At 49.2% G+C, this 57,671-nt stretch carries 50 protein-coding genes, 3 tRNA genes and 1 pseudogene (2 of these 54 running past the window's edge); 12 read left to right on the forward strand and 42 right to left on the reverse strand.

All coding sequences use genetic code 11. From position 1 onward, the window contains the following. The 7 genes from BHK98_RS02710 to BHK98_RS13140 all read right to left on the reverse strand — a co-directional run. A protein-coding gene (locus BHK98_RS02710) for a fibro-slime domain-containing protein (protein WP_075712075.1) crosses the window boundary here: on the reverse strand, positions 1 to 2,441 show its 5' portion. 928 nt of this gene lie to the left of the window's left edge; 2,441 of the gene's 3,369 nt are visible here — the first part of the coding sequence; the start codon lies at positions 2,439 to 2,441; its stop codon lies off the left edge, out of view. A gap of 48 nt (positions 2,442 to 2,489) precedes the next feature. After that, the gene (locus BHK98_RS02715; protein WP_143404518.1) at positions 2,490 to 3,254 is read right to left on the reverse strand and encodes a pilin N-terminal domain-containing protein; all 765 of its coding nucleotides are present in this window, start codon (positions 3,252 to 3,254) and stop codon (positions 2,490 to 2,492) included. Further along, positions 3,217 to 4,062: a class C sortase gene (locus tag BHK98_RS02720; protein ID WP_075712076.1), complete on the reverse strand. Its 846-nt coding sequence runs from the start codon at positions 4,060 to 4,062 to the stop codon at positions 3,217 to 3,219. The genes BHK98_RS02715 and BHK98_RS02720 overlap by 38 nt, the downstream gene beginning before the upstream one ends. Before the next feature lie 8 nt (positions 4,063 to 4,070). Further along, the gene (locus tag BHK98_RS02725; protein ID WP_075712077.1) at positions 4,071 to 4,949 is read right to left on the reverse strand and encodes a class C sortase; all 879 of its coding nucleotides are present in this window, start codon (positions 4,947 to 4,949) and stop codon (positions 4,071 to 4,073) included. Between the two features lie 137 nt (positions 4,950 to 5,086). Then, the gene (locus BHK98_RS02730) at positions 5,087 to 6,700 is read right to left on the reverse strand and encodes an isopeptide-forming domain-containing fimbrial protein (protein WP_245796809.1); all 1,614 of its coding nucleotides are present in this window, start codon (positions 6,698 to 6,700) and stop codon (positions 5,087 to 5,089) included. Positions 6,701 to 7,160: 460 nt separating this feature from the next. Continuing rightward, positions 7,161 to 7,907 (reverse strand): hypothetical protein, encoded by a 747-nt coding sequence (locus BHK98_RS02740; protein ID WP_075712079.1) that lies wholly within the window; start codon positions 7,905 to 7,907, stop codon positions 7,161 to 7,163. Between the two features lie 46 nt (positions 7,908 to 7,953). Beyond that, entirely contained in the window at positions 7,954 to 8,949 is a 996-nt protein-coding gene (locus BHK98_RS13140; RefSeq protein ID WP_083628018.1) for a C39 family peptidase, read from the reverse strand. Positions 8,950 to 9,328: 379 nt separating this feature from the next. Between BHK98_RS13140 and BHK98_RS02750 the strand changes: the two genes are divergently transcribed. Further along, entirely contained in the window at positions 9,329 to 11,194 is a 1,866-nt protein-coding gene (locus tag BHK98_RS02750) for an IS1634 family transposase (protein WP_342718691.1), read from the forward strand. Positions 11,195 to 11,458: 264 nt separating this feature from the next. Here BHK98_RS02750 and BHK98_RS13985 read toward each other — a convergent pair whose 3' ends face one another. The 5 genes from BHK98_RS13985 to BHK98_RS02770 form a co-directional block, all read right to left on the reverse strand. Then, positions 11,459 to 11,728: a SymE family type I addiction module toxin gene (locus BHK98_RS13985; protein WP_342718692.1), complete on the reverse strand. Its 270-nt coding sequence runs from the start codon at positions 11,726 to 11,728 to the stop codon at positions 11,459 to 11,461. Positions 11,729 to 11,741: 13 nt separating this feature from the next. Continuing rightward, positions 11,742 to 12,809: a YifB family Mg chelatase-like AAA ATPase gene (locus BHK98_RS02760; RefSeq protein ID WP_075712082.1), complete on the reverse strand. Its 1,068-nt coding sequence runs from the start codon at positions 12,807 to 12,809 to the stop codon at positions 11,742 to 11,744. Positions 12,810 to 12,823: 14 nt separating this feature from the next. Then, on the reverse strand, positions 12,824 to 13,156 hold the full coding sequence (locus tag BHK98_RS02765; protein WP_075712083.1) for a YraN family protein: 333 nt from the start codon (positions 13,154 to 13,156) through the stop codon (positions 12,824 to 12,826). 255 nt (positions 13,157 to 13,411) lie between these two features. Next, positions 13,412 to 13,582, reverse strand: coding sequence for a hypothetical protein (locus BHK98_RS13450; RefSeq protein WP_158024446.1), 171 nt, complete (start codon positions 13,580 to 13,582; stop codon positions 13,412 to 13,414). A gap of 620 nt (positions 13,583 to 14,202) precedes the next feature. Further along, positions 14,203 to 15,042 (reverse strand): HAD family hydrolase, encoded by an 840-nt coding sequence (locus BHK98_RS02770; protein ID WP_075712084.1) that lies wholly within the window; start codon positions 15,040 to 15,042, stop codon positions 14,203 to 14,205. Between the two features lie 94 nt (positions 15,043 to 15,136). Between BHK98_RS02770 and trkA the strand changes: the two genes are divergently transcribed. The 3 genes from trkA to BHK98_RS02785 all read left to right on the forward strand — a co-directional run bounded on the left by trkA (position 15,137) and on the right by BHK98_RS02785 (position 19,535). Continuing rightward, a complete protein-coding gene (gene trkA / locus BHK98_RS02775; RefSeq protein WP_075712085.1) occupies positions 15,137 to 16,486 on the forward strand; it encodes a Trk system potassium transporter TrkA in 1,350 nt (449 codons plus the stop codon). 32 nt (positions 16,487 to 16,518) lie between these two features. Next, positions 16,519 to 17,970 (forward strand): TrkH family potassium uptake protein, encoded by a 1,452-nt coding sequence (locus BHK98_RS02780; RefSeq protein ID WP_245796811.1) that lies wholly within the window; start codon positions 16,519 to 16,521, stop codon positions 17,968 to 17,970. 95 nt (positions 17,971 to 18,065) lie between these two features. Continuing rightward, a complete protein-coding gene (locus BHK98_RS02785) occupies positions 18,066 to 19,535 on the forward strand; it encodes a TrkH family potassium uptake protein (RefSeq protein WP_075712087.1) in 1,470 nt (489 codons plus the stop codon). 44 nt (positions 19,536 to 19,579) lie between these two features. Here BHK98_RS02785 and BHK98_RS02790 read toward each other — a convergent pair whose 3' ends face one another. The 7 genes from BHK98_RS02790 to BHK98_RS02820 all read right to left on the reverse strand — a co-directional run bounded on the left by BHK98_RS02790 (position 19,580) and on the right by BHK98_RS02820 (position 29,315). Beyond that, a complete protein-coding gene (locus BHK98_RS02790) occupies positions 19,580 to 20,971 on the reverse strand; it encodes a DNA methyltransferase (RefSeq protein ID WP_075712088.1) in 1,392 nt (463 codons plus the stop codon). Then, complete coding sequence (locus tag BHK98_RS02795) at positions 20,898 to 22,754, reverse strand: YgiQ family radical SAM protein (RefSeq protein ID WP_075712089.1); 1,857 nt, start codon at positions 22,752 to 22,754, stop codon at positions 20,898 to 20,900. The genes BHK98_RS02790 and BHK98_RS02795 overlap by 74 nt, the downstream gene beginning before the upstream one ends. Continuing rightward, entirely contained in the window at positions 22,735 to 23,442 is a 708-nt protein-coding gene (locus tag BHK98_RS02800; protein ID WP_075712090.1) for an NUDIX hydrolase, read from the reverse strand. The genes BHK98_RS02795 and BHK98_RS02800 overlap by 20 nt, the downstream gene beginning before the upstream one ends. Before the next feature lie 68 nt (positions 23,443 to 23,510). Further along, a complete protein-coding gene (locus BHK98_RS02805) occupies positions 23,511 to 23,933 on the reverse strand; it encodes a hypothetical protein (RefSeq protein WP_075712091.1) in 423 nt (140 codons plus the stop codon). A gap of 57 nt (positions 23,934 to 23,990) precedes the next feature. Continuing rightward, positions 23,991 to 25,025, reverse strand: coding sequence for a dual-specificity RNA methyltransferase RlmN (rlmN, locus tag BHK98_RS02810; RefSeq protein ID WP_075712092.1), 1,035 nt, complete (start codon positions 25,023 to 25,025; stop codon positions 23,991 to 23,993). Then, positions 25,025 to 28,144, reverse strand: a complete 3,120-nt coding sequence (gene ileS, locus BHK98_RS02815; protein WP_075712093.1) for an isoleucine--tRNA ligase — start codon at positions 28,142 to 28,144, stop codon at positions 25,025 to 25,027. The genes rlmN and ileS overlap by 1 nt, the downstream gene beginning before the upstream one ends. A 364-nt stretch (positions 28,145 to 28,508) precedes the next feature. Then, complete coding sequence (locus BHK98_RS02820) at positions 28,509 to 29,315, reverse strand: aquaporin (RefSeq protein ID WP_075712094.1); 807 nt, start codon at positions 29,313 to 29,315, stop codon at positions 28,509 to 28,511. A gap of 190 nt (positions 29,316 to 29,505) precedes the next feature. Between BHK98_RS02820 and BHK98_RS02825 the strand changes: the two genes are divergently transcribed. Continuing rightward, on the forward strand, positions 29,506 to 29,709 hold the full coding sequence (locus tag BHK98_RS02825) for a hypothetical protein (RefSeq protein ID WP_075712095.1): 204 nt from the start codon (positions 29,506 to 29,508) through the stop codon (positions 29,707 to 29,709). 107 nt (positions 29,710 to 29,816) lie between these two features. On the opposite strand, the gene BHK98_RS02830 is transcribed toward BHK98_RS02825, so the two are convergent. Beyond that, positions 29,817 to 29,892: transfer RNA gene (locus BHK98_RS02830), tRNA-Pro, on the reverse strand. 194 nt (positions 29,893 to 30,086) lie between these two features. Further along, on the reverse strand, positions 30,087 to 30,629 hold the full coding sequence (locus tag BHK98_RS02835) for a nitroreductase family protein (protein ID WP_075712096.1): 543 nt from the start codon (positions 30,627 to 30,629) through the stop codon (positions 30,087 to 30,089). Between the two features lie 345 nt (positions 30,630 to 30,974). Here BHK98_RS02835 and BHK98_RS02840 point away from each other — a divergent pair, with 345 nt between their 5' ends. The 3 genes from BHK98_RS02840 (at position 30,975) to BHK98_RS02850 (ending at position 33,805) form a co-directional block, all read left to right on the forward strand. Further along, a complete protein-coding gene (locus tag BHK98_RS02840) occupies positions 30,975 to 31,466 on the forward strand; it encodes an NUDIX hydrolase (protein WP_075712097.1) in 492 nt (163 codons plus the stop codon). A 498-nt stretch (positions 31,467 to 31,964) separates the two neighbouring features. Continuing rightward, positions 31,965 to 33,617, forward strand: a complete 1,653-nt coding sequence (locus tag BHK98_RS02845) for an ISL3 family transposase (protein WP_158024447.1) — start codon at positions 31,965 to 31,967, stop codon at positions 33,615 to 33,617. Next, positions 33,614 to 33,805: a hypothetical protein gene (locus BHK98_RS02850; RefSeq protein ID WP_075712099.1), complete on the forward strand. Its 192-nt coding sequence runs from the start codon at positions 33,614 to 33,616 to the stop codon at positions 33,803 to 33,805. The genes BHK98_RS02845 and BHK98_RS02850 overlap by 4 nt, the downstream gene beginning before the upstream one ends. A 227-nt stretch (positions 33,806 to 34,032) precedes the next feature. Here BHK98_RS02850 and BHK98_RS13330 read toward each other — a convergent pair whose 3' ends face one another. The 11 genes from BHK98_RS13330 to BHK98_RS02905 all read right to left on the reverse strand — a co-directional run bounded on the left by BHK98_RS13330 (position 34,033) and on the right by BHK98_RS02905 (position 45,885). Continuing rightward, entirely contained in the window at positions 34,033 to 34,227 is a 195-nt protein-coding gene (locus tag BHK98_RS13330; protein ID WP_143404520.1) for a hypothetical protein, read from the reverse strand. Further along, on the reverse strand, positions 34,217 to 34,726 hold the full coding sequence (locus BHK98_RS02860; protein WP_075712101.1) for a hypothetical protein: 510 nt from the start codon (positions 34,724 to 34,726) through the stop codon (positions 34,217 to 34,219). Before BHK98_RS02860 ends, BHK98_RS13330 begins: the two co-directional genes overlap by 11 nt. Positions 34,727 to 35,477: 751 nt before the next feature. Beyond that, positions 35,478 to 35,562, reverse strand: a tRNA-Leu gene (locus BHK98_RS02865). A gap of 147 nt (positions 35,563 to 35,709) precedes the next feature. Then, positions 35,710 to 36,939, reverse strand: a complete 1,230-nt coding sequence (locus BHK98_RS02870; RefSeq protein ID WP_075712102.1) for an MFS transporter — start codon at positions 36,937 to 36,939, stop codon at positions 35,710 to 35,712. A 109-nt stretch (positions 36,940 to 37,048) separates the two neighbouring features. Next, on the reverse strand, positions 37,049 to 37,495 hold the full coding sequence (locus BHK98_RS02875) for a MarR family winged helix-turn-helix transcriptional regulator (RefSeq protein ID WP_075712103.1): 447 nt from the start codon (positions 37,493 to 37,495) through the stop codon (positions 37,049 to 37,051). Next, on the reverse strand, positions 37,488 to 39,773 hold the full coding sequence (locus BHK98_RS02880; RefSeq protein WP_075712104.1) for an MFS transporter: 2,286 nt from the start codon (positions 39,771 to 39,773) through the stop codon (positions 37,488 to 37,490). The genes BHK98_RS02875 and BHK98_RS02880 overlap by 8 nt, the downstream gene beginning before the upstream one ends. Before the next feature lie 138 nt (positions 39,774 to 39,911). Continuing rightward, positions 39,912 to 41,297 (reverse strand): FAD-binding oxidoreductase, encoded by a 1,386-nt coding sequence (locus tag BHK98_RS02885; RefSeq protein WP_075712105.1) that lies wholly within the window; start codon positions 41,295 to 41,297, stop codon positions 39,912 to 39,914. Further along, the gene (locus tag BHK98_RS02890) at positions 41,278 to 42,279 is read right to left on the reverse strand and encodes an electron transfer flavoprotein subunit alpha/FixB family protein (protein ID WP_075712106.1); all 1,002 of its coding nucleotides are present in this window, start codon (positions 42,277 to 42,279) and stop codon (positions 41,278 to 41,280) included. The genes BHK98_RS02885 and BHK98_RS02890 overlap by 20 nt, the downstream gene beginning before the upstream one ends. Further along, positions 42,279 to 43,085, reverse strand: coding sequence for an electron transfer flavoprotein subunit beta/FixA family protein (locus tag BHK98_RS02895; RefSeq protein WP_075712107.1), 807 nt, complete (start codon positions 43,083 to 43,085; stop codon positions 42,279 to 42,281). The genes BHK98_RS02890 and BHK98_RS02895 overlap by 1 nt, the downstream gene beginning before the upstream one ends. Before the next feature lie 74 nt (positions 43,086 to 43,159). Further along, a complete protein-coding gene (locus BHK98_RS02900) occupies positions 43,160 to 44,659 on the reverse strand; it encodes a YjiH family protein (RefSeq protein WP_202816869.1) in 1,500 nt (499 codons plus the stop codon). A gap of 62 nt (positions 44,660 to 44,721) precedes the next feature. Next, positions 44,722 to 45,885: a pyridoxal phosphate-dependent aminotransferase gene (locus BHK98_RS02905; protein WP_075712108.1), complete on the reverse strand. Its 1,164-nt coding sequence runs from the start codon at positions 45,883 to 45,885 to the stop codon at positions 44,722 to 44,724. Positions 45,886 to 46,095: 210 nt separating this feature from the next. On the opposite strand from BHK98_RS02905, the gene BHK98_RS02910 reads away from it, so the two are divergent. Next, the gene (locus tag BHK98_RS02910; protein ID WP_075712109.1) at positions 46,096 to 46,878 is read left to right on the forward strand and encodes an IclR family transcriptional regulator; all 783 of its coding nucleotides are present in this window, start codon (positions 46,096 to 46,098) and stop codon (positions 46,876 to 46,878) included. Between the two features lie 21 nt (positions 46,879 to 46,899). On the opposite strand, the gene BHK98_RS02915 is transcribed toward BHK98_RS02910, so the two are convergent. The 5 genes and pseudogenes from BHK98_RS02915 to dsdA form a co-directional block, all read right to left on the reverse strand. After that, on the reverse strand, positions 46,900 to 47,559 hold the full coding sequence (locus BHK98_RS02915; RefSeq protein ID WP_075712110.1) for a YczE/YyaS/YitT family protein: 660 nt from the start codon (positions 47,557 to 47,559) through the stop codon (positions 46,900 to 46,902). A 32-nt stretch (positions 47,560 to 47,591) separates the two neighbouring features. Further along, a complete protein-coding gene (locus tag BHK98_RS02920) occupies positions 47,592 to 48,527 on the reverse strand; it encodes a DUF1848 domain-containing protein (protein ID WP_075712111.1) in 936 nt (311 codons plus the stop codon). Positions 48,528 to 48,624: 97 nt separating this feature from the next. Further along, positions 48,625 to 49,080 (reverse strand): rubredoxin, encoded by a 456-nt coding sequence (locus BHK98_RS14175; RefSeq protein ID WP_245796909.1) that lies wholly within the window; start codon positions 49,078 to 49,080, stop codon positions 48,625 to 48,627. After that, positions 49,054 to 50,235 (reverse strand): annotated as a pseudogene (locus BHK98_RS02935) (oxygen-binding di-iron domain-containing protein); the annotation flags it as partial. The pseudogene BHK98_RS02935 and the gene BHK98_RS14175, both read right to left, overlap by 27 nt. A gap of 186 nt (positions 50,236 to 50,421) precedes the next feature. After that, positions 50,422 to 51,768, reverse strand: a complete 1,347-nt coding sequence (dsdA, locus tag BHK98_RS02940) for a D-serine ammonia-lyase (protein WP_075712112.1) — start codon at positions 51,766 to 51,768, stop codon at positions 50,422 to 50,424. Positions 51,769 to 52,048: 280 nt separating this feature from the next. On the opposite strand from dsdA, the gene BHK98_RS02945 reads away from it, so the two are divergent. Further along, entirely contained in the window at positions 52,049 to 52,447 is a 399-nt protein-coding gene (locus BHK98_RS02945) for a hypothetical protein (RefSeq protein WP_075712113.1), read from the forward strand. Positions 52,448 to 52,451: 4 nt separating this feature from the next. After that, positions 52,452 to 53,357, forward strand: coding sequence for a DMT family transporter (locus BHK98_RS02950; protein ID WP_206779520.1), 906 nt, complete (start codon positions 52,452 to 52,454; stop codon positions 53,355 to 53,357). On the opposite strand, the gene BHK98_RS02955 is transcribed toward BHK98_RS02950, so the two are convergent. From BHK98_RS02955 to BHK98_RS02965, 3 genes are all read right to left on the reverse strand, one after another. Beyond that, on the reverse strand, positions 53,347 to 54,711 hold the full coding sequence (locus BHK98_RS02955; protein ID WP_075712115.1) for an aldehyde dehydrogenase: 1,365 nt from the start codon (positions 54,709 to 54,711) through the stop codon (positions 53,347 to 53,349). The two genes, BHK98_RS02950 and BHK98_RS02955, sit on opposite strands and share 11 nt — an antisense overlap. Before the next feature lie 13 nt (positions 54,712 to 54,724). Continuing rightward, the gene (locus tag BHK98_RS02960) at positions 54,725 to 55,312 is read right to left on the reverse strand and encodes a manganese efflux pump MntP (RefSeq protein WP_342718699.1); all 588 of its coding nucleotides are present in this window, start codon (positions 55,310 to 55,312) and stop codon (positions 54,725 to 54,727) included. 136 nt (positions 55,313 to 55,448) lie between these two features. Further along, complete coding sequence (locus BHK98_RS02965; protein ID WP_075712116.1) at positions 55,449 to 56,609, reverse strand: aldo/keto reductase; 1,161 nt, start codon at positions 56,607 to 56,609, stop codon at positions 55,449 to 55,451. 198 nt (positions 56,610 to 56,807) lie between these two features. Here BHK98_RS02965 and BHK98_RS02970 point away from each other — a divergent pair. Continuing rightward, positions 56,808 to 56,895, forward strand: a tRNA-Ser gene (locus tag BHK98_RS02970). Positions 56,896 to 56,948: 53 nt separating this feature from the next. On the opposite strand, the gene rbr is transcribed toward BHK98_RS02970, so the two are convergent. Then, positions 56,949 to 57,485: a rubrerythrin gene (gene rbr, locus BHK98_RS02975; protein WP_075712117.1), complete on the reverse strand. Its 537-nt coding sequence runs from the start codon at positions 57,483 to 57,485 to the stop codon at positions 56,949 to 56,951. Positions 57,486 to 57,533: 48 nt separating this feature from the next. Beyond that, on the reverse strand, positions 57,534 to 57,671 hold the 3' end of the coding sequence (locus BHK98_RS02980) for a Fur family transcriptional regulator (RefSeq protein ID WP_075712118.1). It continues 246 nt past the right edge of the window; the window shows 138 of its 384 coding nt (coding positions 247-384); its start codon lies off the right edge, out of view — the gene reads right to left on this strand; its stop codon occupies positions 57,534 to 57,536.

Below are 57,671 nucleotides of genomic sequence, written 5' to 3' on the forward strand. Positions count from 1 at the left end.
TGAGAACAGTATTTGGTAATACTTCCGTTGACAGGTGTCAGCGTCTTACCATTCGCCGTTACCGAATAAATAGCTGCATTTGCAGAGCCTTCTACCTTATCTACATCCAGTTCAAATTCAAGTTTTCCACCCGAGGTTACCGTAGTGCTATAGGTATAATCACCTTTAGCAATCGATGAACTGTCATTATTTGATCCATTATCACCCTCCTTAAAAAACTGGGTAGTAAAATTGATCGGAACAGTAGCAGATGATCCCGGCGGTTCCGGTGTTGTTCCTCCATCTCCTGAAGCTGTCTTCGTACTGCGGTACAACTGTACTTTCACCGGGGACAGATTATCATTTTCAATAGGACTTCCGTCTTCATTGTACCATTTCTTCTCAACTTCAACTTTCGTCTTCTCCGGTTTCTTATTCTTCACTGCAAGCCCAATCGTTGTAGTTCCACCTTGCGATAAAACTGCAAAATCACTACTTATATTTTTTAATGATGCATTCCCTGTAGAGTCAATATTCAGTTCAATAACCTGATTTGAAACAGACGGATAACTTGCAGGGGAGTCGGTCTCCTTAAGATAGTATGTTTCGTTCGCATTCAGTCCATAGCAAAGAACTTTGCCATTGCTTCCTGTACGGAATACATTACCCGGTGCCTCATTATTTTTATAATCACTCTCACTCTTCCAAAGACGTGCTGGAATTGTACATTCCTTATTCATGTAAACGGAGAATTCCGCACCCGGCAGAAGTGATTGTGTATTCGAATCCTTCTTTGTGATATCAAGGCTGTATCGAGGAGCAAGATTGAAATAGATCGAGCAGTTGGATTCCGAAGATCCACGTTCCAAGTAGTAGAATTTAAGATTATGGTCTCCTTTTTTGTATTTCTTCAGTGTTGTCGTATCCGTCTTTATTGGATTTCCATTTAAATTAGAAGCATCATAGTAAGTGATCGTCCCCTTTGAAAAGTCAATGATTCCTGCGATACGTTTATGGATCCCGCCTAAGTCAAGTACAAGCTCATTGTCCACATAAACCCAAACATCGTCATCGCCGCTGAAGAAAAATCTCATGTCTTTCTGACCGATGCCCTGATTTCCATAATTGCCGTAGCTATCCTTATATCCAACATCATTAGGCAAGGTGAAATCAAACTCCGTCTTCATGCCAAACCAATAGTTAGTCTGCCCTGTCTTCTCATTGATCGTCCCATGCTCTAACGGCATAAAGCTACTGGTAAGATTCTGATCTTCCCATCCGTTACCGGATTTTTTCTGCTTTCGAATATACTGTTTATCCTGATACACGTAGAAACGGTTTTTTTCTGCGTTATAATCCGCTCCGTTATAGTCACTGTCGTAGTAATAATAGCCTTGGCCAAATCCACGATTCTTCGTCGCATTTCCGTTAGCATCATATTGGAAAAGCATATTTCCCTGACCCAGATATTGTTTACCTGAACCGTTAACTGTTTCCGTTTTAAATAGATCCTCCAAAAGATTATCGTTTTGACCCTCTTGAATTTTATCCGGCATAATACCGCTGTAAATATTTGCACCACCATTATCACCACTATATTCATTTTTTATTTTTTCCAGCTTGCTCGGAAAGCCCAGAGATTTGCTGCCACTGATATCACTGTTATACCAATTGGTAAACTGAAAACTATCCGACTGTGATCCGTCCCAGGTTTCTTCGTGCGATGCGGGATTTGACCATCCCCATCCTCCACTTTCAGGAGTAAATGTGCTCTTGCTAAGCTTTGCACCATGTTTTGCATTAAAAATCTCATTATAATCAAAGACATCCGTTCGTATAAAAGAACTTGTATCCGGTTGATTATTTACCAACGTTCCATTACTGTTTAAATTATAATTACTTTGAATCCAATCTGCATAAAACACAGTATTTTTGGAAATCGTAACTGTTGCTCCCGGCTGATACCACTTTTTGGTATTTGTATCATACCATCCATTCAATCTGTATTTGGTACTACTACCTGCATTCGTTGGCAGGGTGATTCTTCCATTTGATGTTGTGGTATGTACATCTGTTGCACCCTTCACTAAGGAATTTGCGGTTCCCAACCCAAGTGTACCATCGTACCACACCTCATAGGATGCACCGTCGGCTTTTTTTGGCACAAAAGCACGGGGTGAAACATTCTCTGGATTTTCAAGTTCATTCTCAGCATCAGAGTTTTCTGCTTCTACTTCCGACTCTGTTGTTTTATTCTCTGTTGAAGAATTTATCCCTGATTCTTCCTCTTGTCCTTTTGTTATAGACTCCGCTTCCGCATTTACAGATTCTGCACTCGCAAAAAGAAGATGTTCATTAAAACCTATACTTCCAACGAGCAGACAAAGCCCTATGATAATAATAAACGACCTTGTCGCTATCTTGCCTTTATGCAGGATGTTTCTCTTCTTTTTCTTTTTCATTATTAACACCTCTATAGATGTGATCTACTTCGCAATATTTAATTGCAGCTAACGGTCTTTCTTTCTGCGTACGTACATCAGGATCGTAATGGCAAACCCTGCTGAAATCATAAGAATGCCCCAAAACGCCAAAGGCGTAGTATCTCCAGTCCTTGGGTTCTTGCCTGGTAAATCCGGTTTATCTGGTACTTTCCCCGGATGATAGGTAGAAATTTTCGGCATCGATGTAACGGAATATTCCCAGTATGCGTTTTTATTTTCACCAGAAGCCAATGGTACCGATACCAAAAAAGGTTCTGAGCTATAGGTGTCTCTGCCTTGTTTATGTACGGAAGATTGTACAACTAAATACATCCCCGGATTAAGATTTGAAAAGGTTACACATCCCGATGAACCTGTCTCGGAGGCAGTCATTTTAAGATCCTTTTGCTTTGCAATTTGATATAGTTTTTTTGCTGCTTCATTAGATTTCGATGCAGTCATTCCAGTAAACGATATATTTGCTACTGCAAAATTTACTTCCGGTATGTAGGAAACGACACCTTTCTTTACATTTATTGTCGCAACTTTAGTACACTTAAATTTCATCCCTGAGAAAGAAAACGTCTTGCCATTTGTGTTATATTCGCAGCAAATCGTCAATGTACCTTTCTTCCCACTTACCAAATCCGGCATATATCCGTTTTCTGCAGCAAACGCTGAAACGAATCCTTGCATCAGCATAAGGACAATGACCAACACAGGTATTGCAAAGTATCTATGCATCCTACCGTTTTTATTTAGTTTTTCGTTTCTTTCTTTTCTTCCAAACATACCACTTCACCCCTATCAGGAATACAATGATTGTTGCTAAAACTCCGTATCGAATATATTTTCGAAGCGGATTTATTTTTTTATGTGAATCCATAGAGATACGATGTCCTCTAACCAACAGCCTATGTGTATTCACTCCATATGGCGTACAAGTCAGTAGAGTTACCAAATCGTCTCCTGAAATGATAGCCAATTCATCTTCTAACTGCTTCGGCTTGATAATTTTAATCTGATCTATCTGATACGCAAGAGTATGATCTATCATATGTAAATAAAACTTATCACCTTTTTCAATCTGATCTAAATCAGTAAAAAGCTTTGCACTTGGAAGCCCCCGATGTGCCGCAAGAACGCAATGGCTATTATCACCACCAACTGGTAAACTGGTTCCTGCAAGATGTCCAACCCCTTTTTCAAGTACTTCATTAGAAGTTCCATGAAATACCGATAGCATGATATTGATCTTTGGAATTTCAATATATCCCATCATGCCATCACCCGTTGGGTTAAGCATCTTTCTATACTGATAACGGTCTGTATCTGCCGCTTTTTTATTTTCTCCAAATATGTCAACGCTCGTATTATAGGTATGCTCCTCATTATACGCCTGCGCATTCTTCCATAATTTACGACTTTCGTTCGCACTCTGTGCCTTAATGACCCTGTCATATTCTGCTTGATGCTGTGCATTTTGCCACTGATTGTGCATATTGCTGATTACAGGATAAGCGAGAAAGCTAATACCGGCACAGAAAAGTATTACAACCAGCAATCTCGCAAGAAGACCGTTCTTCTTTTTCTTTCCCATTCTTCTTCCTATTTACTCTTATACATTTTGTCACTATACTCTGCTAAATTCTTTTCATTGCGTCTTTTTTTCTTTGTCGCAATGAAGTAAATCATCCACGCAATAAATATTCCGAGTAAGATACATAATATATGCATCCATGGAATGCGATGATGGGCGGATTGCTCTTTTTCATCGCCAACTTTATATGGTATGCGATGCCCTCTTACAACCAAACGATGCGTGTTCTGTCCATATGGTGTGCAAGTTACCAAAGATGCAAAATCCTTCTTTTTTTCAATTCTGAGATCACTCGTTTCATCAGGTTTTACTGTTTTAATCTTGTCTACCTCATAGGCTAATGTGTGGCCTAATACTTCCAGATAAAAGCGATCTCCCGTTCGCAATTCATCTAAGTCAGTGAACATTCTGGCACTCGGAAGTCCTCTGTGTGCAGTGATAACAGTATGTGTATTCTTTCCGCCCACAGGAAGACTGCTTCCAAAAAGATGGCCGGCACCTTTTTCCAAAATTTCCTTTGATGTGTAATGATATATGGGAAGCGATACATTTATGGATGGAATGTTTACACATCCAAGTATTCCATCTCCCGTCACATCGAGCTGTGACTCATAATTCTTATCATTCTTTATTCCCATCCTTTTTGCAAAGGAAGCAGGAATAGTCTCCTTTGCAAGCTTCTGATTATATTTAACTGCAGCTTTATATAGTTTTTCCCGACTGTTTTCGCTGAGATCTTTGGATTCATGCTCATAATTTGTAATCATCTTCTTTGCATAGAATTGATTGATCCAATTGCTGTATGTCGGGTAAAACAAGACGAGAAGTCCTGCAATCAGAATAAAGACAATCAAAAGATTTTGTCTTTTAACTTTATTCTTTTTCATTTAATTCGATACTCCTCGCACTTGTTCTTCTCCTGTTCGATCATGCTGCAAATTTAACTTGCAGCATGATCTGTATTATTTCTCAATAACTTATCAAAACATGTCACTCTTTATAAATAACCTTCTTATGGAACGAACTATTCTGCCTGTCTTTTGCGATTTTTAGCATATAGTGCTGCCGCCAACGCAATTAGCGCACCGCCAATAATCATAAAAATGTAAGTTCCCATCCCACCGGTGCTTGGAAGTCCACCCGGCTTGTAGTTGTTGAAGAGTGCTGTATCACCGGTTTTATCTACTGTGTTGACTACAGTTCCACCATCATATTTCCCCTCATAAGTCGAAGTGATTTTATTGTCGATCTTTACACTATAAGATGCCAACGTACCATTTGCATTCAATGTTGCACTGATCTCGACCGGAACCTCGGTATCGTTCTTCACATAACCCTTTGGGGCTTCCGTTTCAACAAGGACATATTTTCCTGCATCAAGTTTACTGAAATGCATCAGACCATCGCTACCGGTTTCTGCCGTTCCTGCAACTACATTCGTCTTTTCTCCATCAGCACCAGCCACATAGAGAGTAAATTTAGCACCCTTTAATGGTGTTGTTGTCGTGCTGGAACCAGTGGATTCTTTCTTTGTAATCAGTTCACCGCTCGTTTTGTCCACACCGACCTTGATAATTTCTTCTCCCTTGATATTCTTAGAACCCATTACATCGCCATCGATATCGAAGGTATAGTGATAAGTTGTCTTTTCTTTCTTATCGTTAATTGTCGAAGGGCTATCAGAATATTCCAGCTTCGCTTTGTTGGTATTTGCATCAAATCCAACGGTCGCACTATTATTTAGCTCTGCTTTATAGGTTACTGTAATATTCTTTGCTGCATTTCCAGAAAGCAGATACTTGTTGGTGAATTTTATTGTAAAAGTTTTACCGTCCTGTACAAGAGTATAGTCTTCCCCTTCTCCTTTTTCGAGAATCTTTGTTCCTTCTTTTACAACAATATCAGTTGGTGCATTCAAGCCTTCGCTAACCGTATCCTTGATTTCAAATTTCAGATTGGAATTCTGATACTGTTTCGAATAAGAAGGGATGGTTGTTGTGATTTCAAAGGATGTTTTATCTCCCGGCTTCAAAGTATCCCCATAGGCAGTATCGTCACCAGTCACCGATGAATTGTTCGTCTTTCCTGTGATCTTTTTGTCCAATGTTGGTGTTGAACTCTTTGCATAGGCAACATCTGTAATTTTGAAATTGCTGTTTGCATCAACAGAACCGCCTTCCAACGTTGCCCCGCTTTTATAGTTAACAGACACGATCATTGGATTGTACACTTTGGTACTGTCTGTTTTGCTTACCAGAACAAGGTACATTCCTGGTTCTCCTTGTCCTACGTAATTATCACCACTTTTTTCCATATTGATCGGTGTTCCAAGACTCCCCGTCTTACCGGCAAGTGTTGTTATCTCATCTGCGGTTGGATGAATCGGATCTTCGATGGAATCCTTCAGTACTGCTGTCCAATCACCATTTTCACCCTCTTTAACAATCTTATACGCTTTTACTGTAGCCCCTGCCTCCACATTCTTCACTGTCATTGTTGCCGTTGTATCAGCAAAGACTGTGGCAGAGGTGTAACTGAACATAGAAATCAGCATGGCAATCAATACTATAACCCACGATTGCTGTATTCTATTCATTGTGTTCTTTTTTTCCATTTCCATCTCCTTTATTGCTTCCATCTCCTTTATTCCTGTTCTACAACGAACAGCAGATCACAGTAACTAATAACTACAAATGTTTAATAATCATTTGTCTCATTTTGTGATAAACTCTTTAATCTTAAATGCTGGCATCAACTCCTTTATAATTTATCATTGCACGCAAAAGCACGCAAAAGGAAGTGTTCACCATACTGATATGGCTCTCACTTCCTTGCGATCTATTACTACAATTCTTTTAAATGAAAAATCTATTTCACGACAAAACGACAGAATCTGTCTGTCTGTCTGTCTGTCTGTCTGTCTGTCTGTCTGTCTGTCTGTCTGTCTGTCTGTCTGTCTGTCTGTCTGTCTGTCTGTCTGTCTGTCTGTCTGTCTGTCTGTCTGTCTGTCTGTCTGTCTGTCTGTCTGTCTGTCTGTCTGTAAAGATTGTCAAATTTTTCATCCATTTTGTCAACCCCTAAAAATACATTAGATGATACTATTCATATCTGTTTATTCCAAACAATTCATCTAAAGAATCAAGATCAACTTTTTTCCCCTCATAGAGCCGCTGATCAATTAAAAGTCTGGTTTCGCTAATCAACGTTATTTCTTGAACGCTCTTACCGTCTTTATCTTTTGCGTTAATTCGGTAGATCCACCCTTTCGCACCATCATTTCGGATGCGTTGAAATTTATTATCCTGAAAACACTTCTTTGCTCTTTCAACTTTCTCAGGCTCTGTAATCTCAATCGTTTGATCGTGAAATTGTACTGTCATGCTTTTTATAGAATTATTTTGAAGAATCGGTGTTATATTTCCATGATGATAACAGTATTTCACCTTTTTCAAATCTAGCTTTTTTACTTTGTACACTTTTCCATGAATCCGAATAAGTGTATCATCTATTATCGTGATTTTCACCGATTTCCCATTCTTTTTTTGTGCAGTAACCGTATAAATCCACCCTTTCAGACCATCGAATTTCTTTCTTCGGACAAATTTGCTTCTTTTCAATGTCCTCTGGATAGTCTTTATTCTATAAGGATTTGTTATTTTTACCCTTTTGCCATTTTTCATTATAGTAATCTTATTAATCTTTTTTGACTGCAATGATTGCATAACCCGTGCAGCTGTATTACTTTTTTTCGCTTTGGCATAAGAAGGCTGCACAACGTTTATAGTAGACACAAGTACAGCGACACATAATGCCAACGTTATAATGATATTTTTACGTCTCAGCATTGGTTATTACCTCCTGAAAATCTTTCTGAACTATATGTCTAAATGTCTAACTTTTAGTTACCCTGACACAGCCATCAACATATTTCAAATTTATATTAATATTTGTATTTCCCCATCCGTCATTTACAATTATATAACTTCTTATTTTGCCCGACTTTTTTATTTTCTTATATCCGGTACCTACCACCCAGTGATCTCCATACTTTTTATGCCCTGTTAATCCCACTACTAATGGTCTATTGGCTTTGATTTTTCCTTTTATCGTTGAATAAACTTCTTTTGAATTTAATCCAGTTTTGTTAGTTAGTTTTGTTTTTGTTTTTCTGTCACTCAAATATTTACTGCCACCCTTTTGTAGTTTATCATAATCCGTGGCTTTTCCAAGATATTTATTTGTTAAAAGTTTAATTAACGCCTTCCCGTCGGACGTTTCATAGTCTTTTGCCACATAAGCTTCGTCCACATGGTCATTATAATATCTATAAGTAATAGCTAACGCAACAGATCCGCACCGACCATCCGGATTATAGTCATATTTTTTTGTTGCATACTTTAATTTTCCTGATTCCAACACTTTGATTCCTTGAATCAGGGAATCTGCTTTCTTTGTAAATTCATTGTTTTTTTCATCTTCATAAGCCTCTGCTAATGCTTTGCCATTTTGATCAATCTGCTGAATTGAGAAGTCTACTTGATCCTGTGGTACAATTTCTTCTGTGTCTACTGTTAAAAGAGTGTCGTTGTCTGTCTGGGTAAACATACTCCTTGGTCCTGCATAATAATAATCATTTTTTGAACTTATCCGATACGGATTGCACTCCGTTGAATACTCAATAATCTCTTCTCCTGTATCATCCGTAATATAGTAGCTCATCTCATCCCCGTAGTAATAAGCAACCACTTCATTGTTTCCACCTAATAAGGGAATCGTTTCTGTTACTTGAGTGACAGCCGCATAACTGACAACGGTCGGCATTATTCCAACATTTATAGCAAATGCTACTATGAATATAAGAGTTTTATAACGTTTTCCCAATATCATTGTTTCCCCCTCCTATTTAAGACATAAAATACACTAATCCCTTTAAATCATACACGAGTAATTTTCAGATGTCAAGTGAAAGTTGTATTATCTCAATTCCTTTTTGTATGTTCCTTTTGTGCTGCGGCGGTACGGACGGTCGAGTTTATCACCTGAAATCTACAAACTTTGCATAATTTCATTTTTATAAGATGAGATGTGATGGCTAAGCACGGATTAAATATGGCCATAACCCCGCATCTCCGGGTTTTCAACAGTAGAATAAATGAGTGATTTCCTCAAATCGTTGCACTGCAAGGGATTGCAGTAATTTTTTTGTCAATTTTTTCGATATTTTATGTTGTGTGGTGTTGTGTGTATCAACATTTTGTGCTATACTATGTGTATGAAATTATGGTATGACAGAAAAGCTAAAGACCCGGCATACTTCATCCAGCAGGGTTTCCGCAACGGCAAGAAGACATCGACCAGAAATGTCGCACGCATCGGGAAACATTCGGAGCTTCTCGCGATCACAGACGATCCTCTGGCTTACGCCAGGGAACAGGTCGCGAAATACAATGAGGAATGGAAGAAAAGCAAAGTCAAGATGGAGATGACCATCAACTTTGATGAGAAAGTCAAAGCAACGGATGATCCCGCTTCTGCCTCTACCCTGCGTAACGTTGGTTACTTCTATCTGCAGCAGCTGTATCACGATCTGCAGATACGTTCCTTCTTCCAGTCTGTCGCTGCAGACAGAAAGATCGAGTTCGATCCGGATCTTGTAAACCGTTTCCTGACGTATGCGCGCATCCTGCATCCCGGCTCCAAGTTTGACACCTGCCGGCATCTGGGGCGCTACTACGAGCAACCGGATTTCGGTTACCAGCATATCCTTCGGACGATGGATCTGATGCAGGAGCATTACGATGAATACATCTCCCATCTGTATGAACACAGCAATAACGTTGTCAGACGCAACACTTCCATCTGCTACTATGACTGCACCAACTTCTACTTCGAGATCGAATCCCCGGATGAGGATTACGTCGACGCGGTGACCGGTGAGATCATCAAAGGCTTCCGCAAGTATGGCTTCAGTAAAGAGCACCGCCCCAATCCCCTGGTTGAGATGGGACTGTTCATGGATGCAGATGGGATTCCACTTTCCATGTGTCTTACCTCCGGTTCGGACAATGAACAGACAACAGCGATCCCCCTGGAGCAAAAGCTGACGAAGATGTTTAAAGGAAAACCATTCATCTATTGTGCCGACGCAGGTCTGGGTTCCTACAATATCCGCAAGTTCAACTCCATGGGCGGCCGGGCTTTCATCATCACACAGTCCATCAGGAAGCTGTCTGTCAAACTCAAGCAGGCCGTGTTCAACGACTGCGATTACCGGCTCCTTTCATCCGACCAGCCAGTTTCACTGGAAGATATGTTTTCCTTCGACCGCGAGGATCCGAAGAACCGGGCTCTTTATGAGGACAAGGCTTACAAGATCATCGATGCGGACAATCTGCTCGATCTTGGCTTTACGGAGGAAAAGAAATACAAGAACGGGAAGAGCAGGCAGGTCAAAGTCAAGGGAACACTGCAGCAGAAACTGATTATTACATTCTCCAGAAAAATGATGGAATACCAGCGGTTCATTCGCAACCGTCAGGTTGAGAGAGCCAAAGAACTGCTCAAAAATATCGACCCGGAAACCTACAAAAAGGGCCCTCATGATGTGACGCGTTTCATAAAACGGACTTCCAAAGGGAAATCCGGCGAAAAGGCCACCGACCGGTACGCACTGGACAAACAGCTCATTGCAGAAGAAGAAAAATACGATGGTTTCTACGCGATCGCCACCAACCTGGATGACGATGCACAGACCATCATAGACATCAACTCCATGAGACATCGGATCGAGGACTGCTTCAGAGTGATGAAAACGAACTTCTCGGGAAGGCCTGTATACCACCACAACGAGGAACGCATCACAGCCCATTTCATGATCTGTTACACCGCGCTTTTGATCTACCAGCTGCTGGAGAAAAAACTCGATGACGCGGGCGAACACTTCACAACAGAAAACATCATTGAGACACTGCAGAACATGAACGTGGCCAACGTACAGGATATGTACTACATGGCAATTTACAACGGATCCAGAGCCCTGACTGCACTGAACGGTCTATATCCCCTGGATCTTGACCGGAAGAACTATCTGCCAAAGGAACTCAACAAGAAGATCAGAAAAATTTCAAAGTGAGATTTCCATACAACATTTTTGAGTAGCTCAAAACGGCGAAACTCCAACTGCCTCAAGGAGTCCCGCTGTTACTATTCTCTTCAACTGTCGAAAACGGGACTATAACACAAAACTATTTTTTTGTCACGCAGTTTTGCAAAATGTTTTTAGTGTTATAGCTAAAAAGGCTAAAAATCAAATTCAATTCCAAAAATGTATTTGCTTACATCTTCCTAATCGACCATACTTTAGCTGAATATAATCCGAAAGATGACACATATCGTGTCATTCTTGCTTTACTAAAAGGATAGTTAATCTGCCTTCTTCACAGTGAACCTCGATACGATCACCGCAATTAAAGCCACACTGTTCTAGCCATTTGCCTTGCAAAAGGATTTTGGGGAAATCTTTGTATTGTATACTAGTTACACAATATATCTTGAGTTTTCTTATCATTTTGTCGCTCATAATTACCCCTTTCCTATTTGAATAGTTTTGCTGTAAGATTCTCCAAATAGGAAAATCCGACATATTTCCGCTATAACCTTTACACATAACCAGCTACATACTATCCCCACCCCGTTGCACAGATTTCAGGCCAGTAACGACCACGCCACCAATCTCCTCCGAAGTGGATTTTGCCTGATGGCCAAAAATCCCGTGTTTCTGCGGTTTCTTTGCTTTCTTTGATTTCTGATGATGATGAAAATGGCAATTCAGCCGTGAATAGGACACCTTTGTCCGCCAGCGTAATCTCTCCCGGAACGGGTACCGCTCCGCCGCCCACCAGCCCTGCCGGAGTAATACTGTGGTGCGGTCTGCGAAACGGCCGCTCCGTTATATATGGTAGATTCTCGTCCAGCAGCCCCGCCACCGAATAAATGCGGGTCACCTCCAGAACCTCTTCATAACTCATCCCGGGAAGAATTGACGGAATCCTCTCCGCCAGCATGGTCTTCCCCGTGGAGGGACTGCCCGTCATCAGAAGACCGTGTCCGCCGGCCGCCGCGATAACGATGGCGCGCTTGGCGTATTCCTGTCCTCTGACATCGACAAAATCCGGTCCGCCGGGTTTCCCTCCGTCCGGGAGCTGCCGCTCATCTCTCCCGATCCGCGGGAGCGGCGCAGCCAGGTTAAAATGGTCGATGACCTCCCTCAGATGAGACGCGGGATAAAGGTCGATACCGCGGACAAGCCCCGCCTCCCTGCGGTTGCCCTGCGGAATAACCGCTCTCCGGAATCCGAGTCTCGCCATCTGCAGCAGCATCGGCAGAATCCCGTTCACTCTGCGAATTGTTCCGTCCAGCGACAGCTCGCCGATGAACACACAGCTCTGTGTCTCCTCCGCCAGAATCTGTCCGGTATCTGCCAGAATTCCCATGGCCATCGGAAGATCCAGATGTGTCCCCCGCTTACGCACATCCGCCGGGGACATGTTGATGATAATCCTCGCCGTCGGCATCCGGCATCCGGAGTTCACGACAGCAGACCGTATCCGTTCCCGCGCCTCCTTGACGCCGATATCCGCAAGTCCCACGATATGAAAGACAGGCAGACCGTTAGTAATATCTGTTTCCACATTTACCGCAACTGCGTCCAGTCCGTGGAGCGCGGCAGTACTGACAACTGACAGCATCTGTACCCCTCCCTTCAGAACGCGTCCCGGATCTGATTGATCATGATCTCGAAAACCTGAAACGACACCCTGCAGTCTGCCAGTCCGTGCGTCATCAGGTAATATCTGGCGACGCCCCTCATCCGTCTCTGCTTCCTCAGATCTACCGCCTCCGCCGGACGACCTCCGATCAGAGAGGTTCTCGTCTTTACCTCTACAAAAAAGATACAGTCGTCTTTCCTGCAGACGATGTCGATTTCCCCGATCCGGCACCGGAAATTTCTCTGCAGAATGTCATAGCCCTGAGCATAGAGCACCGCGGCCGCGAAATTCTCGCCGCCGGTACCCAGCAATTTTTTATCTGTCATGGTTTCCCCTTTCTACCCCGTCTCCCGCAACCTCAATCTACTATTTTTACCATATACTGTCAACACCCCTGTACCGAATTTTACAAAAGATTAAAAATCCTGTCCGAAGTACTGCCGCCGCTGCACGGCCGGCAATACGACGCCTGTCCGTAAAAAAAATACGGCCGCCTCAGCCGGCAGCCGTAAAACATCATTCATTATTCATTATCTGCCCAGCACCCGGAAATCAGATTACCGGGCGCTGGCTCCCGTCTTTTATTTTCTCTTTCTGACAAAATTCAGCGATATTGTGATATAGACAACGTTAAACATTGTAAGCCCCAGATATGCTCCGAACAGAGCTTTCCCCGAAAGAACCGTCGTACTCAGAAGCGCTGCGATATTAACAATCAGCATAATTACCAGTACAGTCGTTGCGTACTTCATTTTTATCCCCCTTCAACATTCATCATCAATGCGCCGCGGCACACACTGCCATTGGATTGCGCGCCGCGGCGCTGCGGACAGACTGCTGTCAGCGCCCGTTAAGTCCGACGGGGACTTAATGAGCAGATACTGCTTAATGCGTGCTCCGCCATCGAATATGCACGAATTGTCAGTAATGTGGAGAGCATATTCGGTGGCCTGCCGCAAGGGTTTTCAACCATTTCATACAAAACACCTGCGGCAGCGGGATTCGGAAACGGCCGAATCCCTGAGCACAAGCATCAAGTAGTGTCTGCCGGCGCACACTGCCATTGGATTACGCGCCGCGGCGCTGCGGACAGACTGTTGTCAGCGCCCATTAAGTCCGACGGGGACTTAATGAGCAGATACTGCTTATTATTAAGTATAATTACTTTTTTTGCACAGTCAATATTTTTATCAGAAATTTACCGATAATTTCGCCAATAGTCCGTCAATATCCTGTCGATACCCGATGGTCAGTCAGGATCCGACGGATAGTCGTTCCGCACACATCGTACACATTATATCTGCATTAATCTGTATTTCAGTTTAACACGTGTTTTATTCGCGTTATATCCGGTACACGGATACATCAGTCCTCAGAGCACGAATCTCTCAATCGCCTTGGCGACTCCGTCATTATCATTTGTATCAGTTACAAAATCCGCCCGCGCTTTCATATGCTCTGACGCATTCCCCATCACAATCCCGATGCGGGCCAGCTCGATCATTCTGCTGTCGTTGGGACTGTCCCCGCATGCCAGAAGCCGGTCTGAGTCAACGGAAAGCCGCCGCATCAGAAAACGCAGCGCATCCGCCTTGCTGGTGGTGGGCCCGCCGATTTCCAGATTGTTATGGAAGGAAGAGGTCAGAGTAATGTCGTCCATTGCGGCAAGCTGACGCATGACTTCCTTCTGGTCTTCTTCACGTCGGAATACGATGCTGATATTCTCCAGCCTGGCTTTGTGCTCCAGCATGAAGTCGAAGATATCCGCCACCGGCCGCCGCGTCCGCAGCACATAATCCGCGTCGCGGAAGGCACACCCGTTTTTCTCCATCTCCCTGTACTCTGCCGCGCCGATGTAGGCCTGTCCGTCCGTAAAGGCGTCAACGGAAAATCCACGCCCCCGCAGAAGCGCCACGATACTTTCCACGGCCGCGGGCTCGTTGCAGTTCTCGTAAATCCGCTCCCGCCCGGATACACGCGTAATGACAGCCCCGTTTGATGTAATCATATATTCCAGACCGTCGATGCCGAAAATCGCCTCCGGAAGGGAGCACCAGGGACGCCCTGTGGAGATTACAATATGAACCCCCTTTTCCATGGCCCGGTGGAGCGCCTCCACGGTGCGCGGCGAGATTTCCGACCTGCCGGTCAGCGTTGTTCCGTCCAGATCCAACGCGATCATTCTGATTTCTTTTCCGCTTTTCTGTTTCATGAATCCATTATATCAAAAGGGGTTGCAAAATTAAAGTTTCGGTATTACAATATTTCATACTGTAATCAGAAAGGTTATCCGGGAGGAGAAAAAAATGAATGTAGTGATTGTTGGCGCCGGCAAGCTGGGAGCCTGTGTGGCAGAGGCCCTGATCGGCGGTGATTATTCCATTACGATCATAGATAAAAACGCAAATGTACTGCAGAAGCTCTCACAGCAACTCGATGTCATGACCATCAACGACGACGGACGCAGACTGTCCGTGTTGAAGAATATCGGCATCGAGTCTTTTGAATATCTGCTCGCCGTGACCTCCAGCGACGAGACGAACATGATCATCGCCTCCTTCGCCAAGAAGCTGGGATGTCATCATGTGATCGCCCGCGTCCGCGACCCGGAGCATATGAATCAGTTCGATTTTATCAAGGAGGCGATGGACATCGACCACATCGTCAATCCGGACATGTCCATCACCGTGGAGATCTATAAATATCTGGCGGAAAAATACACGCTGAGCAACGGAATTTTCAAAAGCGGCGGAATCGCCATGACGGAATTCCCGACTCGCCGTTTTCCGGCTCTGGTGGGTCTGACCATGCCGGATATCCACGAGGTGCTGCCCGATGTGCTGATCGCCGCGCTTTCCCGCAACGGCAAGGTCATCGTTCCTCACGGCGACGATGAGGTGAAGGAAGGCGATTTCATCTACGCCATCGGTGCCAAGGACCGGATCGCCGAGATCCACAAGAAGACTCACGAACACGGAAAATACACCAACATTCACAAGGTCATGATCATCGGCGGCGGCAAAACCGGATTCTACCTTGCGGATCGTCTGCAGGAATTCGGCGCGTCTGTGAAGCTCGTGGAGCGCGACATGGAGCGATGCCACTACCTCTCCACCAACCTGAAGAACGTGATGGTCCTCCACTCAGACGGTACCGACATCAGCCTTCTGGAGGAGGAAAACCTGGACGATATGGACGCCTTCGTCACGGCCACCGGCTACGATGAGGAGAACCTGCTTCTGGCGCTTACCGCCAAGCAGCACGGCATCGCGGACGTCATCTCCAAGGTGAGCCACGAGAACTACAAAGACCTGATCGAACAGATGGGCGTGGATATGGTTCTGAATCCGCTGGACATCAGCACCAGCAATATTCTTCGTTATATCCAGGGCTCCAAGCGCATCCTGTCCTCTGTACTGATTCAGGGTCAGGCGGAGATCCTGGAGGTCATCGCAACCTCCCGCATGAACATGCTGGGGGTTCCCATCCATGAGCTGGAGCTTCCGAAGGACGTGCTGATCGCCGCGATTCACAGAGGCGGCAAGGTCATCATCCCCGACGGGAACACCACCATTGAACAAAATGACAGAGTCACCTTCTTCAGTCTGCTCTCCGGCCTCGGCGAGCTGGAGAAACTGATGAAGGCGAAAAAATAAGCGGGAGTAAATTAGAAGATATGTCTGTTAATATGAAAAATCTAATCAGTATGATGGGCATATTATTATTTGTGATCGGCCTCTGCGCCCTTCCGTCTCTGGTCACTGCGGTGATTTACAGGGAGGTCGCCTCGGCCATCAGTTTTGTTGTGCTCATCGCTCTGTGTCTTCTTATCGGATTAGCCGTCATGAAGCTTTTCCCGCCGGCGAGAATCCGCGTCAGAGCGAGGGACGGATTTCTGATCGTCGCTCTGTGCTGGCTGATCGCATCCTTCATCAGCGCTCTGCCGATGGTCATCACCGGCTCCATCCCCAGCTTTGTGGACGCTTTCTTCGAGATGTGCTCCGGCTATTCCACTACGGGAGCATCCATTCTCAGCGACATTGAGGCCCTGCCGAAATCCATTCTGTTCTGGCGTTCCTTCAGCCACTGGCTTGGCGGCATGGGAATCATCGTGTTCGCGACAGCCATTATCCCGTCCATCGGCGTGGAGGGAATGATGATCGCCAGCCGCGAAACACCCGGCCCGACACTCGATAAGATGACTCCGCATTTTTCGGACACCTCCCGCAGACTGTACCTGCTCTATATGATTTTCACGGTTGTCCTGGCCATACTGCTGATGTTCGGGGGCATGTCGTTCTACGACGCGCTGATTCACTCCTTCAGCACTGTCGGTACAGGCGGCTTTTCCAATTACAACAACAGCGTCGCCCACTTCGCGAGCCCGTACATATACTGGGTGCTGACCATCTTCATGATATTATGCGGAACCAACTTCAATCTGTTCTTTGTCATGATACGAAGACCCCGGAGGGCCTTTCAGGATGAGGAATACAGGGCCTATATGGGAATCATCATCGCATTCACCGTCATGATCGCAATCGACCTTCTGACGGCGGGCAACTATCACGACCCGTTCAGGAGTCTGACGGATTCCGCGTTTCAGGTCGCGTCAGTCATTACGACCACAGGCTTCGCGACGACGAACTTCGATGCGTGGCCGACGTTCGCGAAGATGCTGCTCTTTCTGCTGATGATGCTGGGCGCCTCTTCCTCGTCCACCGGCGGCGGTCCGAAAATCGTCCGTATCCTTGTCTCCATCAAGCTGATCCGCAGAGGAATCTCACTGAAGATCCATCCCCGTCAGGTGACGACGCTGAAGCTGAACCGGGGGCAGGTCACTCAGGAAATCGCCACCAATATCGCGAATTTCATGTTCCTCTACTTTGCCACCATTTTCGTCGGCTCGCTTCTGATCGCCGTCAACGGCTTTGACCTGGTCACCACGGTCTCGGCTGTCGTGACCTGTGTGGGGAACGTGGGACCGGGCTTCAATCTGGTGGGGCCGACCATGAATTTCAGTCAGTTCTCCGATTTTTCCAAAATCGTGCTGTCCTTCCTGATGATTGCGGGAAGGCTGGAGCTGTTCACTGTTTTCATGCTGTTCTCACCATACTACTGGAACTCTAACAAAGCCTGATACGGAGCAGCCGGAGGCTGAGACGGCGCGATCCGGCGGACCGTCCGTCAGACGCAGATGCACAGCGGAAATAGCAGAAGCAGACAGGAGCAATTATGAATTTCAATCACAGACTGATTTTAAGAACTGCATCCATGATTCTTTTGTTCGAGGGTATCGCTATGCTGATTCCCTTCGCTTTCGCATGCTATTTCGCGGAATTTGCTCCTGCGACGGCCTTCTTCTGTATCATCGTCGTATGTGTCAGCTTCGGCGTGACCATAAACCGGGTGACAATGCACAGCCGCCCGTATATCCACTCAAGAGAGGGCTTCTACATCGTCATCGTCTGCTGGATGTTCGTCATCCTGCTGGGTGCGATGCCCTATCTGCTTTCCGACATGGACTACACCTTCTGGGACTGCTGGTTTGAATCCACCGCCGGCTGGACCACCACCGGAGCCACCGTGCTGGGATACGATAATATGCCCCGCTCTCTGCTTCTCTGGAAGAGTGTCAGCAGCTGGCTGGGCGGCATGGGAATCATCGTTCTGACCACATCAATCTTTCCCAAGCTGGGAATCCGCGGACAGAAAATGGCCGCGGCGGAAATGCCCGGCCCGACTCTGGAGAAGCTGACCGCCCGCTTCGGCGATACAGCCAAGATCTCCTATCAGATTTATACGGTGCTGACGCTGATTGAACTGGCTCTGCTGGTTCCCACGAAGATGACCTTCTATGACGCTCTGCTGAACACACTGTCATCCATCAGCACCGCCGGAATCGTGGATCTGTCCGCCGCCCAGGAAGCCTTTGTAATCACGCCTTACATCAAGGGAGTCCTGGCGTTCTTCTCCATGGCGTCCTCCATCAATTTCATCGCCTACTTCATGCTGACCTGCGGCAAATTCCGGGAGGCCCTTCACCACTATGAGGTGCGGGTCTATCTTCTGGTGATCGCTGCGGCCGGCGTGCTGATGGGCGTGGATCTGTATCTGCATCATATCGGCGACGGACTGGTTTCCGGTATCGGAAATGCTCTGGTACAGGGGATCTCTTTTGCTTCGACTTCGGGATTCATCATCGACGACATCGGATCGTGGCCGACCTTTTCCAAGTTCCTCCTGCTCACTCTGTCCCTGATCGGAGGCTGCAGCTTCTCCACCAGCGGAGGAATGAAAATCATCCGGTTTTCCGTCTTCCTGAAACTGATCAGCCGGGGAATTTATAAACGGATCCATCCGCGGGCGATCAAACCGGTCATGATACAGAAAAAACCGGTCTCCGCTCCGGTCGCCTCTTCCATCACCATGTTCATTCTCCTGTATTTCGGGCTGTTCATGTTCTCCGCGATTGTCCTGTCTCTGAACAATCTGGATATGGAAACGACTCTGTCCGCGGCAGCCGGCGCGTTCACCAACACCGGAACCAGCTTCGGCAGACTGACCGGCAGCGACTTCAGCATTTTCGCGGCACCCTTCAAATTCTATCTGAGTCTGCTGATGCTGGCCGGAAGACTTGAGATGTATGCGGTAATCATCATGTTCTCGCCCTCCTACTGGAATTCTGACCGGGCCCGCGTGTAGGGGCGTCCTGCCGAATTCTGACCGGGCCCGCGTGCAGAGCTGTCCTACCGGGATTCTGAACGGATCTGCGTGCAGGGGCGGTCGACATAGAACACATTCCCCATGACATCCACAATTTTCACACAGATCCTCCGGCAGTCCGGTCCCACGATCTGCCGGCAGACATCATTCAGTTCTTTTTTGTTCCGCACGAACACTGCGGAGGGGCGATGCACCCTACCGTCGTAGTCAAAATCCACGCTCCACGCCTCAATCAGCTCCAGAGGGCTGTTCCGGACCGCCTTTCGGATCACGGTTCTGGACTTTTCCTCCATGCCTGTCGGAAGACGACGCTCGAGGACATTTCCGAGACGAATCGTCACGAGACTTTTGTCAGAGCCCGGGAACTCCTCCATGCTCATATGCACCTCCGCCTCAAAGCGGGACTGTCTCCCGCCTTCGGCACGATGCTCCGGCTCCTCTGCGTACACGCGGAACCCGGTTCCCTGCGCGCAAAGACGTCCGATAGTGCTTTCGACCGCAAGTCTTCCCCGGTCGCAGGCGATAAACGACCGTCCCATGCGCGCCGCCACCGCCGGCAAGGTCCCGCTGCCGCAGAAAAAGTCAGCGCACAGATCACCCGGTTCCGTGCAGCATTCCACAATGCGCTCCAGCAGCTGCTCCGGCTTCTGCGTCGCGTAGCCCGTACGCTCCGCCGAGGTTCGCCCCACCATGTCGATCTGCCAGACGTCCTTCATGTTCACCATTGTGTACCAGCCCTGCTCGTCGCGGTACTCCTTCACGCCCCTGAACCGGTACGGCTTGAACTGCCGGTTATAGGACTTCTCCTTCAGGACATTGAAATTGTAATGCTTCGTTTTGCTGTACACCAGGATATTATCGTGCTTTCTGGCAAAGCGTCTCCGGCTGCTCCCGCCGGATTTGTAGGTCCAGATGATTTCGTTGACAAAATTCTTCTCGCCGAAGATCTCGTCCATGATGATTCTGGCGTAATGCACCACATGCCAGTCCAGATGCAGCCAGATCAGACCGTCCTCCGCCAGAAGCTCCCTCATCAGAATCAGACGCGCCGTCAGCTGCCTGAGATACCCGTACAGACCCTGCTGCCATTTGTCGTCATATGCGGGATGACGAATGTTGCTTCCGGACACGCGGATTACCGCATCATACCGAGCTTCGGAGAAAAACGGCGGATCAATGTAAATCAACTTCAGTCTCCCCCTATACTCCTCTTTCTCCGCCAGAGATTTCAGCAGCCGTATATTGTCTCCGTAATATATTTTATTGTCAACAGTCCCTCCGGCATCTGCTCCGCGGACAGACTGCCCACGCATCGGATCCACCTCTTCCAGCACTGTAAATTCAGCGCTTCTGGTGTTTGCGACCTGTCGCTGCGCCTGTTCGATGACTTTTGTGAGATCCTTTAGTGTTCCCATTTCTTCTTCCCTCTGTAAGCAGCACCGGAATCAGATCCTTCCGTCCCGCTTTTTCCAGCGCCCGAAGCACGGTTCTGCGGTTTTCCGTTCTATTATAATGAATCAACGCCCTCTGCATTTTCTTGTCTTCCAGAGATTTCGCCACGTAGATATGCTCGCCTGTCCGCGGATCGATCTCTGTATAGAACATGGCGGTGGCCAGTGTTCCCGGCGTGGGATAAAAGTCCTGGACCTGATCGGGGATGAACCCGTATTCTTTGAGGAACAAAGCCAGATCCACCGCATCTTCCAGCGTGCAGCCGGGATGAGAGCTGATCAGATACGGGATCAGATACTGCTTTTTATTCAGCCGCCGGTTCGTCTGCCTGTACAGCTCTGCGAATTCCGTAAAAACGTCTGCGGACGGCTTTCCCATATAATGGAGAGCACGCCGGGCGATATGCTCCGGCGCCACCTTCAGCGTTCCGCTGACATGGTGGGCGCACAGCTCATCCATAAACTTCTGCCGTTTCGGATCCGCCATCAGATAATCATAGCGGATACCTGAGCGGATGAAGACCTTTTTCACTCCGGGCAGTTCACGGATCGCCTTCAGAACGTCAAGATAGTCGCTGTGATCGATCTTCATGCTCCGGCAGGGTTTCGGGTACAGGCAGTCTTTTTCCCTGCACACGCCGTACTTCAACTGTTTATCGCAGGCCGGTCCGCGGAAATTGGCGGTGGGCCCGCCCACATCGTGAATATAGCCCCTGAAATCAGGCTTCCGGATCAGCTTCTCCGCCTCCCGCACAAGAGACTCCCGGCTGCGGCTCCGCACCTGTCTCCCCTGATGATAGGTCAGCGCGCAGAAGCTGCATCCCCCGAAGCAGCCCCGGCTTGACACCAGACTGAACTTCACCTCGCGAAATGCAGGAATCCCGCCCATATCCCGATACATCGGATGTTCCTCATTTTCATACGGCAGTTCATAGAGATCGTCCAGTTCTTGCCGTGTAAGCGGTTCCTGCGGAATGTTTTGTACAACAAAAGAGTGTTCGCCGTAAGGCTCCGCCAGACGCCTGCCGCAGATCGGATCATTCTCCCGGTACTGCAGCGCGAAGCTCTCGGCATAAGCCTCTCTGGATGCAGCGATTTCCTCAAACGCCGGAAGGATCCGGCTCTGTTCATCCGGCACAAATTCCCGGGTCCGATAACAGGTTCCCCGGATCCATGTGATATCCGAAATGTGAATGCCGCTGTCCAGCGCCTCCGCGATTTCCAGGACGGCGCGCTCTCCCATGCCGTAGATCAGCAGATCGGCTCTGGAATCAAGCAGAATCGACCGACGCACCCGATCGTCCCAGTAGTCATAATGACCCAGACGGCGAAGACTGGCCTCAATTCCTCCGATAATCACGGGAACGTCGCGATAGGCCTCTCTGGCGCGGTTGCTGTATACGATCACCGCCCGATCCGGACGTTTCCCCGGAACGCCGCCTGGAGAATATTCGTCCACGCGCCGCCTGTGCCGGAAGACCGAATAGTGATTGACCATGGAATCCACAACGCCGCTGTTGATCAGAAATCCCAGCCTCGGCCGCCCGAACCGGCGAAAGTCCTCACAGGAGCGGAAGTCCGGCTGTGCCAGAATCGCAACCTTATATCCGAAGCGCTCCAGAAGCCGGCTGATAATCGCCGTGCCGAAGGAGTGATGATCCACATAGGCGTCTCCTGTAACCAGCACAAAATCAGGCTGCTCCCAGCCCCGCTCTTCCATCTCCTTCTTATTTACCGGCAGAAACATCGTTCTCTCCTGTACACTTTTCCTCGGAGGTTTCCGGAACCTCCAGCTGAATCTCCAGTTCTCCGATATGATGCTCCCGCAGCAGCTTCACGACGCCTTCGCTGATCCGGGCGGTCAGTCCCCAGATCACCCGTCCGTCCACGGTAAGCACCGGCACGATCCACTGTCCTGTCCGCCAGTTGTAATCCTCATCGATGCCGACCTCATCATACGGAAAATCATCCGTAACCTCAGCATAGACCCGTTCCCGGAAATGCTGCGCTCTGCTGAAGTCCAGATGGGAAACCGGCATCAGGAAAATCTCGTCCACCTCTTCCTCCCGGATAGTAGCTTTCAGAAAATCTCTGTATTGAATGACGCCGATAAAGGTGTAGAGAGAATAGTTCGCGTATCCGTAGAGGACATCCCCCTGCCCCAGAATTTCAATCCGGTCGGCCGGGATTCCGATCTCCTCCTCCGTCTCTCTGAGCGCCGCTGCAAGCAGATCCTCTCCCGGTTCCACATGACCGCCGGGAAAACAGATTTCTCCCGGGTCGCTGTCCATATCCCGTGCTCTGACCTCGTACAGCAGACAGAGCTCCCCGTCCTTCTCAACAAAGGGAATCAATACGCTGAAAAAACGGTACTTACCAATGGGCGCCGGCTCGTGCCGCTCGTAGATTCCGCGAATGCGTTCGATGGTGTCCATGCCGCTCCTTCCTGTATAACCTGTCAAAAAAAAGGGGCTGTTTACGCCCCTCGCTTCTGTTTCTGTGCTCAGTTCAAAATCTCATACCGGGAGAAGTCGACTCCGATCATCTCCTCTTTCTCCGCGGACAGACTGACAACAAAATCCATCCCGTAATTCCTTGAGATATCCGACAGACGATCCAGAAATTCCGGGATATCCCCGAGAGAAAAGTCCGCATGCTTCAGAATGCTGTCAATATAAATCGTCTCAATATCATGGTCGGAACTGATGATCCCATAAAGGAAACCGATATATTCATCCGCATTCGTAATATGTTCAAAGTCCTCCATGCAGACCACCCGGATCCGATATTTCAGATCATAGGTCAGCCTCGCATTCTTATTGATAAAAATGATACTCCCGTCACTATGTTCAACCTGCTCATTGGCAAGAGCGATCATCTGCTTCGTTTTACCGGTACCCTTATGCCCAATCAGTAGTTTAACCATGTCGTTGCCCTCCATTCGTTCTTATGTATTGCATTTATTATACAACAACGGCCCTGTTCATTCAATGTATTTTTGTGAATTTTCCAATCGCAGTTGTCCGCAGGCGCCGTCGATATCTGCTCCCAGCTGCCGGCGCACGGTAGCCGGTATTCCGTTCTGCTCCAGGGTTTTCTGTATTGCCTTCGCCCGTTCCCTTCCCGCTGTGACAAAGCCTGTTTCGCAGACCTCGTTCAGCGGAATCAGATTCACATGGCAGAGGGTCCCGGACAGCAGACGGATCAGCTGCTCCACATCCCGATCCCGGTCATTGACGCCCCGGATCAGCGCGTATTCAAAGGTGACCCGCCGGGAGGTCACCGTCTCATACTTCTCTGCCGCCTCCATCAGCTCACGGAGAGGATACCTCCGGTTCACCGGCATGATGCGGCTCCGCTGTTCATCGGTGGGAGCATGAAGCGAAACCGCCAGATTCACCTGTGGAAAATCCCCGGCGAACCGGAGCATCTCCGGAACCAGACCGCAGGTGGAAACCGTAAAATTCCGCATTCCCATGTTCCGTCCGTCTACGTCGTTCATGACACGGATAAATTTCGCCAGTTCGTCATAGTTGTCAAACGGTTCCCCCGTCCCCATGACGACTGTCCGCGACACCTTTTCTCCCGTCACTCTCTCGATATCCAGAATCTGGGAAATCATCTCTCCCGCAGTCAGGTTCCGACGCAGTCCGTCGATTCCCGATGCGCAGAAGGCGCACCCCATACGACATCCCGCCTGAGAGGAAACGCACACGGTGTTCCCGTAGCTGTACTTCATGAACACGCTCTCCACCGCGTTCCCGTCCTCCAGCGCGAAAAGAAACTTTCTCGTCCCGTCGCTCCGGGACTGCAGGTCGCGGAGCACCCTTAGACTGTCGATTCTGTACTTTTCCGCCAGATTCTGTCTCAGGGCTTTCGGCAGATTCCTCATCTCCCCGAAATCCGTCACGCCTCTGCTTACCCACTGAAACAGCTGCTTCCCCCGGAACCGCGGTTCACCCTCAGCCCGGACGATCTCCTCCGTCTCAGAAAGCGTCAGACCTCTCAGATCCTTCATCAGATTCTCTCAATCCTGAGACCGGTTTTATGCCCGTTGATATCCACCTGCGGAAGCTCCGCGGCCTCTTCCATCGTCTGGGCCAGCGTCTCGCTCTTGATGTATTCCTCATGCTGGCTGACCGCACCCATCACTTCCGCGTCCGCCTCAATGAAGATATTGATGCGGTCCATCATCTCGTAGTCATTCTGCTTGCGCATCTGCTGAATCTTGGACACTATCTCTCTCGCAAGTCCCTCACTTGTCAGCTCCGGCGTGATCTGCGTGTCAAGAATCGCGAACACGTTGTTTTCCATCGCCACCGCGAAGCCTTCCTTCGAGTTGATGCGGACATCGACAAAGTCTTTTTCAATTTCCGTATCCTCTCCGTTCAGATTCATCAGAACACTGTCCTCTGTCTCAAGTCTGGAGATGAAAGCGTTGGCGTCCTCTCTGGCGAGAGCGGATCCGAACGCTCTGATATTCTTGCCCAGCGCCGGTCCCGCGACGGGGAAATTCGGCTTCAGCGAGAAGTTCATGTATTCGTCCAGATCTTCCGCGAACACCACGTCTTTGACATTCAGTTCCTCCCGAATCAGGGGCGAAAGGTCCTCGATCAGGGCTTTGTACTTGCCGTCCACCAGGATCTCTGACAGCGGCTGACGCACCTTGATGCCTTCCTTCTCACGGATTCCGCGTCCCAGGTTGCAGAGCGTGCGCACCAGATCCATCCGCTCCTCGACATTCCGGTCGATCTGACTCTCATCCGCCTTCGGGAAATACGCCACGTGGACGGTTTCCTCTCCGGTCAGCTTCCTGTACATCTCATCCGAGATGAACGGTGCGATCGGCGCGATCAGCCGGGCGGTTCCCTCCAGCACTTCATAGGTCGTGGCGTAGACGCTCTCTTTGTCCTCAGACATCCCCTCCGCATAGAAACGGCGGCGGGCGCGGCGGATGTACCAGTTGGAAAGATCCTCATTGACGAACTCGCTGATGGCCCGGACAGTCTTCATATGGTCATAATGATCCATATAATCCGTGACGTCCTTCACCAGCCGGTTGTACTTCGACAGAATCCAGCGGTCAAGCTCCGGCTTCTCCGCATAGGGAACCGACATGCTCTTCACGTCAATATTATCCATATTCGCATACAGCACAAAGAAGTTGTATACGTTCCTCAGGGTTCCGAAGAACTTGCTGACCACCTCCTGCAGTCCGCCCTCGTCAAACTTGGTGGGCGACCAGGCGGGCGACACGCTGAGCAGATACCAGCGGGTCGCGTCGGCCCCGTATTTGTCCAGCATCTCAAAGGGATCCACCGTATTGCCCACATGCTTGGACATCTTCTTTCCCTTCTTGTCCAGGATAAGGTCGTTGACAAGCACATTTCTGTACGGGGAGCGACCCATGATAAAGGTGGAAATGGCCATCAGGGAATAGAACCACCCTCTGGTCTGGTCGATGCCCTCACAGATGAAATCCGCGGGGAACAGCTTGTCGAAATCATCCTTATGTTCGAACGGGTAGTGCCACTGCGCATAAGGCATGGAGCCGGAATCGAACCAGCAGTCGATTACCTCCGGAATTCTGGTCATCGGTTTTCCGCAGACCGGACAGGTGATATGGACATCATCCACAAACGGACGGTGCATATCGATGCTCTCGTCGATGTCCTCAATCGCCTTCTCCACCAGCTCGCTGCGACTTCCGATACATTCCAGATGACCGCACTCGCAGCGCCAGATAGGAATCGGCATTCCCCAGTATCTCGTTCTGGAAATCGCCCAGTCCTTGACCTCTGCCAGCCAGTTGCCGAAACGTTTTTCGCCGACAAAGGGCGGATACCAGTTAACGGTATTGTTATTGGCTACCAGCTGATCCTTCAGCTCGCTCATCTTGATGTACCAGCTGGGCTTGGCGTAATAGACCAGCGGCGTTCCGCATCTCCAGCAGTGCGGATAGTTGTGGGAGATTTTCTCTCTCTTGTAGATTTTGTTGTCCTTCGCCAGATACTTGATGATCTCCACATCCAGACCCTCTTCCATGACAAAATGTCCCTTCCACGGGGTCTCGGTGAAGCAGCCCTGTTCGTCCACAGGCTGCAGCATCGGAAGATCATATTTGCGTCCGCACTGGTAGTCGTCTTCGCCGAAGGCAGGAGCTGTATGAACGATGCCGGTACCGTCTTCAATGGAGACATAGTCCATGCAGGTGACAAAGAACGCTTTCTTCTTCGGGTCAGCCTTTACAAACGGCATCAGCTGCTCGTACTCGATGTATTCCAGATCCTTTCCCTTCATTTCTTCCAGGATCTCATAATTTCCTTCTCCCAGAACCTTGTCTGCCAGATGCTTCGCCACATAGAAGACGTTTCCCGCATCATCTCCTTCCGTCATTCTCGCACGGATGTAATCGAAGTCCGGTCCCACTGTGATGACCGTATTGGACGCCAGCGTCCAGGGCGTGGTGGTCCAGGCCAGGAAATACTCATTATCCCGATCCTTCCGTTTGAATTTCACAATCAAAGTGTTGACCTTGACGTCCTTGTAGCCCTGCGCCACCTCGTGGGAGGCGAGGCCGGTCCCGCAGCGCGGGCAGTAGGGCAGGATTTTGTGCCCCTCATAGATCATGTCCTTCCCGAAGAACTGCTTCAGGATCCACCATTCTGTCTCGATGTAGTCGTTATCCAGCGTGATATAGGGATGGTCCATATCAGCCATATACCCCATCCGCTCACTCATATCGCGCCACATTCCGGTATAGGTGAAGACGGACTCGCGGCACTTTTTGTTGAACTCCCGGATTCCGTAGCGCTCGATGTCCTGCTTGCCGTCGAATCCCAGCTGCTTCTCGACTTCAATCTCCACCGGAAGACCGTGGGTATCCCAGCCTGCCTTCCGGTTGACCTGAAATCCCTGCATCGTCTTGTAGCGGTTGATGGAGTCCTTCAGCGTTCTGGCCATCACGTGATGGATGCCCGGCTTGCCGTTGGCAGTCGGCGGTCCTTCATAGAAGACGAACTGCGGCTGCCCTTCCCGGGCCTTCACACACTTGTCGAGCAGATCCTGCTCGTTCCATTCTTTCACCTGTTCCTTCTGAACCTCTGCGACAGGCTTGTCTGATAGTTTTTTAAACATGCACAAATTCCTTTCTTTGTTTCGTGCCAGCGGAGAATTTTCTGCCTATACAAAGAAGTCCCCGGCCGGCTGAGCCGGTTAGGGACGATCATTCAAACCGCGGTACCACCCTAGTTGCCGCCCTCGTGTTCAAGGGGGCCATCTCAAAAGTGTCGAACTCAGGAGTGATATTCATACTCTGCTTCACCGGGAGGCTCTCACCGCCACCTCTCTCTCTGTAAGGATCTTACGCAGGACTACTGGTTCCGTCATCGTTCGTGAATATTAAATTCAACTGCTTCATTATAAATGGAAAAATCCGCAGTGTCAAGGGTTTCAGCGTTCTTCGGCGTCTGCTTTCTGCAGCGCTCCCCATCATCTGCTTTCAGCGTTCCTCCCCGTCTGCTTCTTCCTCTTCCGCAGCATCAGCCTCATCGGGTTCAGCCTCTCCGGCGTCCTCCCGTACTTCCTCTGCGTCCGTATCAGGCTCCTCCGCAGGGTTCCCGGCCTCCGTGAACAAAAGCCGGTACACCAGCGCCGCCAGCACTCCGCCGATCAGCGGCGCGATGATAAACACCGGGAGCTGCGCCAGCGCATCTCCTCCGACGACGATTGCCGGTCCGAAGCTTCTGGCCGGATTGACAGATGTCCCGTCGAACGGAATTCCGAAAATATGAATCAGCGTCAGCGTCAGTCCGATGACCAGTCCCGCCGCGGAGGCGAACTCCTTCCGACTGGTAACTGCAAGAACCACCAGCACAAAGACGAAGGTCATAACGATTTCCAGAATCAGAATGCTTCCGGCACCCAGACCCAGCGTGCTGGCCTCGCCATAGCCGTTCTGCCCGAGCGAATCTCTGGCGCCGAAAATTCTCCACAGGAACAGCGCCGCAGCCAGAGCTCCGATGCACTGCGCGACCACATAACCCACACAGTCCTTTACGCTCATCCGGCCCGCCGCCAGCATACCGACCGAAACCGCCGGATTGATATGGCATCCGGAGATATTCCCGATCGAGTACGCCATCGCCACCACGGACAGCCCGAACGCAAATGCGATCAGCAGTGTGGTAAACGCGACCGGAATCGCCGCGTTCATACTGAGAAAAATAGAATTCGCCGCCACCGCGGTTCCACACCCGAACGCCGTCAGCACAAACGTTCCGATAAACTCCGCAATATACTTTCTCATCTCATCATCCCCCTTATCATTCTCTGCTTTATCTGATTTTCCGGCTGCACAGGCGCAGCCTCCGATGTTTTCATGATAACAAATGTGAACGGAATGTCAAGTACCGGACCGGCCGCATTCATCAGCATAAAATGGCTTTTATTATTCAGAAAATGTGGTAGAATAAAGATAAGAAAAGGAGGTGACATTTATGCAATTAATTCTGATCGGAGTAATCTTTATGGTTGGACTGCTTCTGTACTATATTTTTTCTACATCCGGCGGTTCCGACAAAGAACGGCCTGAAAAGAAGAAGCCGGATGATGATCTTCGGCAGGAGGAAAATGTCATCTACCTTTCCGATGACATCGACAAAATCAAACGGAACCATAATATCGGTGGAAAAGATCAGTAAATCCGCAGAAATTTCAGCGACTGCCTTCGGGCAGTCCTATTTTAATCTCTTCAACAAAGGAAAAGAGACCGTCGCTGCCGTAAAGGCAAAACACGGTCTCCTTCTGCTGGTCGGAGTGGTGAGACTCGAACTCACGGCTTCTGCGTCCCGAACACAGCGCGCTACCAACTGCGCCACACCCCGCCGACTTATCCATTATAACATGCCGAAAAGTTTTTTCAAGCCCTATTTTTCGGAATCTGAAAAAATCCTTTTCCTTTTCTGAAATCCTTCTTCAGAAGCTCTGTCCGGAAACTCAAGCCCGGCGTGTTCGAATCTAATGGCAGTTCACAGTACGGCGCAGGATGATGCACAATGAAATCTGTAAAAAAGCCTCCCTACCTGAAGTTCAGCAGCGCATCCGCATCCTTGCGCGGCGGTGCTTTGGGATCTCCGTCCGGATAGCCCAGCGCGACCAGCGCCGCGACAATTTCCCCGTCGGAAACGCCAACCGCCTCCGCAACCTTATCATCGTCGAAAATTCCCATAATCACCGTGCCCAGGCCCAGATCGTGCGCAGCAAGACAGAATGTCTGCGTCGCGATTCCCGCGTCGAACACCTCCCAGCGGTCATCCTTGCCTGTGGTCGGCTCGCCGGACTTTTCATAGCCCGATATTCCATGCTTACAGGTAATCACCATCAGAACCGGACAACGCCGGATGATTTTGGCGTTGCTCTCGAAACCGAGAACACAATTCTCCGCAAGCTCTTCCTTCACCGCCTGATCTTCTACCGCATAGTAGCGCGTCACCTGCGTATTTTTCCAGGAAGGCGCATATGCCGCCAGCGACACCATCTGACGAACGATCTCATGCGGCACCGGCCGGTCTGTAAACCTGCGGACACTTCTTCTCGTTAAAATACAGTCTTTTGTTTCCATAGTCACCTCTCTAAAGCTACCTCTCTGAAAATTCATCTGTCAACGTGTATTATATGCCGGATCCGGAAGTGCGGCAAGCCATTTTGCCATGTGCCGAATATTGCGATATTTCCTGTTAATTTCTCAGGTGCTGTTCCCCGAAGACTGCTCTTGCCGATGCCGTCTGCGAGAAGTATAATATCTGTACCGGCTCATACCGGCTTCCGCATGATATATCGAAATCCCGCGGGATACGGCTGCGCCGGTCTGCATATACTTTTGTACCCCCGGCAGACATGCGACGCGGACGGAACAGGCAGCCGGAGGACAGAACAGAAGAAATCGAAGAAAGCAGAGGAATGAAGGATGAAGGGTCTGACAACATTATGTTATATCGAGAAGGACGGGCAGTATCTGATGCTCCACCGCACGAAAAAAGAGCACGACATCAATAAGGATAAATGGATCGGCATCGGCGGTCATTTCGAGGTTGACGAGAGCCCTGACGAATGTCTGCGGCGGGAAGTATTCGAGGAAACGGGATGCACTCTGGGCAGCTGTACGCTCCGGGGAATCGTCACCTTTGTTTCCGACGGACGGACACCGGGCGCGGGCGTAACAGAATACATGTTTCTCTATACCGCAGAGGACCTGCAGGGAGAGCCGGCTGACTGCGACGAGGGCGAGCTTATATGGGTGGACAAAGAAGAGTGCCCCCGCCTGAATGTCTGGGAGGGTGACAAAATCTTCTTCCGTCTGCTGAATACACATCCGGAATTTTTCTCTTTGAAGCTGGTCTACAACGGCGGCGACCGGCTGATGTATGCAGCGCTGGACGGACGTCCGCTGGAGCTGTAGACCGTCGGATAACGCACTGCCTCCTGTTTCTGCCAGTCCATTGCTTTTCTCCCGGATTTCCCGTAACATGCTATGGCTTCTGCGCCGTCTGTCTTCTGGTAAGGTAAAACAAAGCTCTCTGTAGGGGGCCGGCGTCCGATTCTGTCTGCCATTTCCCCTCCTTCAGTTCAATTGTCTTGCCGGTGCTCTTATGTGCTTTATATCGTTTCTCCCGCTGCGTTTTCGCAGCGTTTTCTCTATATAACAAAACCCCGCTATGTTCGCAAGGTATAAAAAAACACCGGCCGTAGCTGGTGCTTAATAATTATGGGTAATCAAAGTTTTTTAGGGTCTCTGTTCATTCGGGTCTAACAGTGGGCTCCTTCCGTGGGGTCTGACAATGGGGGCAGTGCGTAGGGGCAAAAGAACTCAAAATGATTAGAGGAGGCCGTGATTGCCTCCTCTATGCTTCTTCATTTATCATATAACTGCAACGATTTTAAAATGAAAGGAGCATACATGAATGATATCATAAGATTTCTTGAATTAGAAGACCCTGCAATAACAATCGAGGACATCTCCACAGAGGGACGTGTCAAAACGGTTACGTTGTCGACACCACCGGAGATCAGATTCTGTCCCCGGTGCAGCTTTCGAATGCATTCCAGAGGGATCAGGATCCGAAGGGTCAATCATCCGATATTGCAGGACACGTATCAGTTAGTCCTTTTACTGAAGCAGCGGCGCTGGCGCTGTACGAACGGGCAATGTCGATATGAAGAAAATGAATCTTTTAATTTCATAAGTAAACACCGTCGGAACACAAACGCAGCCGACTTTCTCATCGTCAATGAATTCCGGGATCTGACTAAGTCTGCCGCAGATATCGCAAGGAAGTTCAACACTTCTGACACATACGCCATCAACGTATTTGACCGGTATGTCAACATGAAGAGGATTGCCCTGACGGATGCGATCAGCATCGACGAAGTTCATCTCGACATCGATCAGATATGTCAATATGCGCTGGTCGTTCAGGATTTTCATACAGGAGAAGTGATTGATCTGCTCGAAAGCCGCAGGCAGAATGTGACTGAACCATACTTCGCATCCATTCCAAAGGAAGAACGTTTTGCCGTTCAATATCTCATCACGGACATGAACAATGAATATCTTCGCTATGTTGAGAGATACTTTCCGAACGCAGTATCTGTCGTAGATTCTTTCCATGTGATCCAGTGGATCGTCAAAGAACTTGCGGATTTCATACGCGATCTGCAGAATACGATCAGAGAGCGTGACGAAATACGGCAGAAAAAACTGTCGGAAAAGGCCGGACACCAGGTAAGGCTTCCAATGTCCGATGAACTGTATCTGCTGAAGCACTACCGTTTCCTTTTACTTTCCAATGCAGATTCCATCACATATCACGAGGAACCACACATGGACCGGCACTTCAGATGCCTGATGAGAACCTCCGATTACAAGGAACGCTTTTTTCTCATTGATCCCGCGTTGAAAGAACTCCATGATCTGAAAGAGCGTTATGTGCGATTCAACACAGTAAATGCCGGCAAGCCTCAAAAGGCGGCAATCGAATTGAATCAACTGATCAATGACTACGCCCATTGCGATCACGACATCTTTATCCGTTTTTCCAGACTCCTGAAACGACACAGGGAACCTATCATCAACTCATTCGTTCTGATGGAACGGCTTGATAAAAACGGGGGCGCTATCATTTCGAGATTGTCCAACGGTCCTATCGAATCCACGAACAGAAAGGCCAAAGATCTGAAACGGATGGGGCGGGGTTTCCGTAATTTCAACCATTTTCGGAATCGGTTCCTCTTTGCTTCAAGAAACGATCCCCAATTAAACGGACGCGAGCCTGTCGGACAAGACCGGCCTCGTTCTTTAAGATACCGGAACACAGTTCCTAAGAGTAAACAGCGCGTCCTGAACGCTGAGCTCGAGTCGATTCTCGAAATGTACGACTGCTCAAAGGACGAGCTTCTTTCCCTTCGGCACTGGGTGGCTGAAGGCAACAGTCCTTTTAACAACCCGGATAGGATCCTCAATGAAGCGGGGCTTCCATGTGACTTCATTGCTGCCAGCAGAATACTGGACGAAGCCTTTCTTGACATCAATAAGGGAGGTGATTTGAGATGACCACCTATCAAGAACTGCATCAACATATCCTCGATCTTGAAACGGATCTCGATTTTCAAACAACGGAATTAAACTGCCTGTACGGATTCCTGTCCTGGATGAATCTATGGGATGAATTCATCTATTTCAGAAACCATGCTCATTCTGAACAAAATGAAGACGAACCCTTCCCACGTCTGGTACTTTAACCTAAACTCTCATTAAGAAAACTGACATCAGAATCGTTGCAATTCAAAGCGGAGATCACTTATCGATCCTCCGCTTGATTTTCCGTTCAGTTCTTGTTTGTTCAGACCCCATAGTTCGCCCCTAATGAACGACCCCACAGACTGTCCCTAACGACAGACCATAACGAATGACATCTGACCCTAATGCTTTCCCCCAAAAAACTTTGACAAACCCTAAAAAACTTTGATTACCCATAATTATGCCATTTGCAATTCTTGCAGATGTCTCTCCAATTTGCTTTTGCCTTATACTTTTCTGGCAAATGACCTTCATTGATTGTTCCTTCTGCGGTATCGCTATTTTCAACACATTCGCCGCAATAAATTTTTTCGTCGCATAATGGACAATCGACAAATTCTGGGCTCATTTCCTTATAATCCATATTTCTCAATTACCTCCAGCACCTTCACGGTATCACCGAAAAATTCTTTTTTTGTGAATGCCGTGATTATTTTCTTATTAACCGTATCAACATATGCAATGCCGTTTTTGCCATAATATCGTTCTATTCGCCCATTCCATACTGTAACCGATGCATCTGCTTCTTGAATGAATTTAGAAGCTTGCTGAAACGTGACGTTGTGTCTTCTCTCGGAATTAATGTGGTACCCATCGAACGAATACTTCTCGACATCAATTTTTTTCGCGGGAAAATGCACTTTCGCATTTGGTTTTCTTATTGCTTTCAGTATATCACGTTTCGCCTTATTTTCGTTATCAATTATTATTCTGCTTGCTTTTCGAGCAGCTTCGTTATTCAACAACTTTCTGATTTGCTCTTGATTCTCTTTAATTCTTGCACGTCGCGCATCGGTTTCTTGCTGGTTGATCCATTTCTTTGTATGCGCGTCCTGATATCCCTTCTCTGACTCATATGTCACCGTGCAGTTGCAGTTGTCATGGCGCCGGTAGATATCGTCCGGTGCTTCGTCATCATAATGTCCATCAGCCAGGCTGCTGCACCAGGCGCAGCACTTGCCAGGTGCTTTCTGATATACGATACGGTATTGAGAAGAGAGATTAAATTAGTGTCTGCTCATTAAGTCTCCGTCGGACTTAACGGACGCTGACGGAAGTTTGTCAGCAGCGCCGCGGCGCACCGACCAATGGAAGGGTGCACCGGCAGACACTAATTGATGCTTATGCTCAGGGATTCGGCCTTTTCCGAATCCCACTGCTGCAAGATTTTCGGATGAAACGCCTGAAAACCCTGCGGAAGGCTACCGAATATGCTCTTTGTATTATTGATATTTCAAGCATTTCGGTAGTTGAGCACGCATTATATAGCTATAGAAAGAAAGTCACATGAAAACATCGTAACTGATCAAGATACTAAACAAAGCGAAGAAAAAAGCCACTTAGCAGAATATGGCGTTGAACACGCTAAAGACGGGCCTCTCAACGCACACAATTTTACTCACTCCAGAACTAACTGCAATCACCGCGAGGAGAACACTGAAACGTTTGTCGACTTTATGGACGCATAAAAAGCATGGCAAAAGTGTGGCAGGTTTGGCAAAAATATGGCAGTTTTTTGAGCATATTCGTAAGCATTTGAAAACCCTTATATACGACAAAAGCCTTGAAAATTCAACCATGCCGGCTGTTTTCAAGGCTTTTCATCATTACCATTGGTGCGGTCTAAGGGATTCGAACCCCCATGAGTCTCCTCACACGGACCTGAACCGTGCGCGTCTGCCAATTCCGCCAAGACCGCTTATTTCCTTTTGTTTCCGCGCTTCATCAGCACGCAAATATTATTATACACGAAAATGAAAGGAATGCAAGCATTAATTTAAATTTTTTTCATCTCGGCTGCGGAACCGGGCCGCCGCCCGCTGCGGCGGCCGTTGCAGCGGCGATTTCAGCTGGTACGGGCCATCTCCGCTCCGGTCGTATCCTTTTCAGAATCTGCCTTATCTTCCTTTGTTCCCGACTCCCTCATCGCAAAACAGCATGCGAACAGCAGAACCGCCGTGATGACTGCGACGGTATAGGAGCTGTCGCCTAAGCCAAGGCGCAGAGTCAGCGCTTTTACGGCTGAAATAATAAACGGAGTCACGAACTGCGCGGTGTAGAGAGATACAGAAAGCATGGGCATCACCGTAGTCGCCGCACTTTTCCCCGCCTGCATCGACGCCGCGGTCATAATATACGGAACTCCGACGCCGTTGGCAAATCCCACCATGAAAGAGCCGGCCAGCACGCCTGCCCAGCCGCCCGCAAACCGCAGGCAGAGATATCCGGCAAGGAAGAATACCGGCGCAGAGAATTTCGCGTTCCGCCCCAGTCCTTTTCGCAGAGGAGCCGACGCGAGGCCTCCGAAGAATCCGAAAACATCCATCGCGGCCATAATCACCGCAATGAAATGCTGCGGAATGATTCCCTGCTTCGCCGTCTCCATCGCAAAGTCCGCAGGATAGATAAAGAACGTTACCATCACCAGAAATATGGCGACAACGAAAATCAGATACCGGCGGAACGCGCCCCTTTCTTTAACATCTTTTCCGGAATCATAGATTCGTTCGTTCGGCATCCAGAACAGGCAGAGCACCACACTGATGAGTCCGAGCAGATAGACCAGAAAGCTGAATCTCCAGCTGACCATTGCCAGTCCGCCCGCGATCAGCGTAGCGACCACGCCTCCCAGCATATTCATCGCGGAAGCATAGCCCATCAGCTCCGCCTGCTTATCCTTTGTGAAATAAAAGGAAATCAGGCCCGTGGAAAGCGGCATCAGGATGCCGACGCCGACGCCGACCAGTCCGCGGCAGATCAGAACCAGGCGGATATCGCTGAACGCGCCTGCCAGACATCCGAACACGACGTAGAAGCCGAGTCCGATCAGAAGCATGGTGCGCGCCCTCAGCCGCCTGCTCAGAGGTTTAAAGAGAAAAAGGTTTGTCAGCGCAATGAACACTGCCGGCATGCTGATGATCATCTGCACATAGATCGGATCCGTATCGCGGAAATGCTCCTGAATCAGGTTCAGCGCCGGCGCCACCGCCGCGCCCGCCATTACAGTCAGAAGAGACAGGGACAGAATCGACGCCGCCAGTCTCCACCGCCTGTGGTTCGTAATAAGTTTTATCATATAGTTCACTACCTCCTGTTCCTGACGAAAGAAAAGAGCGCAGGCCCGTTTGGACTTACGCTCTTCGCTACTCAACTTTTGCTATTTTATCACATAGAATTTCAAAAAATCAACCCCTGTTCCGGATGTTTTTCTGCAGATTTTGCAGTATCTGCAAGAGAGAAAAGACTTCTTCCTCATCCATATCGCGGAAGGCAATGGAGCACCAGTCCCGCAGAGAATCCGTGATTTCCCTTCTCTCCTCTCCCCCTTTTTCTGTCAGATGAAAGAGCCATGACCGTCCATCCTGCGGATTCCGGCTGCGACGGACTCGTCCCTGTTTCTCCAGGATTTGCAGCGTTCTGGTCATTACACTCTTATCATAATATACAGTCTGCAGAAGACTGTCTGCGGTCTGCCCGTCCCTCTCGTACAGAGCAAGAAGCACAAGAGCCGCCGCCACAGTCAGCTCCCGCGGAGCAAGTTCAGCTTTGAGAAACCCTTTGAACTGACGGTCATAATCCATCATAATCCGTCCGATACTCATATAGCATTCTGACATGCCTGCCTCAGTCATTTGAGTTCTCCTCTCTTCTTTTCCGATACATCAGGAGCAGAAGCAGGCCCGCGCCGGATGCAGTCGCAGTCATGATGAACACCTGGCGGAAACCGCTGTTAAGAGCGCTCTGATATGTCTTCCGTATTTCCGGCGACCGTCTGTCGATCTCCTTCATATAATTTGTTTCTGCGGCTGCAAGCGCCCCCGGTACCGCCTTTTTCATGATTCTCAATTTCCTTAACGTATCCCTCGCTTCCCTTTTTCCTTCCTGAACGCCGGCAATCGCCTTTGCCATCTGCGCTTTCTGATATTTAAGCTTATCCTGCTTCTGTCGGATCTTTCTCTGTGCGGCGGTCAGCGACGCAATACCACTATCCATCTTTTTTTCCGTCCGGGCGAGCTCTTCCTGTTTCCTCTGAAGCTTTTCAAGCTGCGGCTTCATTTTCTCTTTCACAAAGGGAACCTGCTGCGCATCATAAGCCTTCTGCATCTCCTTCAGACCTTTGCTTACGCCCTGATATCCCTTATGCACGCCGGCACGGCCTTTTTTCATTTTCTTCAGCGCCTCGGATTGTTTCGACAAAGCCCGGTTCATTCCATCGATCCCTTGCTGCATTCCTGATTCTGCTTCCCGCATCCTCCGGATGCTCTGATCCATCCCCCGGATTCCGGACCGCACGCCGGATTCTCCCTTACTGATTCCACGGTCAATCTTTTTCTGTATCTGAGGACTCATTTTCTCAAACATATAGCGGGCCATATCCTTTGTATTCTCGGTAATAGTCGTCACATCGGAATTCTTCAGCTCGTTCAGCAATGCTTCCGGAATTTCCGTGCCGCCCCCGGATGCGTTCATGTCAATCTGTATGCGAGTCATAGAATCGAAATCCGGCACATTCTCCACGCCCTGCGATCTCATCACCTTTGTGAGTTCCGCCGCATACGGAAGCCGGGGAACGTTCACTTCCTTAGGCATAAGCTTCATAACATCGTCGGAGATTCCCGCTCCGGCATGCGCGATAAAGCCTACCATGACTGCCGGTGCAATTACTGTCCCCAGAGACCGGACAAGTGACAGCGTCGCAAGTGCGGAGTTCGCCTCTCGCTCATCCGTTTCCCACAGCATCATGTAGTTCAGCGGTGCTCCCATGGTAAATCCGATTCCCAGCCCGATAAACATCAGAGCGGCGATAACATTCGGCCAGCCCGGATCGACTGTTGTGGAAAAGATGACCGTCAGAGACCCGAGGATTGATGCAATCAGTCCCGCTCCAAGGACTGCCCTGGGTCCGAACCGATCCGTCAGGCGTCCGGAAAACGGCGCTCCCACCCCCGCAAACACGCCGAGTATGATGACAAAATACCCTCCCTTGCCGGAAGGCACCTCCATAGCGTTTTCGCAGAGTTGAGGCACAAAGATCACGCCCATGAGCACGATTCCGGTGATGATGGAAACACCCAGTGTGATAAGAATCCTGGGATTCGAGAAATAATGAAGATTCATGACCGGATCAGCAGCCCGGCGCTCTATCCGGACAAACACCGGAAGCAGCGCTAAAAAGATCAGAAGATACGGGTAAACGTCTGTACTCTGCAGTGTTTCCCGGAAATTGAAAAAATCGATATTTTTAAGGCCGTACATAATGCACAGTACCATGATGACCAGCACGCAGATCCCCGTTCCGTCGATCGGGTCGCACGACTTTTCCTTTGTATTCGGAAGACAAAAAAATCCCGCGGCCAATATGAATACTGCAATCGGCACATTGACAAAGAAAATAAATTCCCAATGACCGGTTCCGAAGAAGTCCATCACGGCACTTCCGACACTGGCACCGAAAATATTCGCTATTCCATAGACTCCGCCCACCATTCCCAGCGCCATTCCGCGCTTTTCCTCCGGAAATGTCGTCCCGAATTCCGCCGTTGCCACAGGCATAATTCCGCCGCCGCCTACGGCCTGGACCACCCGGGCGATCAACAGTGCAGTGAAGCTGTTCATTCCGTGGGAAAGCCCGCAGAACAGAGAACCGCCGCCGAACAGAAAAATACTCAGCAGATAGATCGTTCTGCGTCCCATTCGATCGGCCAGTTTTCCCATCACGGGAATGCTCGCAGCATAAGCCAGCGTATAGACAGTGATCATCCAGATCCCCGCTTTGTCTCCTACATTCAGCGATTCCTGGATCACCGTACGCGCAGGCGTTACGATTCCCGTATCAAGGGCTCCCATAAAAATTCCCAACAGATAAACGGTGAGAATCAGCCCGAAATTCAGTTTTGACCTTTCCTTCATTACCCTGCTCCTATACTGATTTAGTTGTTTTTACAACTAAATCAGTATAGCACATTTTCCTTACAGACGCAAGAGAGCACAAATCACCAGACTTCTTTCAGATTGCAGGATTTCCTGTCTCTGTAATTTAATACATGCTCAGCCATTGATCACCGTTCCCGGATTCAATATTCCCTTAGGATCAAACACCTTTTTAATTCCACGCATCAGATTCAGCTCCGTTTCATTTTTCTGCAGTTTCAAATCATCGACTCGTATCTTGCCTATTCCATGCTCACCGGTAATTGTCCCCCCATAATGAAAGACCAGATCATACATGCGTTTTTTATACTCTTCAGCATACACAGGTACTTTGCCGTCAACATACCACATATCTCCGTGTACATTACCGTCAGCAATATGAGCTACAATATTATTACCGGTATGATACTCCTCCGCTAAATGCTTCAGATCCGCGATAAAATTCGGAATTTCGGAAACGGGTACCGCATAATCAAAGCTGTCACATATCGAATCCACTATATAACTGTAATGCTCACTTCGGATTTTCAGGAGTTCGTCCTGTTCACTTTTCTTCTCTGCAATCAGCGTTTCATAGCAGTTATGTTTCTCGCAGATGTTCTGCACTGTCTCCACAGCTTCAAACATGCGATCCTCTGTTTTTTCTGACAGAATTATCATCAAATCCGAATTCCCTTTTTCGGCCTGCCATTTAAGGCCGAGCATCTCAGCGGTTCCGGTAAAAAGTTTTTTGTCCATATATTCCACTGCTAAAGGAATCGTTCCGCTATGAAGAATATCTGTCACCGCATTACAGGCATCCCCGAAATCCTCAAAGGGCGCGATGATTGTGCATGAACATTTTTCTTTAGGGTAGAGCTTCAGAATAACCTTTGTTACAATCGCCAAAGTTCCTTCACTGCCTAAAATCAACTGACAGAGATTGTAACCAGCATTGTTTTTCACCAGCTTGCCGCCCAATTGTAAAATTTCACCATTGGGGAGAACCGCTTCTATCCCCATAATGTGTTTTCGCATAACGCCATGACGCACTGCCCGTGCACCGCCTGCATTTGTGACAGCCATACCTCCCATCTGAGCGCCTTCATCACCCGGATGTACCGGAAAACCAAGGCCTTCATGCTTCTCCAATTCTTCTAAAAGCTGCATTAAAGTAACGCCGCATTCTAAAACAGCCATCATATTTTTCTCATCGATCTCAAAAATATGATTAAGACGCTCCATTGAGATTACAATGCTTTCGACAACAGGTGTGCATCCTCCGGCCAGCCCTGTTCCTCCGCCGCGTACTACAATCGGAATATCATGTTCATAAGCATATCTCACAATCTCTGACACCTCATCTGTGTCTGACGGTTTAACCACAATGGAATCAATATTGGCAGGAGGGCGAAATTCCGGTTCCACCTCGTCATACATATACGCCGCTGTCTGTTCCCTGTTTACAAGAACAAAATCTCTCCCCACAATCGTTCGCAACGCATCATAATCTTTTTCCGTCATAGCCACTCTCCTTCCCATATCGTTTCGCCAGCTGCGGCAGAATCTCATATATGTCACCTACATATCCGATATCCGCAACCTTAAATATCGGTGCTGACGCATCATTGTTGACCGCGATGATAATATCTGATTCCTTCATACCTGCCAGATGCTGCGGAGCTCCGGAGATTCCACAGGCAAAATATATTTTCGGTTTGACCCGATGTCCGCTGTAGCCGACCTGGATCTGACTTTGTGCCATCCCGGCATCCACCAGTGCGCGTGATACCGCAACAACTCCTCCAAGAGAATCGGCCAGGTTCTGAGCCATTGCCAGATCTTCTTTTTTCCTGAATCCCCGTCCGGCAGCGACAATAACATCCGCCTTAGTGATGTCCACTGCACCGATGGGTTCATGTGACAGAACTTCTGTATTCGGATTTACTGTAATATCCGGTTTTATCTTCGTAATGTTGACGGGCAGACTGCTATCACGAATCGATTCATTAAATTCTTTATACCGGATCGTTGCCATCTGAGGTCGTGTCGAAGTCCTGATATACGCCAGAATATTATCGCTGAAGGCTGGGCGAATCTGAATAAGCTGACCGTTCGCATCCACCTTCAGATCTGTACAATCGGCAGTTAATCCTGTATTCATCGCTCCGGCAATACGCGGAGCCAGGGATCTTCCGAAGGCAGTTGCACCAATCAGTACCACTTCCGGCGACAGGCGCCTCAAAACAACCTCTATATTCTGCTTGTACAAAAACTCGTCGGCCTGCTGAAAACATTCATGCTCCATATAGTAAACGAGATCGGCTCCATGATATGCGATTTCCTCCACCGCAAGATTCGGAGGACCTAAAATCAGGCATTCCACAGATCCTTTCATCTCTTTTGCAAGCTCCTGCGCTTTCTGCAGCAGTTCATAAGTCACCGGATGAATCACGCCATAATTTTGTTCCCCTAAAACGAGAATTGTGTTTTTTCTCATTGCCATTATACCAGCCCCTTCTCCAGCAATATTTGATCAATCGAATTCATAAAAGCTTCACTTTCATCTCGAAAGAGTATGCTTGACCGCTCAGTATCCTGTGGAACGATAACTTTGCTCACCTTTGTCGGCGATCCTTTTATCCCTGTCTCCTCCTCCTTCAGATATCCGCTAAGATCTTTCAATGCCATTTTTCCGATTTCAACTGTCCGTGATTCCAATCTCCGTCTCACTGACGGAAGTCTGGGAGCCGCAATATTCTTTGTTACGCTGATAAGGGCCGGCAACTTCATACGCCTTCTCTGCATTTGTCCCCAGATATCTTCAGCGCAAACCACAACTGTTTTCGCCGTCAGTTCTTCTATTGCTCCTACATAGTAACAATGCGGAATATCCAGATATTCTGCAACTTCCGCCCCCACCTGAGCAGTATCTCCATCCACAGATTTCTCACCGCACAAGATGAGATCAAATTTTCCCATAACATGTATCGCCGCAGCTAATGTCCGTGCGGTTGCACAAGCATCGGAACCTCCGAATTTTATATCTGTCAGCAGAACGCCTTTATCAGCTCCGCGTGCATAGGCGATACGAAGCGATTTCTGCGCTCTTTCAGGGCCCATAGACAACGCCGTTATCCGAAGATCTTCATGAACGTATGAATGTTTCAGATCAATCGCCGCCTCAAGTGCGTTTTCATCAAAAGGATTGATCTCCGCAGGCGCTTTGGCTCTGTTAACAACTCCCCTTTCATTATCGAATGTTACTTTTCCCATGTCCGGGACTTCTTTTATCAAAACAAGTATATTCATATCTGGTCTCCATAGAGTGTTTTTTATATAAATTATCTGTCTCAACCTTTCAATGTACTCTCACATTTATTCGGTTAGAAATTCATAAACAGATTCGTGAACAGTACAATTAATGGAATCGCGATAATTGTTTTCTCCAGGAAAATGATAATAAGGTCCAGGATATTAACCGGCATTTTAGATGCAATCATAATAGATCCGACTTCACTCATATAGATAATTTGAACAAGTGACAGAATCCCGATGATGAATCTTGTTTTGACCGAAGCGATTTTCGCACAGATAATGCACGGAATAAACTGATCTGCAAATCCTACGACAGCGCCCGGTGCAGCAGCCGCGGCTTCCGGAACTCCCAATAACTGGAAATAATAGCGGAACGGCGTTCCTATCCAGTCAAAGACAGGTGTATATGTGGACAGAATCAATGCAAACGTTCCAACACACATGGTGACCGGAACCAGCGTAAACAAGATATTCAGAAACATTGAGATGCCTTTTTTCATCAGCTCGGCAAAAGACGGGCCGCTCTGAGCCTTCGTTACAGCCTGCGCAAATGCCCAATGTGTTTTTTTAATCCCTTTAGGCTCTATCTCATTTATTTTTTGACCCACCGGCGCATAATATTCATCTTTGTATTTTCCGTTCAGCGGCCAGATTCTGCACATGATTACAACACTGAGAACTCCAACCAGGCAAAGAATTCCGTAAAACTGAAGGAAATACTGGTCAACCTTCAGCATAGCGGCAACAACAAGACAGAATGGAAGTGATACCGCAGAAAAACAGCTGGCAATCAGCACAGACTCTCTCGCAGTGTAATATCCCTCTTCATACTGTGTGGACGTCAACACGACACCGACATTGCAATTTCCGATCCATGAGGCCAGCAGATCGACTGCCGCTCGTCCGGGTAATCTGAACAAAGGCCTTAACGCGCCTCTGACCAGTGTTCCGACATAATCCATAATTCCGTATTCCAAAAGAAGCGGAATCAGGAAGGATGCTGCGAAAAACCATGCAATCAACGTCCCCATCAGAGATTGCATTGTACCGCCGGTATCGGCACTGCGGATCCACTCCGGACCTATTCCGAACATCAGCATAGATGCAACCACGCACCCGAGGCACCGGATTACCAGAAACACCGGAGTTGTAACAAAAAGGCTGTGCATCAGACCGTCTTCATTTCTGGCAAATCCAGGTTTTCCCAACGTGCAGATTAAAGACATTACACATGAAATTGAAACGACGGTAAACACAAGCTGTTTTGCAGCCGCCCCTGTGAATCCTGCCAGCCAATTAGATATAACGCCCAACGGTATCGTCATATTTCCATCCGCCCAAATCGGACATAAAAATATGAACACACCTATTGCTGAGGGGATAATAAAACGCAGTATCTGATTACGCGTAGGATTTTCAATCAATCCCTGCATGGCCTCGCGATTCGCCGCCTGTTGTTCCTCTGTCAATACAATATTTTTCTCCCTAGACATTTTTTCTCCTCCTACAATAATTTTGTGGTAGGTAGACCCGACATCCAGCCGGAAACTATCCGTCCCATTGTTCAAACTGGTAGAATGTAGCAGTACTGGTCTTAACGGTATTTTCCTTGGGCTTTCTTCAACAGATACTACCTGAATATGCTCACACCCTCAATCCGATCAAAGGCTTCCTTCAGCAGATCTACATTCACCGTACATGCAATTCTGAGATATCCTTCACCGCACATTCCAAATGATATTCCCGGAATTGTCAGCACATGCGCCTCTCGCAGGATCACATTGCTTACTTCAACGGAATCCAGTCCTGTTTCTCTGATGTTGATGAACAAATAAAAGGTCCCCTTGGGCGGTGTAATGACATGCATTTTAGGAATCTGATTAATCCGCTCCGCAGCGTAAAATACTCTTTTCTTGTATTCATCAATCATCGGCGGTTGTATAACACTTCTGTTTCTCAGTGCATGAATCGCCGCTCTCTGGGAAACAGACGGAGCCGTGAAAACAACATTCTCGTTAATGGACTGAAGCGTTCTGACAATATAGTCGGGTGCGATAATGTTTCCAATCCGCCAGCCGGTCATTGTAAAATCCTTAGAAAAGCTGTTAATAACACAGGTGCGTCTCTTCATGTTTCCAATTGATACAAATGGCACAAAAGGATGCTGATAACTGAACGCCGTATAAATATCATCCGAGATAACGATCAGATCGTACCGTTCAGCAATATCTGCAATCTTTTTCATCGTATCGACGGTAAGACAGTTCCCTGTCGGGTTGCTTGGCGTATTAATCACGAGAGCCTTTGTTCTCTCATTAATTAACGATTCCAGCCGGCCGATATCAATCTGAAAATCTTCTTCCTCATATGTAGGAAGTTCCACCGGAACACCCCTTGCCAATTCCACCTGCTGTGGATATGGCGTAAAATACGGCGCCTGTAAAATAACTTCATCGCCATCGTCAAGAATAGCTTCCATAATCAGATACATGGCCAGACATCCGCTGGCAGTGACAAAAATCTCTTCATCCTTCAAATCCAGATTGAAACTATCTTTATAGTATTTGCGTATTTCTGTACGGAGCTCCGGATCACCGCGAAATTCCGTATATTTAGTATGTCCCGCCAACGCGTCACTATACGCTCCGTCAATGATAATTTTATTTGTCGTCCAATCAGGATCGCCCAGGCTTAAATTAATCACATCATTATAGTTCTTCGCTAATTCATCCACCTTCCCCATTGGCGTGGAAATGTCTTTCCAGTACCGTTTTGAAATAAACTTATGTCTCATTTTCTGTGCTTTCCTCCTCCTTGACAAAATTCTCTACTGTTTTATAATTGTGACAAACCTTTATTTTTTTGAAACGCCGTTTCTAAAAGCGATTGCTGTATTTTTATTTTTGAAACACAGTTTCATTTTTAGTTTTGACTATTATATCCAACAAGCAGGGATTGTCAAGATTTTTTTGAATTTTTATTATTTTGATTGGAGAACTGATTGATGAACGAAAAAAATAATGTAGCCTCTGTTGAACGTACTATACTTCTGATCAGAGCAATATCATTATCTCCGGAGCCTGTCGGCGTCACAGAGCTTTCAAGGCAGACCGGTATCCCCAAACCAACCGTTTCCCGTTTTTGCGTAACTCTGGCTAATCTCGGGATGCTCGACCGAAACGAACAGGACGAATATTCTCTGGGATTGATTTTTATCGCATTAGGCGAACGCGTTAAAGCATCCCGTAATTCTGCGGAAATTGCCCAGCCGTATATAGATAAACTGGCTAAGGATATCGGAGAGAGCATCAATCTCGGTATCTGCAATGAAGATACGGTCTACACAATATATAATGTATCGGGAGAATCTTCTGTACTAGTATCCAAATTAGTGCCGATTTCTCCTTTGTATTGCTCTTCTTTAGGAAAAATATTTCTGATGCACCGGAGTAAAGATGAAATAATCTCCTTTTTTGATCAGGAACTCCCAAAACGAACGATATACACACAAACAACCTACGAGGATTATCTTAACTGGAAGCAGGAATACAATGAAACAGGGGTTACAACAGAGACGGAAGAATATGAATACGGATTATCTTGCATCGCCGCGCCGCTATATGATCACGAAAAAAAATTAATCGCCGCTATAAGTCTCTCTGCCCCTACAAGCCGTCTTGAACTGAAGGGACGCAAGGAACTGGCTCAGAAGCTGAAATCGACCGCATCTGAAATTTCTGCGATTTACGATAAACTTTATATAAGAAGAAAAAATATATTGGGGTGATTCGATTTTTTCGAATCACCCTCACTCCGCCGGCAGAACACGCGCCTCAGCCTTTCGGAAGAGCCTCGTATAGATGCGCACCACATTCCCCACCGTCAGGGCAGCGATGACTGTCCCCTCGCGGACGCCGGTCAGCGCGTGAAGACAGAAGATGCACATGAGCGCCGCACACGCGACCATAATCGTATCGGAAACGAAACGGACGAACCCGAAGCTTCTGTGGCTGACCTTCGCAATCGTGTTTGCGAATCCGTCGCCCGGGAGCATAACCACGTTCCCGACGAATTCAAGATATGCGCCGAAGGACATGATTAAGATGCCGATTCCCAGTGCCGCCAGCTTCGTTCCGTAGTTCTGCGGCTCCAGAGGAGTGAGAAGCCACATTCCGAAATCGATGCAGTACCCGAAAATCAGCGTGACTCCCAGCTGCAGGAGCATCTCGATTTTACTGACACGGCCTTTCAGAATCACGATCTGCGCCGCCACAAGCAGATAGTTGAACAGAATCGTCCACTGTCCCATCGTAAGCACGGGCCAGATCAGCGACAGTGTATACGGTACCGAGGAAATCGCCGAGGTGCCCAGACCTGCCTTTGTAACAAAGGATATGCCGAACGCCACAAAAAAAAGACCTGTGAAAAAAATACAATAACGACGGAAAATATAGTTTTTTCTCTTCATAAAAAAATGCTCCTCTTCATTTGTCAGGTCCGTCACAGCCGCGCGAACACGTCGAGCTGCGGACTGACCCAGGACTGCTGCTGCGCGTCTGAAACAATGTCCCCCGGCATGGAATTCCCGATCAGAAAAGGAGATTCCGGATCATGACGTTTCATATTCTGCGCGACCAGCTTCCGGTCATAGTTGGCGTAACAGTATCTGCAGCCGTGACCGCAGGTATTATAGACTCCGATATCCGCGTTCAGAAGACAGTCGCACTCCTTTCTGGCCCGCGGAAGCGCGGGCACGTCCAGAGTGACACCCAGCGCACGCTCCAGAACGCCTCGTGAAAGACAGCCTCCGGCATTAACATCAGGGCCTGCAAGAGACGGATCCTCGCAACAGAGATACAGTACCATGCCATTTTCTCCGGCAATTTCCGCCATCTGTGAAACCAGGATTCTCTGGTCTCCGGAAGACACCGGCCTCACCTCCGGAAAATTTCTGGTCGTTTTTTTATAGAGATCAATAAAACTGATTACGCACTGGCCGGTGCTCCCCTTCAGTTCTTCCGCCATCCTTCGGAAGGCCTTCAGATGATAGTCCACGCTGTACTTTTCGCTGATGAACACAGGATCGTACCGCCAGCCGCAGCTGTGAAATCCCACATGCTCCGAGAGGGCGCACAACGCTTCTGTGACCCGTTCCGCAGGAGGCACATATGGCTCGATTTCCGGTCCATAGGATGTGACGGTCACAGACCAGAATGTGTTGAACGCGTCGAGCTCCGCAATGCGGGGAAGCATTGGCTCCGGATTTTTGGTGCAGAAGACGATGGCGTCCACAACAGCGGGATCCAGTCTGTAACGGAGCACTCTCCGCGGGTCAAACGGATTTCTTGCCATCACAAAACCGTCCCGGATCCGGTTATAGAACCAGGGACTGAAAAAAGCGGGTATATCTGTTCTGCTTCCGGTATTTATGATCATATTCCGACCTTCATCACTGAGAACTGCCTCTTTCCGGACTCTGAGCTCTTTCTGAAAACGAGGCCGCTGCGACTTCAGCGACCTCGTTGAACTGTGCTTATTTTTCTTCCTCGAACATGGTTTTCGGCACCTTGCAGACCGGGCAACGGAAGTCTTCCGGAACGTTCTCCCAGAGCGTCCCCGGTTTGATTCCGTGCTCCGGAGCACCCTCTGCCTCGCTATAAGTCCATCCGCAGACGGAGCACTTGTACACGCGGCTTCCCGGAGCATTTCCGGTCGTCTCCGCAGCGTCTTCTTCTGCAGCCGGTGCTCCGGTGCCGCCCTTCTCCTGGAATTTGGATTTCGGTACCTTGCAGACCGGACAGCGGAAGTCTTCCGGGAGATCCTCCCATCTGGTTCCCGCCGGGATTCCTTTGTCCGGAGCGCCCTCAGCCTCGTTATAGGTCCATCCGCAGACGGAGCACTGGAAGCTTCTGCCCTCTGCCTCCGGTGCGCCGGCGGCCTCTGCGGCAGGCGCCTCCTTCGACAGCAGCGCCTCTACCAGCGCCGGGATCTTCGCGAGATCATCTTCATCCGGATTCCAAAGGGATTTAACCTGCTCGTTGACGACCTGAAAACCGGATTTCTGCAGTTCATCACGGATAATGTCCACGGACTCGCCGCTCCATCCGTAGCAGCCGAAGGCCGCCGCCTTCTTGCCTTTAAACCGCAGTGTACGCAGGAAGGCGAGCCATCCCGCCACAGAAGTCAGAACATCGTTGACGCAGGTCGGAGAACCGACAGCAATCGCTTTCGATTTGAAGACCTCCGTCATGATTTCATTTTTGTCCACCTTGGAGATGTTCAGCACCTTGACCGTTGTCTCCGGGCTCTGGCGGTGAATCTCATCCGCGATTGTATGTGCGATTTTCTTTGTTCCGTCCCACATGGTATCATAGGCGACAGTCACCTGATCCTCCTGATAAGTGTCCGCCCATTCCCTGTATTTCTCGACAATCTGCATCGGATTATCTCTCCAGATCGCTCCGTGAGAAGGACAGATCATGTCGATCGGCAGATTCAGCGCCGCAATCTCGTCCAGCTTGGGATTCACGAAATCCGCAAACGGATTGATAATGTTGGTGAAGTATTTAAGGGCCTCCTTATACAGCAGCCCCTGGTCTGCCAGATCGTTGAACAGTTCGCCCACCGCGAAGTGCTGTCCGAACGCGTCCATGGAAAACAGGATATTGTCTCCGGTCATGTATGTGGCCATGGAATCCGGCCAGTGGAGCATCTTCATCTCGACGAAGATCAGCTTCTTGCCGTTCCCGATGTCCAGGCTGTCGCCTGTCTTGACCACATGGAAGTCCCATCCGTGCTTTCCGTACTGACCCTCCAGGCTCTTGACCGCCTCTTCGGTACAGTAGATCGGCGTATCGGGGATTTCCTCCATCAGCGCGCTCAGAGATCCGGAGTGATCCTGCTCGCCGTGCTGCATTACGATATAATCAATTTTGTTCAGATCGATTTCCGATTTCAGGTTCTCCATGAACCATTCCTTATGCGGCAGCCATACGGTATCCATCAGTACAGTCTTGCCCTCTTCAATCAGATAGGCGTTCTGACTGGAGCCGTTCAGAATGGAATATTCGTCTCCGTGAAAGGTTTCCAGTTCCCAGTCGATGTAACCGACCCAGCTGACATTGTTTTTAACTAATTTCCTCATTTTGATTTCCTCTTTCTAACTAAAGGCCTTCCGGCCGCTGTCATACAGAAACAGTTATTCTGTGATTTTACTACCCTTTTCCCTTCCGTATGAAACCCCGAATTGCGAAAAAAGCACAGGTTTTCCGAGCCTTCCCGACCGCCGTCCGCAGGGCTCCGGTTCCTTTCGCGTCCGCAGCCGTTTCACCTACAGACGGGTGTTCAGATATTCCTCCCAGATCTCCTCCGGAACCAGGCGTCCGCCTGTCGCCCAGCAGATCTGGACAGCGTTTTCCAGTCTCTCGCGAGTCAGGCCATGCTTTCTGCAATATTCCCCGGCCGCCGGATAACGGGAAAGCCCTACCGGACCGATAAACGCAGCGCAACTGGACGGCTCAATCCGCACGTCCTCCGTCTCCATCAGCATCCGCATGTAATCGTACAGCTTGTCGTCGTTCAGCGTAAGATCTCCGGACACAAGGTTGTTGTCGATGCGGGTAACAAAGCCTGACGGACTGGCGCAGGCAAGACCGTCCGCATGGGTTATTCCGCTGAGACCGAAATCGTGAACGTTCGCCCTCTCATATCGCTGAGACGCGAAGCCGGCAAGCAGAGACGGACACATCACAGGTTCTGTAAAGAACACATGAACATTTTCTTTGTACAGGCGCTTCAGGCCGTAGCAGACGCCTCCGGGCGCACCGCCGACCCCGGCGGGAACGTAAACAATCAGGGGATGCTCCTCGTCGATCGTGATATGCATCTGCTCCATCTGCTCCTGAAGCCGGTGCGCTGCCACCGCATAACCCAGGAACAGATCCACGGAATACTCGTCGTCAACAAAATAACTCATGGGATCGCGGTCGCTGTCCCTGCGTCCTTCCTCAACCGCCCTGGAATAGTCGTCTTCATACTCAATAACCTCCACGCCTTTGCTGCAGAGCATATCCTTTTTCCACTGCTTCGCATCAGCGGACATATGAACCTTGACGCGGAATCCCAGAAAGGCGCTCATGATACCGATGGAAAGTCCCAGGTTCCCGGTGGACCCCACCTGTACGGTATACTGTCCGAAGAATTTCTTCATCTCGTCGTCCGCCAGCCGGGCGTAATTGTCCTCCCGGGTCAGAAGGCCCGCCTCCATCGCCAGCGTTTCCGCATGCTTCAGCACTTCATAGATGCCGCCTCTCGCCTTGACCGAGCCGGCGATGGCCAGATGACTGTCCATCTTCAGCATCAGCATTCCCGGAATATCGACGTTCTCCCTGTCTGCCAGCTTCTGCTGCATGTTTGGAATACATTTCAGCGGAGATTCAATCAGACCGCCGGTTTCCTCCGTCTCCGGAAAACATTTCCGGATATAGGGCGCAAACCGGGCCAGGCGGTCCTCGGCGTCCGCGATATCCTCATCTGATACCACCAGCTGACACAGACCGTCGATGAGATCAACCGGCAGCAGTCTGTCGTTGATCCATATCGTTTCCTTCCGGTCGATCACATCCTGCACCGCAGGATTTGCCGCGGCCAGCCTCTTTGCATATTCTTTTACTTCCATAGGCTCCTCCCTGGCGTACAAAACAAGCCGTTATCTTAAGCCGTTACTTCCGGACGCGCCGCGCGCATGGAATCTTCATCGGAGCCGCCTCTCCGACCCGTCTCCCTCCGCGTGATATGCGGCATGTGTCACACGCATCCGGAAAGCTCTTACTTCACTATACCACAAAATCCCGCCTCTGGAAAGAACATCATCTTCAAGTGCTCAACACATTCCTGTGGTATCCTGTTACAAATCAGAAGGAGTGACCGCACCGCGTACAGAAGGAGGAGATTACGTCATGAAACACGGAGTCAGAAAAAAGCATCGCCTGCGCACCGCCCTGATCATTGTCCTGATCCTTGTGATCTGCGGATTCGCAGCCAAATATTTTATATATGACCCGGCGATGGAGAAGGCCGCAGAAACGACCTACGAAAAGGTCATTGAAAGCGCCACCTCAGATAACAGTGCCGAAAGCCGGAAAATCAAAGAAGCCGCCGACAGCCTTTCCGATTCGGACAAGGCCGCCGTCAGCAAAATCGTAAAAAAACATATCACCGCTTCCACTGCGGCAAAACTGCTGAAATATTACAAGGACGGTGATTATGATAAACTGAAGGAATTCGCTCAGGAGAACCTGTCCGATGAGGAGATGGCTCAGCTTTATGAGATTTATCAGAAAAACAGCAGTAACTGACAGAATGACAGAAAGAACAGGAGAGACAATCAGAATTTACATCGCCTTCATCATCATCGCCGTATTCTGGGGGCTCTCTTTTTATGCCACTATTATCGCGCTCCGAAAACTGAGCACCTTCCAGGTTCTGCAGATGCGCTGGGGACTCTCTGCCGTGATTTTCCTGATTCTGATCGCAGCAAAAAAGGTCCGTCTTCCCCATCGTCCCGCCGAGCTGAAATACGCGGTTCTCGCGGGACTCCTGCAGCCCTGCGTCTATTCCATGTTCGAAACGCCGGGCATCGGACTGACCTCTTCCTCCGAATCCTCTTTATTTATCGCGACGATTCCCTGCATGACACTGATCTTCGGAATCCTGTTTTTCCACCGGAAAGCGCGTCCGCTGCTTCTTCTGGGAATCGCGGCCGCCTTCGGCGGCGTCCTGATTAACACTTTGTTCTCCCCATCCTTCTCGGCCGGCGGAAAGCTTACCGGATATTTTCTGCTGACCGGCGCTGTAATCACCGGGGGACTGTTTTCCCACGCGAGCAGCCGGGCGTCTGAAGCCTGCTCATCCATGCAGATTACAGCGCTGATGTCCCTGATGGCCGGCGGGTTTTTCTCCGTTATAAATGCTCTGAAGGGGGATTTCCTCCAGAGCATCCGACTTACGTTTTCCGACAGTCCCACGCTGACTGCCGTTCTGTTCCTGGGCGTCGGCTGCAGCTGTCTGTGTTACCTCGGGTTCAATTATGTGATCGGCAGGATGAACCCCGCCGCGGTCAGCAACATCTCCGCCAGTCTGACCACTACGGTAGGCGTGGTTTCCGGCGTCCTGTTCGCCGGCGATCCCTTCGGATGGTTCACGCTTGCGGCGCTGGGCTGCACAATCTGCGGCGTACTGCTCAGTTCCCGTGCCTCTACTTCATAAGCAGGCGGATCAGTTTTTCTTTCCGGTCACTGTACGGACGGTAACGCACCGGAATATCCAGCCGGTTCGACTTCTTCAGCACGCTGCGGTAATGTGTAAACGTATCAAAGCTCGATCTGCCGTGATAGCCTCCCATTCCGGAGTCGCCAACGCCGCCGAAGGGCATCCGGGAGGTCGCCAGGTGCATAATCGTATCATTGACACACGCTCCGCCGCTGATGCAGCTGCCGAGCACCCTCCGCTCCGCCGCTCTGCTTTCCGTGAACAGATACAGCGCCAGCGGATGCGGCCTGCTGCTGATAAACTCAACGCATTCCTCCAGCCTCCGGAACGTCAGCATCGGCAGGATCGGGCCGAAGATCTCCTCCTTCATGATGTCTGAATCGGGGCTCACCCGGTCCAGCAGAGTCGGCTCGATGAATCTGCGGGAAGCGTCGGTACCGCCGCCCACAACCGCCCGACCGTCCTTCAGAAGGCGGCTGACCCGGGCGTAATGCTTTTCGTTGATGATCACATTCATATCGGACATATCGCCGCCCGGGAAAAAGTCTTCAATCGCCTCCCGGTACGCCCTGATGAAGGTTCCTTTTACATCCTCGTGAATCAGCAGATAGTCCGGCGCCACACAGGTCTGGCCGCCGTTGAGAATCTTTCCGAAGGCGATTCGACGCGCAGCCAGACGAATGTCGGCGGTTTCATCCACGATGACCGGACTCTTCCCGCCCAGCTCCAGCGTCACCGGAGTAAGATGTTCAGCGGCCGCGGACATAACGGCTCTGCCCACCTCTTTGCTTCCGGTAAAGAAAATATAATCGAATTTCTGATCCAGCAGAGTCCGGTTTTCTTCCCTTCCTCCCTGTACCGCAGCGATGTATTCCGGCGGAAATACATCCTCAATGACTCTCGCGATGGCTTCACTGGTCTTCGGTGCATAGGACGGCAGCTTGATTATTGCTGTGCAGCCTGCGGAAATCGCCCCGACGAGGGGCTCCAGCGCCAGCTGAATCGGATAATTCCACGGCGCCATGATGAGCGCCACGCCGCGGGGCTCCGGTCGCACAAAGGATTTCGAAGGAAACTGCGCCAGCGGCGTCCGGCGCAGCTTCGGCCGGATCCACCCGTCGATGTGCTTCAGATGAAAACGGATCTCATCCAGCACCATGCCGGTTTCCGTCATATACACCTCCAGACGGCTTTTGTTCATATCCTCGTGCATCGCCTCCGCCAGAAGCTTTTCATGATCGAAGAGAGACCGGCGCAGACGCAGCAGCATCTCCCGGCGGAACTTCACCGGACGGGTTTTCCCCGTGCGGAAATATTTTCTCTGTGCTTCAACGAGTTTTCCAATTTCCATCTCTGTCTCCTCCTTACAGAACTCCGCGAACAAAGATTTCCAGACCGATAGCGATGAGAATCACGCCGCCCAGAATCTGCGCCTTGTCTGAAAGCCTCGTTCCGAAGCGTTTTCCGATCATCAGGCCCCCGATACAGATTCCGAACGTCACAATCCCGATGATCAGGGCCTCCGCCAGCGCCATGCTCCACGGATAATCCGCAATCGCGAATCCAACCGACAGCGCGTCGATGGATGTGGCGATTCCCTGTACCATCAGGCTCAGAAATCCGACCGCCGGCGTCTCTTCCTCTCCGGTTCTTTTCCGTATACCCTCATACAGCATTTTCCCGCCGATAAAAGCCAGCAGCAGCAGTGCGATCCAGGGAATAAACCGCTGAAAGGCCTTGAACTGAACAGCAATCGTGTGAACACAGAGCCAGCCGATGAGCGGCATAGCGATCTGGAAGCCTCCAAAGGTTCCCGCGATGGCGCTCATGCGCCCCGCCTTCATATGCGGTTCATTCAGGCCGTTGGCCATGGATACGGAAAAGGCGTCCATGGCCAGACCGACTCCAAAAGCGATACTGTTCAGAAAAAATAAAACACTCCATTCCATCATCTGTCCCTCGCAGCATAAAGATTAAAATATAATAATGCGTGCTCAGCATGAGCAGACACTATTATAGCACAGAAGAGGAATTAGAGAACCTTATTTTTTCGCGACGACGTTCATGTTTTTTCGTATCGGCCGTCTCTTATTTTTCATCCCGGCGGCTGCCGGCAAATTTCTCTGCGGCGGCTGCCAGCTCTTTCCGGATTTCAATCTGCTGCGGACAGATTTCCTCGCAGGCGCCGCAGCGAATGCAGTCTCCGGCGCCTGAACCGCCCTTTGTCGCCGCCTCATACTGTGTCTGCGCCTCCGCTGCCTGTCCCGCTCCCAGCCAGCTGTTCATCGCTGTGAAGATATCCGGAATCGGGATTTCCTTCGGACATTGCTCCAGACAGTATCCACACGCCGTGCATGGGATTTCCTTTGATGCTCCCATGATTGCGCGAACGCGCCGGATTATTCTTTGTTCTTCCCGGTTCAGCGGCTCAGGCTCCGCCAGCAGACGGATATTCTCCATTACCTGCTCCTCTGTGGACATCCCGGAAAGAACGGTCAGAACGCCCTCCAGCGACGCGGCGAAACGCAGCGCCCAGGAAGCGCAGGATGCTCCGGGAGCATATTCCAGAAGCAGCTGCTTCACCTCCTTTGGCGGATCGGCCAGGCGGCCGCCCTTCACAGGCTCCATGATGACGACAGGCTTTCCGTGGCGGCGGGCGGTTTCGTAGTTGGCCCGTGCCGAAACTCTGGTATCGTCCCAGTCCGCATAATTGATCTGAAGCTGCACAAAATCTGTCTCGGGATGCTTCGTCAGGATCTCGTCCAGGAGTTCGGGACCATCATGAAAGGAAAAACCGATGTTCCTGATCAGTCCCTTTTCCTTTTGTTCACCGACGAAATCCCAGAGGCCGAATTTCTCATATTTTTTCACATTGCTGCCGCGCAGAGAATGAAGCAGATAGTAATCGAAGAATCCCGCGCCGGTTTTTCTCAGGCTGGAGGCGAACTCTCTTTTCGCCGCTCCCGCTGTCGGCATCACGCCGGCGTAAAGCTTGGTTGCCAGCTGATAACGCTCCCTCGGATAGCGCTCCACCAGCGCACGTCTGACCGCATTCTCTGAACCCGGATAGATAAAAGCCGTATCGAAATAGGTGAAGCCCGCCTCCATGAAGAGATCCACCATTCTCCCGGTTCTCTCCAGGTCAATGTTCACGCCCCTGCGCGGAAGCCGCATCATGCCGAAGCCCAGCTTCCGGAGTTCTCCGCTTTCAGTTGTTTTCTGATTTTCATTCCCGAGGTTTTTATTCATAATCCTCACTTCCCCTTCCATGCATGATTCAGTCCACAGAGAAACATGTTAAGACCATGCAGAAATATGTTTTTCTTGAATCGCGCTCTGAACCGTGATATAATAGTCCAGTCGGCGAATCCTGCTGAAACGCGTTGCAGACGCACGTCTGATTTCTGCGCAGGGCGTATGCGCCGGCGGAACATATCCAATATATCCGGAGAGTTGTCAGAGTGGTCGATCGTGCAGCACTCGAAATGCTGTGTCCTTAACCGGACCCAGGGTTCGAATCCCTGACTCTCCGCCAGTAAAAGAAAACCCTGCGTCCGGCGCGGGGTTTTCTGATTTATTGTTATGAGATTAATAGTTTTCCGCGTGAATCTCGAAGTAGCTCTGCGGATGGTTGCATGTCGGACATACATCCGGCGCTTTTTCGCCGATAACGATATGGCCGCAGTTTCTGCACTCCCAGACCTTGACCTCGCTCTTCTCGAACACGGCCTTTGTCTCTACGTTCTTCAGCAGAGCGCGGTACCGTTCCTCATGACGCTTTTCAATCTGCGCAACGAGACGGAATTTAGCCGCCAGCTCAGGGAAGCCTTCCTCATCCGCGGTCTTTGCAAATCCATCGTACATATCTGTCCACTCGTAGTTCTCACCGGCCGCCGCAGCTGCCAGGTTCGCCGCGGTATCACCGATACCTTCCAGTTCCTTGAACCAGAGTTTGGCATGCTCTCTTTCATTGTTCGCGGTCTTCAGGAAAAGATCCGCAATCTGCTCGAATCCTTCCTTCTTCGCCTTGGAAGCAAAGTATGTGTACTTGTTTGTCGCCTGGGATTCACCGGCGAATGCCGCTTCCAGATTCTTCTCGGTCTGTGTTCCTGCGTATTTACTCATCGAATTACCTCCTTATATTAGATATTCATTAAAAATAGTAGACTTGAGTTAACTGTTGTTTTGGTTTTTCTTCATCGCACGTCTGCATTCGGGGCAGATATAGTTGATTTTCAGGTCGTAGGACTCGATGCTTCCGCCGAGCTCCTCCTCGATCTCCCGGGTCAGATCTCTGAATTTGAAATCCGA

Origin of the sequence: Hornefia porci, from assembly GCF_001940235.1 — a bacterium.
GTDB lineage: Bacteria > Bacillota > Clostridia > Peptostreptococcales > Anaerovoracaceae > Aminicella > Aminicella porci.

Bases quoted from the DNA above. Each gene is read 5' to 3' on its own strand.
- BHK98_RS02905 (WP_075712108.1), bottom strand. From the start codon at position 45,885: ATGAGACATAAGTTTATTTCAAAACGGTACTGGAAAGACATTTCCACG.
- dsdA (WP_075712112.1), bottom strand. From the start codon at position 51,768: ATGGAAGTAAAAGAATATGCAAAGAGGCTGGCCGCGGCAAATCCTGCG.
- BHK98_RS02805 (WP_075712091.1), bottom strand. From the start codon at position 23,933: ATGGTTAAACTACTGATTGGGCATAAGGGTACCGGTAAAACGAAGCAG.
- BHK98_RS02740 (WP_075712079.1), bottom strand. From the start codon at position 7,907: ATGCTGAGACGTAAAAATATCATTATAACGTTGGCATTATGTGTCGCT.
- trkA (WP_075712085.1), top strand. From the start codon at position 15,137: ATGAATGTAGTGATTGTTGGCGCCGGCAAGCTGGGAGCCTGTGTGGCA.
- BHK98_RS02795 (WP_075712089.1), bottom strand. From the start codon at position 22,754: ATGTTTCTGCCGGTAAATAAGAAGGAGATGGAAGAGCGGGGCTGGGAG.
- BHK98_RS02875 (WP_075712103.1), bottom strand. From the start codon at position 37,495: ATGACTGAGGCAGGCATGTCAGAATGCTATATGAGTATCGGACGGATT.
- BHK98_RS13330 (WP_143404520.1), bottom strand. From the start codon at position 34,227: ATGGATTATAAGGAAATGAGCCCAGAATTTGTCGATTGTCCATTATGC.
- BHK98_RS02890 (WP_075712106.1), bottom strand. From the start codon at position 42,279: ATGGCAATGAGAAAAAACACAATTCTCGTTTTAGGGGAACAAAATTAT.
- BHK98_RS02915 (WP_075712110.1), bottom strand. From the start codon at position 47,559: ATGAAGAGAAAAAACTATATTTTCCGTCGTTATTGTATTTTTTTCACA.
- BHK98_RS02785 (WP_075712087.1), top strand. From the start codon at position 18,066: ATGAATTTCAATCACAGACTGATTTTAAGAACTGCATCCATGATTCTT.
- BHK98_RS02850 (WP_075712099.1), top strand. From the start codon at position 33,614: ATGACCACCTATCAAGAACTGCATCAACATATCCTCGATCTTGAAACG.
- BHK98_RS13985 (WP_342718692.1), bottom strand. From the start codon at position 11,728: ATGTGTAAAGGTTATAGCGGAAATATGTCGGATTTTCCTATTTGGAGA.
- BHK98_RS02725 (WP_075712077.1), bottom strand. From the start codon at position 4,949: ATGAAAAAGAATAAAGTTAAAAGACAAAATCTTTTGATTGTCTTTATT.
- BHK98_RS02780 (WP_245796811.1), top strand. From the start codon at position 16,519: ATGAAAAATCTAATCAGTATGATGGGCATATTATTATTTGTGATCGGC.
- BHK98_RS02770 (WP_075712084.1), bottom strand. From the start codon at position 15,042: ATGAAACAGAAAAGCGGAAAAGAAATCAGAATGATCGCGTTGGATCTG.
- BHK98_RS02845 (WP_158024447.1), top strand. From the start codon at position 31,965: ATGAATGATATCATAAGATTTCTTGAATTAGAAGACCCTGCAATAACA.
- BHK98_RS02870 (WP_075712102.1), bottom strand. From the start codon at position 36,939: ATGATAAAACTTATTACGAACCACAGGCGGTGGAGACTGGCGGCGTCG.
- BHK98_RS02955 (WP_075712115.1), bottom strand. From the start codon at position 54,711: ATGGAAATTGGAAAACTCGTTGAAGCACAGAGAAAATATTTCCGCACG.
- BHK98_RS02840 (WP_075712097.1), top strand. From the start codon at position 30,975: ATGAAGGGTCTGACAACATTATGTTATATCGAGAAGGACGGGCAGTAT.
- BHK98_RS02765 (WP_075712083.1), bottom strand. From the start codon at position 13,156: ATGACAGATAAAAAATTGCTGGGTACCGGCGGCGAGAATTTCGCGGCC.
- BHK98_RS02715 (WP_143404518.1), bottom strand. From the start codon at position 3,254: ATGTTTGGAAGAAAAGAAAGAAACGAAAAACTAAATAAAAACGGTAGG.
- BHK98_RS02960 (WP_342718699.1), bottom strand. From the start codon at position 55,312: ATGATGGAATGGAGTGTTTTATTTTTTCTGAACAGTATCGCTTTTGGA.
- BHK98_RS02835 (WP_075712096.1), bottom strand. From the start codon at position 30,629: ATGGAAACAAAAGACTGTATTTTAACGAGAAGAAGTGTCCGCAGGTTT.
- BHK98_RS02920 (WP_075712111.1), bottom strand. From the start codon at position 48,527: ATGATCATAAATACCGGAAGCAGAACAGATATACCCGCTTTTTTCAGT.
- BHK98_RS02760 (WP_075712082.1), bottom strand. From the start codon at position 12,809: ATGCTGTCAGTTGTCAGTACTGCCGCGCTCCACGGACTGGACGCAGTT.
- BHK98_RS02750 (WP_342718691.1), top strand. From the start codon at position 9,329: ATGTGTATGAAATTATGGTATGACAGAAAAGCTAAAGACCCGGCATAC.
- BHK98_RS02965 (WP_075712116.1), bottom strand. From the start codon at position 56,609: ATGAATAAAAACCTCGGGAATGAAAATCAGAAAACAACTGAAAGCGGA.
- BHK98_RS02800 (WP_075712090.1), bottom strand. From the start codon at position 23,442: ATGGACACCATCGAACGCATTCGCGGAATCTACGAGCGGCACGAGCCG.
- BHK98_RS02895 (WP_075712107.1), bottom strand. From the start codon at position 43,085: ATGAATATACTTGTTTTGATAAAAGAAGTCCCGGACATGGGAAAAGTA.
- BHK98_RS02730 (WP_245796809.1), bottom strand. From the start codon at position 6,700: ATGGAAGCAATAAAGGAGATGGAAATGGAAAAAAAGAACACAATGAAT.
- BHK98_RS02880 (WP_075712104.1), bottom strand. From the start codon at position 39,773: ATGAAGGAAAGGTCAAAACTGAATTTCGGGCTGATTCTCACCGTTTAT.
- ileS (WP_075712093.1), bottom strand. From the start codon at position 28,144: ATGTTTAAAAAACTATCAGACAAGCCTGTCGCAGAGGTTCAGAAGGAA.
- BHK98_RS02885 (WP_075712105.1), bottom strand. From the start codon at position 41,297: ATGACGGAAAAAGATTATGATGCGTTGCGAACGATTGTGGGGAGAGAT.
- BHK98_RS02825 (WP_075712095.1), top strand. From the start codon at position 29,506: ATGCAATTAATTCTGATCGGAGTAATCTTTATGGTTGGACTGCTTCTG.
- rbr (WP_075712117.1), bottom strand. From the start codon at position 57,485: ATGAGTAAATACGCAGGAACACAGACCGAGAAGAATCTGGAAGCGGCA.
- BHK98_RS02720 (WP_075712076.1), bottom strand. From the start codon at position 4,062: ATGGGAAAGAAAAAGAAGAACGGTCTTCTTGCGAGATTGCTGGTTGTA.
- BHK98_RS13140 (WP_083628018.1), bottom strand. From the start codon at position 8,949: ATGATATTGGGAAAACGTTATAAAACTCTTATATTCATAGTAGCATTT.
- BHK98_RS02950 (WP_206779520.1), top strand. From the start codon at position 52,452: ATGACAGAAAGAACAGGAGAGACAATCAGAATTTACATCGCCTTCATC.
- BHK98_RS02945 (WP_075712113.1), top strand. From the start codon at position 52,049: ATGAAACACGGAGTCAGAAAAAAGCATCGCCTGCGCACCGCCCTGATC.
- BHK98_RS02820 (WP_075712094.1), bottom strand. From the start codon at position 29,315: ATGAGAAAGTATATTGCGGAGTTTATCGGAACGTTTGTGCTGACGGCG.
- rlmN (WP_075712092.1), bottom strand. From the start codon at position 25,025: ATGAAGGATCTGAGAGGTCTGACGCTTTCTGAGACGGAGGAGATCGTC.
- BHK98_RS13450 (WP_158024446.1), bottom strand. From the start codon at position 13,582: ATGAAGTACGCAACGACTGTACTGGTAATTATGCTGATTGTTAATATC.
- BHK98_RS02790 (WP_075712088.1), bottom strand. From the start codon at position 20,971: ATGGGAACACTAAAGGATCTCACAAAAGTCATCGAACAGGCGCAGCGA.
- BHK98_RS02910 (WP_075712109.1), top strand. From the start codon at position 46,096: ATGAACGAAAAAAATAATGTAGCCTCTGTTGAACGTACTATACTTCTG.